At 57.9% G+C, this 56850-nt stretch carries 52 protein-coding genes and 1 pseudogene (1 of these 53 cut by a window edge); 40 read left to right on the forward strand and 13 right to left on the reverse strand.

Annotated elements, in window-relative coordinates; translation table 11 throughout:
- Positions 1-313 precede the first annotated feature (313 nt).
- From ACZRMH_RS06730 to ACZRMH_RS06745, 4 genes are read right to left on the reverse strand one after another with little or no spacing between them, the layout of a single operon-like run.
- Positions 314-721, reverse strand: coding sequence for a SufE family protein (locus ACZRMH_RS06730; RefSeq protein ID WP_464012745.1), 408 nt, complete (start codon positions 719-721; stop codon positions 314-316).
- Positions 718-1923 carry an aminotransferase class V-fold PLP-dependent enzyme gene (locus tag ACZRMH_RS06735; RefSeq protein ID WP_464012746.1) on the reverse strand — a complete coding sequence of 402 codons (1206 nt, stop codon included), beginning with the start codon at positions 1921-1923 and terminating at the stop codon, positions 718-720. Before ACZRMH_RS06735 ends, ACZRMH_RS06730 begins: the two co-directional genes overlap by 4 nt.
- Before the next feature lie 59 nt (positions 1924-1982).
- A complete protein-coding gene (gene dapD, locus ACZRMH_RS06740; RefSeq protein WP_464012747.1) occupies positions 1983-3017 on the reverse strand; it encodes a 2,3,4,5-tetrahydropyridine-2,6-dicarboxylate N-succinyltransferase in 1035 nt (344 codons plus the stop codon).
- 35 nt (positions 3018-3052) lie between these two features.
- The gene (locus tag ACZRMH_RS06745) at positions 3053-3415 is read right to left on the reverse strand and encodes an ArsC family reductase (protein WP_464012748.1); all 363 of its coding nucleotides are present in this window, start codon (positions 3413-3415) and stop codon (positions 3053-3055) included.
- A 229-nt stretch (positions 3416-3644) separates the two neighbouring features.
- Between ACZRMH_RS06745 and ACZRMH_RS06750 the strand changes: the two genes are divergently transcribed.
- The gene (locus ACZRMH_RS06750) at positions 3645-5291 is read left to right on the forward strand and encodes a Na+/H+ antiporter (RefSeq protein ID WP_464012749.1); all 1647 of its coding nucleotides are present in this window, start codon (positions 3645-3647) and stop codon (positions 5289-5291) included.
- A 135-nt stretch (positions 5292-5426) separates the two neighbouring features.
- Here the strand turns inward: ACZRMH_RS06750 and dapC are convergent, their stop codons facing one another.
- From dapC to map, 3 genes are read right to left on the reverse strand one after another with little or no spacing between them, the layout of a single operon-like run.
- Positions 5427-6626 (reverse strand): succinyldiaminopimelate transaminase, encoded by a 1200-nt coding sequence (dapC, locus tag ACZRMH_RS06755; RefSeq protein ID WP_464012750.1) that lies wholly within the window; start codon positions 6624-6626, stop codon positions 5427-5429.
- Positions 6627-6652: 26 nt separating this feature from the next.
- A complete protein-coding gene (locus tag ACZRMH_RS06760) occupies positions 6653-9355 on the reverse strand; it encodes a [protein-PII] uridylyltransferase (RefSeq protein WP_464012751.1) in 2703 nt (900 codons plus the stop codon).
- 54 nt (positions 9356-9409) lie between these two features.
- On the reverse strand, positions 9410-10264 hold the full coding sequence (gene map, locus ACZRMH_RS06765; protein WP_464012752.1) for a type I methionyl aminopeptidase: 855 nt from the start codon (positions 10262-10264) through the stop codon (positions 9410-9412).
- A 905-nt stretch (positions 10265-11169) separates the two neighbouring features.
- On the opposite strand from map, the gene ACZRMH_RS06770 reads away from it, so the two are divergent.
- The 24 genes and pseudogenes from ACZRMH_RS06770 (at position 11170) to ispD (ending at position 37976) form a co-directional block, all read left to right on the forward strand.
- Positions 11170-11454 carry a DUF6124 family protein gene (locus ACZRMH_RS06770; protein WP_464012753.1) on the forward strand — a complete coding sequence of 95 codons (285 nt, stop codon included), beginning with the start codon at positions 11170-11172 and terminating at the stop codon, positions 11452-11454.
- 418 nt (positions 11455-11872) lie between these two features.
- Positions 11873-12616, forward strand: coding sequence for a 30S ribosomal protein S2 (gene rpsB / locus ACZRMH_RS06775; protein ID WP_016781981.1), 744 nt, complete (start codon positions 11873-11875; stop codon positions 12614-12616).
- Positions 12617-12822: 206 nt separating this feature from the next.
- Positions 12823-13692, forward strand: coding sequence for a translation elongation factor Ts (tsf, locus tag ACZRMH_RS06780; RefSeq protein ID WP_464012754.1), 870 nt, complete (start codon positions 12823-12825; stop codon positions 13690-13692).
- 208 nt (positions 13693-13900) lie between these two features.
- Positions 13901-14644: a UMP kinase gene (gene pyrH / locus ACZRMH_RS06785; RefSeq protein ID WP_003440426.1), complete on the forward strand. Its 744-nt coding sequence runs from the start codon at positions 13901-13903 to the stop codon at positions 14642-14644.
- Positions 14641-15198: a ribosome recycling factor gene (gene frr / locus ACZRMH_RS06790; RefSeq protein ID WP_235573041.1), complete on the forward strand. Its 558-nt coding sequence runs from the start codon at positions 14641-14643 to the stop codon at positions 15196-15198. The genes pyrH and frr overlap by 4 nt, the downstream gene beginning before the upstream one ends.
- A gap of 15 nt (positions 15199-15213) precedes the next feature.
- On the forward strand, positions 15214-15969 hold the full coding sequence (gene uppS / locus ACZRMH_RS06795; protein WP_464012755.1) for a polyprenyl diphosphate synthase: 756 nt from the start codon (positions 15214-15216) through the stop codon (positions 15967-15969).
- Positions 15969-16775 (forward strand): phosphatidate cytidylyltransferase, encoded by an 807-nt coding sequence (locus tag ACZRMH_RS06800; RefSeq protein WP_464012756.1) that lies wholly within the window; start codon positions 15969-15971, stop codon positions 16773-16775. Before uppS ends, ACZRMH_RS06800 begins: the two co-directional genes overlap by 1 nt.
- Entirely contained in the window at positions 16772-17959 is a 1188-nt protein-coding gene (ispC, locus tag ACZRMH_RS06805) for a 1-deoxy-D-xylulose-5-phosphate reductoisomerase (RefSeq protein ID WP_464012757.1), read from the forward strand. The genes ACZRMH_RS06800 and ispC overlap by 4 nt, the downstream gene beginning before the upstream one ends.
- Before the next feature lie 43 nt (positions 17960-18002).
- A complete protein-coding gene (rseP, locus tag ACZRMH_RS06810; RefSeq protein ID WP_464012758.1) occupies positions 18003-19355 on the forward strand; it encodes an RIP metalloprotease RseP in 1353 nt (450 codons plus the stop codon).
- Between the two features lie 75 nt (positions 19356-19430).
- Positions 19431-21776, forward strand: coding sequence for an outer membrane protein assembly factor BamA (gene bamA, locus ACZRMH_RS06815; RefSeq protein ID WP_464012759.1), 2346 nt, complete (start codon positions 19431-19433; stop codon positions 21774-21776).
- Between the two features lie 44 nt (positions 21777-21820).
- Positions 21821-22324 carry an OmpH/Skp family outer membrane protein gene (locus tag ACZRMH_RS06820; protein ID WP_019822199.1) on the forward strand — a complete coding sequence of 168 codons (504 nt, stop codon included), beginning with the start codon at positions 21821-21823 and terminating at the stop codon, positions 22322-22324.
- 2 nt (positions 22325-22326) lie between these two features.
- Positions 22327-23381 (forward strand): annotated as a pseudogene (gene lpxD / locus ACZRMH_RS06825) (UDP-3-O-(3-hydroxymyristoyl)glucosamine N-acyltransferase).
- Between the two features lie 109 nt (positions 23382-23490).
- Positions 23491-23931: a 3-hydroxyacyl-ACP dehydratase FabZ gene (gene fabZ, locus ACZRMH_RS06830; RefSeq protein ID WP_016781990.1), complete on the forward strand. Its 441-nt coding sequence runs from the start codon at positions 23491-23493 to the stop codon at positions 23929-23931.
- Entirely contained in the window at positions 23928-24704 is a 777-nt protein-coding gene (gene lpxA, locus ACZRMH_RS06835) for an acyl-ACP--UDP-N-acetylglucosamine O-acyltransferase (protein WP_464012760.1), read from the forward strand. Before fabZ ends, lpxA begins: the two co-directional genes overlap by 4 nt.
- 2 nt (positions 24705-24706) lie before the next feature.
- Positions 24707-25837 (forward strand): lipid-A-disaccharide synthase, encoded by a 1131-nt coding sequence (lpxB, locus tag ACZRMH_RS06840; RefSeq protein ID WP_464012761.1) that lies wholly within the window; start codon positions 24707-24709, stop codon positions 25835-25837.
- Between the two features lie 11 nt (positions 25838-25848).
- Complete coding sequence (rnhB, locus tag ACZRMH_RS06845; protein WP_464012762.1) at positions 25849-26457, forward strand: ribonuclease HII; 609 nt, start codon at positions 25849-25851, stop codon at positions 26455-26457.
- A 78-nt stretch (positions 26458-26535) separates the two neighbouring features.
- Complete coding sequence (dnaE, locus tag ACZRMH_RS06850) at positions 26536-30057, forward strand: DNA polymerase III subunit alpha (RefSeq protein WP_464012763.1); 3522 nt, start codon at positions 26536-26538, stop codon at positions 30055-30057.
- 184 nt (positions 30058-30241) lie between these two features.
- Positions 30242-31189, forward strand: a complete 948-nt coding sequence (locus ACZRMH_RS06855; RefSeq protein ID WP_464012764.1) for an acetyl-CoA carboxylase carboxyltransferase subunit alpha — start codon at positions 30242-30244, stop codon at positions 31187-31189.
- A gap of 125 nt (positions 31190-31314) precedes the next feature.
- A complete protein-coding gene (tilS, locus tag ACZRMH_RS06860; protein WP_464012765.1) occupies positions 31315-32631 on the forward strand; it encodes a tRNA lysidine(34) synthetase TilS in 1317 nt (438 codons plus the stop codon).
- 272 nt (positions 32632-32903) lie between these two features.
- The gene (locus ACZRMH_RS06865) at positions 32904-34535 is read left to right on the forward strand and encodes a CTP synthase (protein WP_464012766.1); all 1632 of its coding nucleotides are present in this window, start codon (positions 32904-32906) and stop codon (positions 34533-34535) included.
- A 6-nt stretch (positions 34536-34541) separates the two neighbouring features.
- A complete protein-coding gene (gene kdsA / locus ACZRMH_RS06870) occupies positions 34542-35387 on the forward strand; it encodes a 3-deoxy-8-phosphooctulonate synthase (protein WP_464012767.1) in 846 nt (281 codons plus the stop codon).
- A gap of 152 nt (positions 35388-35539) precedes the next feature.
- Entirely contained in the window at positions 35540-36829 is a 1290-nt protein-coding gene (eno, locus tag ACZRMH_RS06875; RefSeq protein WP_095001321.1) for a phosphopyruvate hydratase, read from the forward strand.
- Positions 36830-36996: 167 nt separating this feature from the next.
- Positions 36997-37275 carry a cell division protein FtsB gene (gene ftsB, locus ACZRMH_RS06880; protein WP_016782000.1) on the forward strand — a complete coding sequence of 93 codons (279 nt, stop codon included), beginning with the start codon at positions 36997-36999 and terminating at the stop codon, positions 37273-37275.
- Complete coding sequence (gene ispD, locus ACZRMH_RS06885) at positions 37272-37976, forward strand: 2-C-methyl-D-erythritol 4-phosphate cytidylyltransferase (protein ID WP_464012768.1); 705 nt, start codon at positions 37272-37274, stop codon at positions 37974-37976. Before ftsB ends, ispD begins: the two co-directional genes overlap by 4 nt.
- A 135-nt stretch (positions 37977-38111) precedes the next feature.
- On the opposite strand, the gene ACZRMH_RS06890 is transcribed toward ispD, so the two are convergent.
- Positions 38112-39008 (reverse strand): LysR substrate-binding domain-containing protein, encoded by an 897-nt coding sequence (locus ACZRMH_RS06890; RefSeq protein ID WP_464012769.1) that lies wholly within the window; start codon positions 39006-39008, stop codon positions 38112-38114.
- A gap of 108 nt (positions 39009-39116) precedes the next feature.
- Here ACZRMH_RS06890 and ACZRMH_RS06895 point away from each other — a divergent pair, with 108 nt between their 5' ends.
- The 8 genes from ACZRMH_RS06895 to rpoS all read left to right on the forward strand — a co-directional run bounded on the left by ACZRMH_RS06895 (position 39117) and on the right by rpoS (position 46384).
- Positions 39117-40229 carry an S-(hydroxymethyl)glutathione dehydrogenase/class III alcohol dehydrogenase gene (locus ACZRMH_RS06895; RefSeq protein ID WP_464012770.1) on the forward strand — a complete coding sequence of 371 codons (1113 nt, stop codon included), beginning with the start codon at positions 39117-39119 and terminating at the stop codon, positions 40227-40229.
- A gap of 159 nt (positions 40230-40388) precedes the next feature.
- Positions 40389-41234 carry an S-formylglutathione hydrolase gene (gene fghA, locus ACZRMH_RS06900; protein ID WP_464012771.1) on the forward strand — a complete coding sequence of 282 codons (846 nt, stop codon included), beginning with the start codon at positions 40389-40391 and terminating at the stop codon, positions 41232-41234.
- A gap of 62 nt (positions 41235-41296) precedes the next feature.
- A complete protein-coding gene (gene ispF, locus ACZRMH_RS06905) occupies positions 41297-41770 on the forward strand; it encodes a 2-C-methyl-D-erythritol 2,4-cyclodiphosphate synthase (RefSeq protein WP_048359885.1) in 474 nt (157 codons plus the stop codon).
- The gene (gene truD / locus ACZRMH_RS06910; RefSeq protein ID WP_464012772.1) at positions 41767-42825 is read left to right on the forward strand and encodes a tRNA pseudouridine(13) synthase TruD; all 1059 of its coding nucleotides are present in this window, start codon (positions 41767-41769) and stop codon (positions 42823-42825) included. The genes ispF and truD overlap by 4 nt, the downstream gene beginning before the upstream one ends.
- Complete coding sequence (surE, locus tag ACZRMH_RS06915) at positions 42813-43562, forward strand: 5'/3'-nucleotidase SurE (RefSeq protein ID WP_464012773.1); 750 nt, start codon at positions 42813-42815, stop codon at positions 43560-43562. The genes truD and surE overlap by 13 nt, the downstream gene beginning before the upstream one ends.
- Before the next feature lie 41 nt (positions 43563-43603).
- Entirely contained in the window at positions 43604-44239 is a 636-nt protein-coding gene (locus ACZRMH_RS06920) for a protein-L-isoaspartate(D-aspartate) O-methyltransferase (protein ID WP_169845246.1), read from the forward strand.
- Between the two features lie 206 nt (positions 44240-44445).
- Positions 44446-45273: a peptidoglycan DD-metalloendopeptidase family protein gene (locus ACZRMH_RS06925; protein WP_464012774.1), complete on the forward strand. Its 828-nt coding sequence runs from the start codon at positions 44446-44448 to the stop codon at positions 45271-45273.
- Between the two features lie 106 nt (positions 45274-45379).
- Positions 45380-46384 (forward strand): RNA polymerase sigma factor RpoS, encoded by a 1005-nt coding sequence (rpoS, locus tag ACZRMH_RS06930; RefSeq protein ID WP_016782010.1) that lies wholly within the window; start codon positions 45380-45382, stop codon positions 46382-46384.
- A gap of 642 nt (positions 46385-47026) precedes the next feature.
- Here the strand turns inward: rpoS and ACZRMH_RS06935 are convergent.
- From ACZRMH_RS06935 to ACZRMH_RS06945, 3 genes are read right to left on the reverse strand one after another with little or no spacing between them, the layout of a single operon-like run.
- Positions 47027-48076, reverse strand: a complete 1050-nt coding sequence (locus tag ACZRMH_RS06935; RefSeq protein WP_464012775.1) for an alkene reductase — start codon at positions 48074-48076, stop codon at positions 47027-47029.
- Between the two features lie 20 nt (positions 48077-48096).
- Entirely contained in the window at positions 48097-49263 is a 1167-nt protein-coding gene (locus ACZRMH_RS06940) for an MFS transporter (RefSeq protein WP_464012776.1), read from the reverse strand.
- 11 nt (positions 49264-49274) lie between these two features.
- Complete coding sequence (locus tag ACZRMH_RS06945) at positions 49275-49577, reverse strand: ArsR/SmtB family transcription factor (RefSeq protein ID WP_464012798.1); 303 nt, start codon at positions 49575-49577, stop codon at positions 49275-49277.
- Between the two features lie 154 nt (positions 49578-49731).
- Here ACZRMH_RS06945 and ACZRMH_RS06950 point away from each other — a divergent pair, with 154 nt between their 5' ends.
- From ACZRMH_RS06950 to ACZRMH_RS06960, 3 genes are all read left to right on the forward strand, one after another.
- The gene (locus ACZRMH_RS06950; protein ID WP_464012777.1) at positions 49732-50319 is read left to right on the forward strand and encodes an acyl carrier protein phosphodiesterase; all 588 of its coding nucleotides are present in this window, start codon (positions 49732-49734) and stop codon (positions 50317-50319) included.
- 482 nt (positions 50320-50801) lie between these two features.
- A complete protein-coding gene (locus ACZRMH_RS06955) occupies positions 50802-51071 on the forward strand; it encodes a short-chain dehydrogenase (RefSeq protein ID WP_464012778.1) in 270 nt (89 codons plus the stop codon).
- A gap of 926 nt (positions 51072-51997) precedes the next feature.
- Positions 51998-52267: a short-chain dehydrogenase gene (locus ACZRMH_RS06960; RefSeq protein ID WP_464012779.1), complete on the forward strand. Its 270-nt coding sequence runs from the start codon at positions 51998-52000 to the stop codon at positions 52265-52267.
- Between the two features lie 172 nt (positions 52268-52439).
- Here the strand turns inward: ACZRMH_RS06960 and ACZRMH_RS06965 are convergent, their stop codons facing one another.
- Positions 52440-53231, reverse strand: a complete 792-nt coding sequence (locus ACZRMH_RS06965; RefSeq protein ID WP_464012780.1) for a lysophospholipid acyltransferase family protein — start codon at positions 53229-53231, stop codon at positions 52440-52442.
- A complete protein-coding gene (gene olsB / locus ACZRMH_RS06970) occupies positions 53231-53986 on the reverse strand; it encodes an L-ornithine N(alpha)-acyltransferase (RefSeq protein WP_464012781.1) in 756 nt (251 codons plus the stop codon). Before olsB ends, ACZRMH_RS06965 begins: the two co-directional genes overlap by 1 nt.
- A 238-nt stretch (positions 53987-54224) precedes the next feature.
- On the opposite strand from olsB, the gene ACZRMH_RS06975 reads away from it, so the two are divergent.
- The 4 genes from ACZRMH_RS06975 to ACZRMH_RS06990 all read left to right on the forward strand — a co-directional run.
- Positions 54225-54815, forward strand: coding sequence for a YceI family protein (locus ACZRMH_RS06975; protein ID WP_464012782.1), 591 nt, complete (start codon positions 54225-54227; stop codon positions 54813-54815).
- Position 54816: 1 nt separating this feature from the next.
- Positions 54817-55974, forward strand: a complete 1158-nt coding sequence (locus tag ACZRMH_RS06980; protein ID WP_464012783.1) for a phospholipase D-like domain-containing protein — start codon at positions 54817-54819, stop codon at positions 55972-55974.
- A 103-nt stretch (positions 55975-56077) separates the two neighbouring features.
- Complete coding sequence (locus ACZRMH_RS06985) at positions 56078-56713, forward strand: LysE family translocator (protein ID WP_464012784.1); 636 nt, start codon at positions 56078-56080, stop codon at positions 56711-56713.
- A gap of 80 nt (positions 56714-56793) precedes the next feature.
- Positions 56794-56850 carry the 5' end (the start) of a diguanylate cyclase domain-containing protein gene (locus ACZRMH_RS06990; RefSeq protein ID WP_464012785.1) on the forward strand. 1221 nt of this gene lie beyond the right edge of the window, so 57 of the gene's 1278 nt are visible here — the first part of the coding sequence; it begins with the start codon at positions 56794-56796; the stop codon falls past the right edge of the window.

Consider the following 56850-nt stretch of genomic DNA (forward strand, 5'->3'; position numbering starts at 1 on the left):
GACCTTGCCGCCTGCATCGCGAGCAAGCCCGCTCCCACAGCGAACCCTGCAAGGCTGGGATTTTGTGAACACTGAAAAACCTCTGGGAGCAGGCTTGCCTGCGATGGCATCCCCGCGGTTTGCCTGCCAGACCTTGCCGCCTGCATCGCGAGCAAGCCCGCTCCCACAGCGAACCCTGCGGGCTCGGATTTTGTGAGCACTGCAAAATCTGTGGGAGCAGGCTTGCCTGCGATGGCATCCCCGCGGTTTGCTTGCAGACCTTGCCGCCTGCATCGCGAGCAAGCCCGCTTCCACCGGGGGTGGGGTGCCGCTTTTAGCCGAGCGCCAATTCCCGCATCCGCACCAGCACGGCATTCAGCCCGTTGCTGCGCGATGGCGACAACTGCCGGCTCAGCCCCAGTTGCTCAAACCACCCAGGCAAATCGACCTGCTGCAGCTCTTGGGTGGTCAACCCGTTCACCCGCACCAGCAGCAATGCCACCAGCCCGCGAATCAATCGCGCATCGCTGGCAGCAAAAAATTGCCAATGGCCATCGACCTGCTCACCTACCAGCCACATCAGGCTTTCACAGCCATGCACACGGTTTGCTTCGGTTTTGTCGGCCTCGTTCAGCTCCGGCAGGAGCTGGCCCCATTGCATCAGCAGGCGCGCGCGCTGCTCCCAGCCCGAGCAATGGGCAAAGCTGTCGAGCGCAGCCTGGGCGTCAGTGGGCAGGGTCATTGCAGCAACTCCAGGGCCTGATCGAGCGCTTCGAAGAAGTGCTCAATATCTTCGGAATCGTTGTACAACGCCAGCGAAACGCGGATAGCACCGGCCAGCCCCAGGCTTTTCAGCAGCGGCATGGCGCAGTGATGCCCGGCGCGTACGGCAATCCCCTGTTCGGTCAGCAGGTGCGCCAGATCGGCATTGTGCACGCCCTCAACCACAAAGCTGACCAGCGCCAGCTGCGGCGCCCCCAGCAGGCGGATGCCCTGGCGCTGTTGCAAACCCTCGACCAGCAGCGCGTGCAGCGCCGCTTCGTGGGCTTCAACCGCTGCCTGATCAAGGTTGGCCAGATAGTTGAGGGTCGCCCCCAGGGCAATCACGCTGGCAATCGGCGGGGTGCCCGCTTCAAAGCCCAGCGGTGCGGGACGGAAGGTGGCCTGCTGGTAGTCGGCGTCTTGCACCATCTCACCGCCAAACTGCCAATGCCGTAGACGAGCGAGGGCGTCGTGACGGCCAAACAGAACCCCCAGCCCGTCCGGCCCGTAGAGCTTGTGACTGGAAAATACATAAAAATCGCAGCCCAGCGCCTGCACGTCATGCCGACCGTGGACAACTCCCTGAGCGCCATCGATCACGGTCAGCGCACCCTGTGCCTTGGCCAGCGCCAGCAGCTCAGGCAGCGGCTGCCACACGCCGAGCACATTGGACAGCTGGCTGACGGCCAGCAGGCGGGTACGCGCAGTGATCAGTCGTGCGGCGGCAACGAGGTCGATCACGCCATCGCCGTCCAGCGGCAACACCACCAGGGCCAGGCCCTGACGCTGGGCCAGCTGTTGCCACGGCAGCAGGTTGGCGTGGTGCTCCAGGGCGCTGATAACGATCTCATCGCCCGGTTTGAATTGGTGCTCCAGGCCATAGGCCAGAAGGTTCAGTGCCGAGGTGGCACCGTGGGTAAAAACAATTTGCCCGCACTCGCCAGCATTGAGCCATTGCGTCACTTTTTTGCGGGTGTTTTCAAAGGCCTGGGTCGCGTGGGCGCCTGGCAAGTGTTGGGCCCGGTGCACGTTGGCGGCGCCACTGGCGTAGTAATGCGTCAGTGCGTCGAGCAGGGCCTGAGGTTTTTGCGTGGTTGCAGCGTTGTCCAGATAGGTCTGGGCCTGACGTTGCAAGGCGGCGATGGCTGGGAAGTCAGCGCGCCAGGGAGAAGGCAAAAGCATGGTGTCTGGGGCTCTGTTGACGAGACCGGAAACCGGCCCCGTCAGTTGCAGATAAACGCTTAGTTGTGAGCGTGCAGTGCTTCGTTCAGCTCAATGGCCGACTTGTGGGTTTTGCATTCCACTGCGCCATTTACCGAGTTGCGACGGAACAACAGGTCAGGTTGACCCGCCAGTTCACGGGCTTTCACTACTTTGACCAACTGGTTGTTTTCGTCCAGCAGAGCCACTTTGGTGCCCGCCGTCACGTACAGGCCGGACTCGACGGTGTTGCGGTCGCCCAACGGGATACCGATACCGGCGTTGGCGCCGATCAGGCAGCCTTCACCTACCTTGATCACGATATTGCCACCGCCCGACAAGGTGCCCATGGTCGAGCAACCGCCGCCCAGGTCCGAACCCTTGCCAACAAACACGCCAGCCGAAACACGGCCTTCGATCATGCCCGGGCCTTCGGTGCCTGCGTTGAAGTTGACGAAACCTTCGTGCATCACGGTGGTGCCTTCACCCACGTAAGCGCCCAGACGGATACGGGCTGCGTCTGCAATACGCACGCCGGCCGGAACCACGTAGTCGGTCATTTTCGGGAACTTGTCGACCGAGAACACTTCCAGCAGATCGCCACGCAGGCGTGCTTCCAGTTGACGCTCGGCCAGTTCGCTCAGGTCGATGGCGCCCTGGCTGGTCCAGGCCACGTTCGGCAGCAGCGGGAACACACCGGCCAGGTTCAGGCCGTGCGGCTTGACCAGGCGATGTGACAGCAGGTGCAGCTTGAGGTAGGCCTCAGGCGTGGAGGTCAGGGTGGCGTCTTCGCCCAGCAGGGTGGCGACCAGCGGCTTGTGGCTTTCAGCCAGGCGGGTCAGCAGGGCTGCCTGTGCGGCGTCGACCGGTTTAACCGCTTCAGCCATTTGTGCCGCTTGTGCGGTGGTAAAGGTGATTGCCTGATTGCCACCGGTGTAGCCCAGGATCGGCGCGACGGCTGCAATCAATTCGGCCGATGGATTGATCAGGGGTTGTGCGTAGAACACTTCCAGCCATGCGCCTTGACGGTTTTGGGTGCCGACGCCGAAGGCTGCGCTGAACAGGGTAGTAGACATGCAATTACCTCTTACAAAAATAAATGGGCGGTCGCTTACAGAAGGGCCGCCGCATAAAGATCTGGCTTGAAGCCAATCAGGGTTTTGTCACCGAGATCGAGCACCGGGCGCTTGATCATCGAGGGTTGGGCGAGCATCAGTTCAATGGCTTTGGCTTGGTCGAGATCGGCTTTGCGTTCGTCGTCGAGCTTGCGAAAGGTTGTACCAGCGCGGTTGAGCACCACTTGCCAGCCGTGCTCGTTGCACCATTGGGTCAGGTGCTCACGGTCAATGCCGCTGCTTTTGTAGTCATGAAAGTCGTAGCGCACTGCATGTTCATCGAGCCAGGTGCGAGCCTTTTTCATGGTATCGCAGGCCTTGATGCCGAAAAGGTGCAACGTCTTGTTCGAATCGGTCACGGAAATTGCCCCTCCTTTGGAGATGCTGTAAATGAGCAGTCGCGGATTATGCCATGCGCAGCGACCTTGGGCGCGTATGGCAGCAAGCTTGGCAGAGACTTGTGACATGTCGTCGCACTGCTACTTTTGTTCAGGCTCGGCTTTTACGGTTAACGGCTACTATGGAGCGCAATGGGAAATTGTTGCCATTTATTTAGTTTAAAACTGATCGTTCGGGAATTCTGCTGATATGCAAACCGCCTATACCGTCCTCATCCTGCTGATGCTGGTAGGGGTCTCGCGCCTGTTGGGGCGTTTGATTCCCTTGCCTTTGCCGCTGGTGCAGATTGCAGCCGGTGCCGTGCTGGCCTGGCCGACGCTGGGCCTGCATGTGACCTTGAACCCCGAGTTGTTCCTGTTTCTGTTCTTGCCGCCATTGTTGTTCTCGGACGGCTGGCGTATGCCCAAGCGTGAGTTCTGGCGTCTGCGTGGGCCGATTCTGACCCTGGCTGTCGGCCTTGTGCTGTTTACGGTGGTGGGCGCGGGCTACTTTATTCACTGGTTGTTGCCTGCCATTCCCTTGCCAGTGGCATTCGCCCTGGCGGCGGTGTTGTCCCCCACCGATGCGGTGGCAGTATCGGCCATTGCGCAAAACCGTTTGCCGGCGCCCTTGATGCATATGCTGCAGGGCGAGGCGTTAATGAATGATGCCACCGGCCTGGTGACTTTCAAATTCGCTTTGGCAGCTGCCATTACCGGGGTGTTTTCCCTGACCAATGCCAGCATGGCCTTTGTCCTGGTGGCTTGCGGCGGGCTGGCCACCGGTGTGGCCTTGAGCTGGCTGGTCGGGCGCTTGCGTTCGTGGATGATCGCGCGGGGCTGGGACGACCCGGCCACCCATGTGGTGTTTATGTTGCTGCTGCCGTTTGCAGCCTATGTGCTTGCCGAGCGCTTGGGCGTATCGGGGATTCTGTCGGCGGTGGCAGCGGGGATGATGCAGAGCTGGCTGGACCTGTTGCCGCGTCAGACCAGTACCCGTTTGCTCAATCGCAGTGTCTGGTCACTGCTGGAATTTGCCTTTAACGGCCTGATCTTCTTGCTGCTGGGCCTGCAACTGCCGGACATCATCAAGGCGGTGGTCAGCCAGGAAACCACGATCTGGCCGAGCTTGCTGTACCGCTGCCTGGAAGTGGTGGCGATCTTTCTGGTGTTGCTGGCATTGCGCTTTATCTGGGTACAGAGTATCTGGCGCTTGTCCGGCCTGTTGCGCCGCTGGCGCGGCAAGGGTGAGCTGACGCTGGTGCCGACCGCGCGTTCATGCTGGTTGCTGACCTTGGGCGGGGTGCGCGGCGCTGTGACGCTGGCGGGTGTGATGTCGGTGCCGCTGCTGATCAGCGAAGGCCTGGATTTCCCCAGGCGTGAACAGCTTATTTTTATTGCCGCAGGGGTGATTTTGCTGTCTTTGGTGGTGGCCTGTATTGCTTTGCCCATTTTGCTGCGCGGCATTCCCAAAAGCCCGGATGACGCCTTGCGCAAAGAGGTTCGTGAGGCCTGGCGGCGCACGGCCGAGGCGGCGATTCATGCGCTGGAAGCTGAAGAGGTGGTTGCCCCTGATACGCCGCTGGATGCCGCACAAGCCGCATTGGCGGCCGAGTTGAAGGCCAGCATCATGTCCGAGTACCGGCATCAGCTGGAGACCTTCAATGATTCGGCGGAAGCGCAGGCGCAGGCTTCGAAGATGGAGTTGCTGGAAAGCCGCTTGCGTCTCAAGGCCTTGCGGGCACAGCGACTGGAGCTGTACAGCTTGCGTCGGCATCACGAAATCGGCGACGACGCGCTGGGTGAGATTCTCAAGGATCTGGACTTGAGCGAAGCGAATCTGGGGGCGGTGAAGTAAGGCGTTGGCTCCCATCACGTGCGCGACACAAAACTTGTGGGAGCGGGCTCGCTCGCGATGCATGCGACTCGGTATATAGGATGTACCGAGTCGATTCGATCGCGAGCAAGCCCGCTCCCACAGGTGTGTGGGGGGTTAGCGGCGACGCTGGATAAAATCGCGGATCCGCCCGGCGGCCTCTACGCACTCTGCCAGTGGCGCAACCAGTGCCATGCGCACTCGGCCCGCACCCGGGTTGAAACCATCCACTTCGCGCGACAGGTATGAGCCCGGCACCACGGTTACGTGCTCTTCAGCGAACAGGTCGCGGCAGAATTCGGCATCGTCGCCTTCAACCTTTGGCCACAGGTAAAAACCGCCATCCGGGCGCTGTACGTCCAGTACCGGAGCGAGAATCTCCAGCACCGCATCAAACTTCTCGCGATACAGGTCACGGTTGGTGCGCACGTGGGCTTCGTCGTTCCAGGCGGCAATGCTGGCCAGCTGGGTTTGCACCGGCATGGCGCAACCGTGGTAGGTGCGATACAGCAAAAATGCCTTGAGAATCTCGGCATCGCCCGCCACGAAACCCGAACGCAGGCCCGGCAGGTTCGAGCGCTTGGACAGGCTGTGGAACACCACGCAACGCTTGAAATCTTCGCGGCCCAATGCCACGCAAGCGCTAAGCAGGCCGACCGGCGGCGTTTGCTCGTCGAAGTACAACTCGCTGTAGCACTCGTCTGCGGCAATCACGAAGTCGTATTCATCCGCCAGGGCGATGAGCTTTTTCAGGGTATCAAGCGGGATCAGTGCGCCGGTCGGGTTGCCCGGTGAACACAGGAACAGGATCTGGCAGCGCTTCCAGATATCGGGCGTAACCGCGTCGAAATCCGGGTTGAAACCATGTTCGGCCAGGCACGGCAGGTAATGCGGCTGGGCCCCGGCCAAAAAGGCTGCACCCTCGTAGATCTGGTAGAACGGGTTCGGGCTGACTACAAGGGCGTCTTCGCCACGGTTAACCACGGTCTGGGTGAAGGCAAACAACGCTTCACGGGTACCGTTGACCGGCAGAATATTGCGCGCCGGATCCAACCAGCCTTTTGCCACGTTGAAGCGGCGCTCGGCCCAGCCGGCGATGGCTTCCCGCAGCGCCGGGATGCCCAGAGTGGTCGGGTACACGGCCATCTGGTCGAGGTTGTCGGCCAGAGCCTTGGCCACGAAGTCCGGCGAGCGGTGTTTCGGTTCGCCAATCGACAGCGCAATCGGGCGCTTGTCGGCATTGGGCTGGACGCTGCCAAGCAGGGCGCGCAGTTTTTCGAACGGGTAGGGCTGCAGCTGGTTCAAAGCGTTGTTCATGGGGTACGGGTCTCACTCGGCGGCGCTTAGATGCTCAGGCGCCACGGTTCTGGGGTTGAGTCCTGGTTGACCGTCAATTGCTCGACGATGGCTTCCTGCAAACGAATGCACAACTGCGGGTCGGACAGCGGCTGGTTGTTGGCATCGGTAATGAAAAAGACGTCTTCGACGCGCTCGCCCAGGGTGGCGATCTTGGCGTTTTGCAACGACAGGTCGAACTCCAGGAAGATCATCCCGATCCGCGCCAGCAGGCCCGGGCGGTCGGGGGCGCTGAGTTCCAGTACGGTGACCGGGCGCTGGGCGTCGTTGTGAATGGTGACCTGGGGCGCAAAGGCAAAATGCTTGAGCTGGCGCGGCACCCGGCGCTGGATGATGGTCGGGTAGTCGTCCGGGTTGCGCAGGGCTTCGGTCAGGCCCTTGCGGATCTTTTCAATACGCGCCGGGTTGTTGCCGATCGAGCCGCCGTCATTGTCGAGCACGATATAGGTGTCGAGGGTGAACTGGCTGCTGGAGGTGATGATGCGTGCGTCATGGATGTTCAGATTGAGCTGGTCCATGGCAGCCACGGTCACGGCGAAGAAGTCGTGCTGGTCGGGTGCGTAGATGAAGATCTGCGTACCGCCTTCGAATTCGCGCTGGGTGGTTTCCTTGATCAGCACCAGCGGCCCGCCGTCGGCAGGTTGCTGCAAGATGGCTTCGGTATGCAGGGCCACGTCAGCCGAGGTGTGGCGCAGGAAGTAGTCATCGCCCAGTTGCGACCAGAGCTGCTCCACGTCGTCCTGATCGTTGCCATTGCGCACCAGGGTGTCCAGCGCCGCGCTTTGGGTCTGGCGGATCTGTTCTTCGCGGTCTACCGGGTTTTCCAGGCCGCGACGCAGGGCGCGCTTGGTTTCGGTATAGAGCTGGCGCAACAGGCTGGCGCGCCAGGAGTTCCACAGCGTCGGGTTGGTGGCGTTGATGTCGGCAACGGTCAGCACATAGAGGTAGTCGAGGTGGGTTTCGTCCATCACGCTCTGGGCAAAGTCATGGATCACCTGTGGATCGGACAGGTCCTTGCGCTGGGCAGTGGTGGACATCACCAGGTGGTTTTGCACCAGCCAGACGATCAGGCGCGTGTCCCACTGTGGCAACTGGTGACGGATGCAGAAAGCTTCGGCGTCTACGGCGCCGATTTCGGAGTGATCACCATGGCGGCCCTTGCCGATGTCGTGGTACAGCCCGGCCAGATAAATCAGCTCGGGCTTGGGCAGCTTGGCCATCAGTTTGCTGGCCAGCGGGAATTTCTCTGACACCTGCGTGTACTGCAATTTGCGCAGGTGCTTGATCAGATTCAGGGTGTGGGCATCGACCGTATAGATATGGAACAGGTCGTGCTGCATCTGCCCGACAATAAAGCCGAATTCGGGCAGGTAGCGCCCGAGAATGCCGTAGCGGTTCATGCGGCGCAGGTTGCGGTGAATGCCGATCTTGCACTTGAACAGCTCGATAAACAGGCTGGTATTGCGGATGTCTTTACGGAACTCGTCGTCAATCAAGTAACGATGTTCACGCAGCAAGCGAATGGTATCGGCGCGCACGCCCTTGATTTCTGGGTGCTGGGCCATCAGCAGGAAAATTTCCAGCATGGCGAACGGCGTTCTCTTGAAGACATTGTTGCTGGTGGCTTCGATATACCCATCGTGCAACTGGAAGCGCGAGTTCAAGGGCGTTGGCGGCGCTTCGTCTTCGGGGGCGAGGATAATCTCCTCGAAGTGCTGGATGATCAGGTCGCTGAGCTGGGCAATGCTCATGACCACCCGGTAGTACTGCTGCATAAAGTTTTCGATGGTCTGCTTGGCGTCTTCGCCGGCAAAACCGAGCAACTCGCCGATACTGCGCTGGTGGTCGAACAGCAGGCGGTCTTCGGCGCGCCCGGCGAGCATATGCAGGGCGTAGCGCACCTTCCACAGGAACTCCTGGGAAGAGGCGAGCAGGGCGTGCTCGCTTTCTACCAGAAAGCCTTCGCCCGCCAGGGCGCGCAGATTCAGAGTTCCGTACTGGCGGCGGGCAACCCACAAAATGGTCTGGATATCGCGCAGGCCGCCGGGCGAGCCTTTGACGTTGGGTTCCAGGTTGTATTCGGTGTCGTTGTACTTGTGGTGGCGGGCCTTTTGTTCGGCGCGCTTGGCCAGGAAAAAATCCTTGCTGGGCCACATATGGGCGGTGCTGGTGACATCCAGCATGCGCTGGCGCAAATGCTCGGGGCCAGCCACGGTGCGGCTTTCCATCAGATTGGTGATGATGGTCAGGTCGGCCCGGGCTTGTTCGGCGCATTCATCCACCGAGCGCACGCTCTGACCTACTTCCAGGCCAATGTCCCAGAGCAGGGTCAGGAAGCGCTCGATGGAGTCGCGGAAAATTTCGTGATCGGCGTTGTCCAGCAGGATCAGCAGATCAATATCGGAGTAGGGGTGCAGTTCGCCACGGCCATAGCCACCGACGGCGACCAGGGCGATATCGGCCTGGTCGCTCCAGCTGAACTGATCCCACGCCTGTTGCAGGATGTTATCGACGAACCATGCACGATCTTCGATCAGGCGGCGTATATCGCGCCCTTTTTTGAAGCGGTCGTCGAGCACCTCGTGTGCCTGGCGGATCGCCTTTTTGAAAGCGGCAATGGGGCTTGCCTTCAATGCCAGTTCGGCCTGGAACTGGCCGCGGTCAAAAAGTTCTGGATCCACCTGCGGCATCGATTGGCATTCCTGTCTTGGGATAACTGTTTAAACGGTCAAAACACGCAAGTATCAGGCCGAAACACGCGGGATGGTGTCATCACTGCGCAGGGTGAAGATCTCATAGCCGGTGTCGGTTACCAGCAGGGTGTGTTCCCACTGTGCGGACAGCTTGCGGTCCTTGGTGATGGCGGTCCAGCCGTCGCCCAGCACCTTGGTGTCAGCCTTGCCCTGGTTGATCATCGGTTCGATGGTGAAGGTCATGCCGGCCTTGAGCTCCATGCCGGTGCCAGCGCGGCCGTAGTGCAGGATCTGCGGCTCTTCGTGGAACACCTTGCCGATGCCGTGGCCGCAGAATTCGCGTACTACCGAGAAGCCGTTCTTTTCAGCGTGCTTCTGGATCACTTCACCGATATCGCCCAGGCGGCAGCCTGGCTTGACGATTTCGATGGCCTTGTACATGCATTCCTGGGTCACTTGCGACAGGCGCTCGGCCCATACCGGTACCTTGCCGACGTGAAACATGCGGCTGGTGTCGCCGTGGTAGCCGTCTTTGATCACGGTTACGTCGATGTTCAGGGTATCGCCGTCTTTCAGTACCTTGTCGCCCGGGATGCCGTGGCACACCACGTGGTTGATCGAGGTGCAGATCGACTTGGGGAAGCCTTTATAGTTGAGCGGAGCAGGGATGGCGTTTTGCACATTGACGATATAGTCATGGCAGATGCGGTCCAGCTCTTCGGTGGTCACGCCGGGCTTGACGTACTCGGCGATCATTTCCAGGACTTCGGCGGCCAGTTTGCCGGCGACACGCATTTTTGCGATGTCCTCGGGGGTTTTGAGGGTGACGGTCATTCGGGCTCTCTTCGCGCGTTGGCGCTCATCATCAGGATTGCGGATGTGCTGTTGATAGCTGCACACCGTCATAAAAATGCGATTCTAACAGACGGTCGGCGTTAGTCGTGGGCCAAGCGCCATCGCTTCTATTAATAAGAGTGGGGGATTCTGGTGCTATTCCAAGGGTGGGGCGCAAAAAGGTGGGGGCTACTGATTAGTTAAGCGGGGGGCGCTCAATCCCTGTGGGTGCGGGCTTGCTCGCGATGCAGGCGACGCGGTGCAGGCGCTTTGCAAATAACCTGGCCCACCGGGTACATATCCGGCATTTTCTTATAACTGGAATATTGGTTTCGCTCTTGCAGCCAGCCCCTTTTGGAAGGACCCAAAAGATCCTCGCCCCATCGTACGGCCTTCCGGGAGGGCGGGCAGATCAACAACACTGACCGCCGAGGCGGCCGACCTGTTTGGCGCATGTGTACTGCATAATCTCCAGTAGCAGCTGCCGAGGAACGAAGGCTGCGTTCGAGCGCGAAGCGGTCGTAAAACCTGAGTCCGGGATTTACCCGATGTGCCGCAGCGTGCGGTTTTACGACTGCTACGCAGCCGAACGCAGCCTTCGTTCCTCGGCAGCTGCTACAAGGCCGTGGCTGGCATTTGGCCTTTAATATCAGGCATTTCGTACGACGTTTCGCTTTCATTCCCGTGAAACATCCTAGAAAATTCCGTTCGCTTGCGCCGCTTAAAATCGGGGAATAGTCTCGGCCCATCGCTGCAAAATCAGCGGTCGGGTTTAGTCGCCCGGATTATGAGCAAGGCGCAAGGCGCCACCTTTGTGAGGCGCTTTTTTTCGGCCGCACTTTTTGGTGGCCGTGCGCAGGGCGTCCTTGTGGCGCGCCGGTTTCCTAGCTCACCGGTCGACTAACCTGCGTACGGCTGCCACCTATTCGTTTGGTCGCGACAGGGTGGTAGCTCCATAAACGAGCTGGAGTTGTGCCATGAAAAAGATCACCCCCGACCCACCTGTTTTACCCCTCGATGCTGCTGACGGTAACGACCCGTTGCTGGACCGTGCCGCCACCGACCGTGCGCTCAATTACTACCTGCAAGGCCATAAGCCTTTTCGCCCTTTGGGCACGGCCATGTTTGCCATCCCGGACAGCGTCAATTCAGAAGCGGCCCTGGTCCAGGCGTCAGACTTGTTGCGCTGTGCGGGTGCCTGTGCGAATGAGGCGGGGAATGGCCTGAGCGGGCCCGCGCGTCATTTAGCTGTCAATAACTGATCCACCGGATATGTACTCGAAATACCAGTTAAAAACACCGAGTACATATCCATTCTATGGGGCACGGCTTTCTACGGGTTTCGCCCTCACTCCGGCACTGTTATGGGGTTCGTCCTCCTGTGGCAGGCGTCAGCGGTGTTTGGAATATTTCGGTGGCAGCAGTAAGATTGTTGAGCAAGAAGGCAAGAAGCAAGCAAGACGTAAACCCTTGCCAAATAAAGGCTAAGCAATTAAGTCTGAATTCGCGCTTCGTTTTTTACGCGTCTTGTGGTATAAAATGCGCCGCTTTGCGGGTATAGCCCGCAGAGCACAAACCCACACACGTGTCGACACGATGACCTGGGTGCCTTCAGCTTTGAAGCTGCTGGTTGGTCGTTGGGATACGTGGAGGCCTAACCCGACTTATTAAGGAACTATCATGTCCCAAGTCAACATGCGCGATATGCTGAAGGCCGGTGTGCACTTCGGTCACCAAACCCGTTACTGGAACCCGAAGATGGGTAAATACATCTTTGGCGCGCGTAACAAGATCCACATCATCAACCTTGAAAAAACCCTGCCAATGTTCAACGAAGCTCTGACTTTCGTAGAGCGTCTGGCCCAGGGCAAAAACAAGATTCTGTTCGTCGGCACCAAGCGTTCCGCTGGCAAGATCGTTGCTGAAGAAGCAGCACGTTGCGGTTCGCCGTACGTGGATCACCGCTGGTTGGGCGGCATGCTCACCAACTTCAAAACCATTCGTGCTTCGATCAAGCGTCTGCGTGACCTTGAAATCCAGGCAGAAGACGGTACTTTCGCCAAGCTGACCAAGAAAGAGGCGCTGATGCGCACTCGCGATCTGCAGAAGTTGGATCGTAGCTTGGGTGGTATCAAGGACATGGGCGGTCTGCCAGACGCTCTGTTCGTTATCGACGTTGACCACGAGCGTATCGCGATCACCGAAGCTAACAAGTTGGGTATCCCGGTAATCGGCGTTGTCGATACCAACAGCAGCCCAGAAGGTGTTGACTACATCATCCCGGGTAACGATGACGCAATCCGCGCTATCCAGCTGTACATGGGTGCGATGGCTGATGCTGTGATCAAAGGCCGTAACCACGTTGCTGGCGGCACCGACGTTTTCGTCGAAGAAGCTCCAGCAGCAGCGGTAGTTGAAGGCTGAGTAATTAACGCCTAGCGTTTACTCAGTACGCAAAAAGGGGGCTTGGCCCCCTTTTTGCCACCTCGAAATCCATTTGTTGTAACCATGTCTGTCGTATCTGTATCAGATGGCGGCCTGCGCGGTGGTTTCGAGGTGCGCTTCACACGAATTGAACGCCCGTTCGGTCGGGTGGAATGGTTTAAAACCTATCCAAGAGGAATTTTGAAATGGCAGAGATTACTGCAGCGTTGGTTAAAGAACTGCGTGAGCGTACCGGCGAAGGCATGATGGATTGCAAGAAAGCCTTGACCAAGGCTGGCGGCGACATCGAAAAAGCCATTGATGACATGCGTGCTTCGGGCGCCATCAAGGCAGCCAAAAAAGCAGGCAACGTTGCTGCTGAAGGTGCTATCGCAGTTAAAGTTGCAGACGACAACAAGTCGGCCGTAATTCTTGAAGTCAACTCGCAAACCGACTTCCTGGCTCTGCAAGAAGACTTCAAAAACTTCGTTAACGACAGCGTTGAAAAAGCTTTCGCTGACAAGCTGACTGACGTTGCTCCGCTGATCGCCGCTCAAGAAGAAGCTCGTCTGATTCTGGTTGGTAAAGTAGGCGAGAACGTAAACATCCGTCGTCTGGCGCGCATCGAAGGCGACGTTGTTGACGCTTACCTGCACGGCAACAAGATCGGTGTTGTGGTAGCTCTGAAAGGCGGCAACGCTGAGCTGGCTCGTGACATCGCCATGCACGTAGCTGCAAGCAACCCTGAGTTCCTGCTGCCATCGCAAGTTTCCGCTGACGCTATCGAACGCGAAAAAACCGTGTTCATGAGCCTCAACGAAGACAAGATCAAAGGCAAGCCAGCCGAAATCGTTGAAAAAATGGTTGCCGGTCGTATCAGCAAGTTCCTGGCTGAAGCCAGCCTGGTTGAACAAGCTTTCGTCAAGAACCCGGAAATCAAAGTCGGCGAACTGGCCAAGAAAGCCGGCGCTGAAATCGTTTCCTTCACTTACTTCAAAGTAGGTGATGGCATCGAGAAGCCAGTTGACGACTTCGCTGCAGAAGTTGCTGCTCAAGTGGCTGCAAGCAAGCAATAAGACGGTTTTAAACTGTCGACCCGAAGAGGCTGCCCGCTCACGCGCGCAGCCTCTTTTCAAATGGGAGGGGATTTTTCCTTCTCAGCGGAACCGGTTTGCAAAATCGTGTTCCGATGGTGCTGCTGTGCAGTGCCACAGCTAGAACAAGCGCGGGTTGAAAAATGACCTCGCACGGATTATCTATAAAACGCGGCAGGAGAGATTCGCAATGGCTCAGCAGGGCAGTGGTTATCAAGCTCGCTATAAACGCATTCTACTCAAGCTAAGCGGCGAAGCCCTGATGGGCTCTGAAGAGTTCGGGATCGATCCCAAGGTGCTCGACCGCATGGCGCTGGAAGTCGGCCAGTTGGTCGGCATCGGCGTTCAGGTAGGGTTGGTGATTGGTGGTGGCAACCTGTTCCGTGGTGCCGCATTGAGCGCTGCAGGTATGGATCGTGTAACGGGCGACCATATGGGCATGCTGGCTACCGTGATGAACGCCCTGGCCATGCGCGATGCGCTGGAACGTGCGAATATCTCCGCCATCGTTATGTCGGCCATTTCCATGGTTGGTGTGACCGATCATTACGATCGTCGTAAGGCCATGCGTCACCTGAACGCCAAGGATGTGGTGATTTTCGCTGCAGGTACCGGTAATCCTTTCTTCACGACGGATTCGGCAGCTTGCTTGCGTGCCATTGAAATCGACGCTGATGTCGTGCTCAAGGCAACCAAGGTTGACGGCGTGTACACCGCAGATCCATTCAAAGACCCGCATGCCGAGAAGTTCGATCATCTGACTTACGATGAAGTGCTGGATCGCAAACTGGGTGTTATGGACCTGACGGCCATTTGTCTGTGCCGCGACCACAAAATGCCATTGCGTGTATTTAATATGAACAAGCCCGGCGCCCTGCTTAATATTGTCCACGGCGGCGCTGAAGGTACTCTGATCGAGGAAGGTCAACAATGATCAACGAAATCAAGAAAGACGCTCAAACGCGTATGCAGAAGTCGCTGGAGTCTCTGTCCCATGCATTTGGCCAGATCCGTACCGGCAAGGCTCACCCAAGCATTCTGGGCAGCGTGATGGTGCCTTACTATGGCTCGGATACTCCGATCAGCCAGGTAGCCAACATCACCGTTAAAGACTCCCGTACCCTGCAAGTTGTTGCGTTCGAACGCAACATGCTGGGCGCGGTAGACAAGGCTATCCAGAGCGCCGGTCTGAACCTCAACCCGACCAACCTGGGTGAGCTGCTGCTGATCTCCATGCCAGCCCTGACTGAAGAAACCCGCAAGGTTTTCGCCAAGCAGGCTCGTGATGCAGCTGAAGATGCCCGTATTGCCGTGCGCAATATCCGTCGCGACGCTTTGAGCCAGTTGAAAGACCTGGTCAAGGAAAAGGAAATCAGCGAAGACGAAGAGCGTCGTGCGGCTGATGATATCCAGAAGCTGACCGACAAGGCCGTGGCAGATATCGAAGTGGCCACCAAGCAGAAAGAAGCGGACCTGATGGCCGTATAAGGGTCAGGGCGTTTTATGGAAAAGACGAAGCAGGCTGACCCGTCATCTGTTCCGCGACATGTCGCGATCATCATGGACGGTAATAATCGCTGGGCGAAAAAGCGCTTTCTGCCAGGAGTTGCCGGGCATAAAGCGGGTGTGGATGCGGTTCGTGCGGTCATTGAAGTATGTGCCGAGGCTGGGGTCGAGGTACTGACCCTGTTCGCGTTTTCCAGTGAAAACTGGCAGCGGCCTGCCGCTGAAGTCAGTGCCTTGATGGACCTGTTTTTCAGGGCGCTGCGTCGTGAGGCCAAGCGCCTCAACGAAAACGAGATCAGCCTGCGGATCATTGGTGACCGCTCGCGCTTTCATCCCGATTTGCAAAAGGCGATGCGTGAAGCGGAAGCAATGACAGTGGGCGAAGGCCGCTTTGTCTTGCAGATTGCCGCCAACTACGGTGGCCAGTGGGATATTGCCCAGGCCGCGCAGCAGTTGGCACGTCAAGTCCAGGCAGGGCACTTGCAACCGGAGGACATCACTCCGGGCTTGCTGCAAACCTGTCTGGTCACTGGCGATCTGCCATTGCCCGATCTGTGTATCCGCACCGGAGGCGAGCACCGCATCAGCAATTTCCTGCTGTGGCAGCTGGCCTATTCCGAGTTGTACTTCTCCGACCTGTTCTGGCCGGACTTCAAACACGAGGCCATGCAGCACGCATTGGCTGATTTCGCTTCTCGCCAGCGTCGCTTCGGTAAAACGAGCGAGCAGGTTGAGGCTGGAGCCCGGATTTAATGCTTAAACAACGAATCATCACTGCACTCATCATGCTGCCGATTGCCTTGTGCGGCTTTTTCCTGCTCGAGGGCAGCGGCTTTGCGCTGTTTATTGGCCTGGTCGTTACCCTGGGTGCCTGGGAATGGGCGCGTCTTGCAGGCTTTGAAGCGCAAGCCGCGCGGGTGTTGTTTGCCGCAGTAGTGGCCGTGCTGCTGTTCGGTCTGCACATATTTCCTGATCTGGCGCCCTGGGTGCTGGGTGCGGCGATATTGTGGTGGGCGGCAGCGACCTTCCTGGTGCTGACCTTTCCGCAATCGGCCGTGCACTGGTCGAGCATTGCAACCAAGCTGGTGATTGGCCTGTTGATCCTGTTGCCGGCCTGGCAAGGTTTGGTCCTGATCAAGGCAATGCCGCTGGGCAACTGGCTGATCATGGCGGTGATGGTTCTGGTGTGGGGTGCCGATATCGGCGCCTATTTTTCAGGGCGCAAGTTCGGCAAGCGCAAACTCGCCCCCAAGGTCAGCCCGGGTAAAAGCTGGGAAGGTGTATTTGGCGGCTTGTTGCTCAGCCTGCTGATCACCTCGGTCGTGGGCGTGGTGCGGGACTGGAGCGCGTCGCAGATGTTTGTCGCGCTGCTGGGCGCTGCCGTGATCGTGCTGATTTCGGTGGTGGGTGACCTCACAGAAAGCATGTTCAAGCGTCAGGCCGGTGTTAAAGACAGCAGTAACCTGCTGCCGGGCCATGGCGGTGTACTGGATCGTATCGACAGCCTGACGGCGGCGATCCCGGTATTTGCTGTATTACTGTGGATGGCGGCTTCATGAGCCGTCCACAACAGATTACGGTTCTAGGGGCTACGGGTTCCATTGGCCTGAGCACCCTGGATGTTATTGCGCGTCACCCTGAGCGTTATCAGGTCTTTGCCCTGAGTGGCTACAGCCGTCTCGCCGAGCTGCTGGCCTTGTGCGTCAAGCACCGGCCGCAGGTTGCCGTGGTGCCGGATGAGCGTGCTGCCAGCCAGTTGCTGGCAGGCTTGCGTGCTGCCGGGCTCAACACCGAAGTATTGGTGGGTGAAGAAGGCTTGTGCCAGGTTTCGTCGGCTGCGCAAGTGGATGCAGTGATGGCGGCAATCGTCGGTGCTGCGGGCTTGCGTCCGACACTGGCGGCGGTCAACTCCGGCAAGAAGATCCTGCTGGCCAATAAAGAAGCGCTTGTGATGACCGGCGACCTGTTTATGCAGGCCGTGCGCCGCAGCGGTTCTGTATTGCTGCCCATCGACAGTGAACACAACGCAATTTTCCAGTGCTTGCCGCAGGACTTTGCTCGCGGGCTGGGCAATGTGGGCGTTCGTCGGATTTTACTGACGGCCTCTGGCGGGCCTTTCCGTGAAACGCCGCTGGCAGAGCTTGAGCACGTCACCCCGGATCAGGCTTGCGCTCATCCCAATTGGTCGATGGGGCGCAAGATTTCGGTAGATTCGGCCAGCATGATGAACAAAGGCCTGGAGCTGATCGAGGCCTGTTGGCTGTTCGATGCGCGGCCGGATCAGGTCGAGGTGGTGATCCACCCGCAAAGCGTGATTCATTCGCTGGTCGATTATGTGGATGGTTCGGTGTTGGCTCAGTTGGGCAACCCCGATATGCGTACGCCGATTGCCAATGCCCTGGCCTGGCCTGAGCGGATTGACTCGGGCGTTGCGCCGTTGGACCTGTTTGCTGTGGCGCGACTGGACTTTCAGCGCCCTGACGAGCAGCGTTTCCCTTGCTTGCGCCTGGCCCGTGAGGCAGCAATGGCAGGCAATAGCGCGCCGGCAATGCTCAATGCGGCAAACGAAGTGGCCGTGGCCGCCTTTTTGGACGGGCGAATCCGCTACCCGCAGATCGCGCGTATTATCGAAGACGTATTGAATAGCGAGCCAGTTGTGGCCGTCGATGAATTGGAAGCGGTATTTGCCGCAGATAGCAAAGCCCGGATGCTGGCTGAACAGTGGTTGAGTCGTAACGGCTGAAAGTGGTGTTAGCCGGAACCGGACAGAATCGCGGAGAAAGTAGATGAGTGCGCTCTATATGATTGTTGGCACCCTGGTGGCATTGGGGGTGCTGGTCACTTTTCATGAATTCGGTCACTTTTGGGTGGCGCGCCGTTGTGGCGTCAAGGTTCTGCGCTTCTCCGTGGGCTTCGGTACGCCTTTGCTGCGCTGGCATGATCGCCAGGGCACCGAGTTTGTCGTCGCCGCCATCCCGTTGGGCGGCTACGTGAAAATGCTCGACGAGCGCGAAGGCGATGTGCCCGTCGATCAGCTCGATCAATCGTTCAACCGCAAAACCGTAGGTCAGCGCATTGCCATTGTCGCGGCCGGGCCGATTGCCAACTTCATGTTGGCCATGGCGTTCTTCTGGGTGCTGGCAATGATGGGCAGCCAGCAGGTGCGGCCGGTCATCGGTGCGGTAGAGAGCGGTAGCCTGGCGGCGCAGGCCGGTCTGGTTGCCGGCCAGGAAATTGTATCAATTGATGGCGAGCCAACCACCGGCTGGTCCAACGTCAATCTGCAACTGGTGCGCCGTCTGGGTGAAAGCGGTTCCTTGCAGGTTGTGGTGCGTGAGCCGGGTACAACCGCCGAGGCGTCCCATCAGCTGGTTTTGAAGGAGTGGCTCAAGGGCGCTGATGAGCCTGATCCTATCAAGTCGTTGGGGATTCGTCCCTGGCGTCCCGAGTTGCCAGCCGTTCTGGCTGAGCTCGATCCAAAAGGCCCGGCCCAGGCTGCCGGGCTCAAGACCGGTGACAAGCTGCTGGCCATCAACGATCAGGCCGTCAAAGACTGGCAGCAGGTTGTGGACTGGGTTCGCGTGCATCCTGAGGCCCGTATTGTGTTGCATGTCGAGCGCGACGGGGTGCTGGTAGACATTCCGGTCACGCTGGCCGCTCGCGGCGAAGGCAAGGCGGCAACCGGTTATCTGGGGGCCGGGGTCAAAGGTGTCGACTGGCCACCAGCGATGATTCGTGAAGTCAGCTATGGCCCGCTCGCAGCAATCGGGGAGGGGGCAAAACGCACCTGGACCATGAGCATCCTGACCCTCGACTCGCTCAAGAAAATGTTGTTCGGCGAGCTCTCGGTAAAAAACTTGAGTGGACCGATAACCATTGCTAAAGTGGCGGGCGCTTCTGCCCAGTCGGGTGTTGCTGATTTCCTGAATTTCCTGGCTTATCTAAGTATCAGTCTCGGGGTTCTGAATTTGTTGCCCATACCAGTACTGGATGGGGGACATTTGTTGTTTTATCTGATCGAGTGGGTGCGTGGTCGCCCCTTGTCGGATCGGGTGCAGGGTTGGGGAATGCAGATCGGTATCAGCTTGGTGGTCGGGGTGATGTTACTTGCCTTGATCAACGATCTGGGCCGTCTGTAAACGCTTCGCTGAATTGCGAATCTGCCGCATTTTGCGGCAGTTTGTTTATTGCCAGTTGGAATAAGAAAGGACTTCATGAAACGTCTGCTGCTAACTGCGGTTCTCACCGTACTGATGATCGCCGAAGTTCACGCCGAGTCCTTCACCATCTCTGATATTCGTGTCAACGGCCTCCAGCGGGTTTCCGCCGGTAGCGTGTTTGGCGCGTTGCCTCTGAACGTAGGTGAGGTAGCGGATGACCGCCGTCTGGTGGACTCCACTCGTGCGTTGTTCAAAACCGGTTTCTTTCAGGATATCCAACTGGGTCGTGATGGCAATGTGCTTGTTATCACGGTTGTCGAGCGTCCTTCCGTCTCCAGTATCACCATTGACGGCAACAAGGCGATCTCCACTGACGACCTGATGAAAGGTCTGAAACAGTCGGGCCTGGCCGAAGGCGAGATTTTCCAGCGTGCCACCCTTGAAGGCGTGCGTAACGAGCTGCAACGCCAGTATGTTGCCCAGGGCCGCTACTCGGCGACGGTAGACACCGAAGTGGTGCCCGAGCCGCGTAACCGCGTTGCCTTGAAGGTCAATATCAACGAAGGCACGGTTGCCGCCATCCAGCACATCAACGTGGTGGGTAATACGGTTTTCCCTGAATCCGACCTGGTTGACCTGTTCGAACTGAAAACCACCAACTGGTTGTCGTTCTTCAAGAACGACGACAAGTACGCTCGTGAAAAACTGTCGGGTGACCTTGAGCGTCTGCGCTCTTACTACCTCGATCGCGGCTATATCAATATGGATATCGCTTCGACCCAGGTATCGATCACCCCTGACAAGAAAAGCGTCTACATCACGGTCAACGTGAATGAAGGCGAAAAATACAATGTCGGCGAAGTGAAACTGAGCGGTGACCTCAAGGTTCCGGAAGATCAGATCAAGTCGCTGCTGCTGGTTCAGCCTGGCCAGGTGTTCTCGCGCAAGCTGATGACCACCACCTCCGAGCTGATCACCCGTCGTCTGGGTAACGAGGGCTATACCTTCGCCAACGTCAACGGCGTACCTCAGCCAAACCCTGAAGACCACACCGTAGCCATCACCTTTGTGGTTGATCCGGGCAAGCGTGCTTACGTAAACCGCATCAACTACCGCGGCAACACCAAGTCGGCCGACGACGTGCTGCGTCGCGAAATGCGTCAGATGGAAGGTGGCTGGGCTTCGACTTACCTGATTGACCAGTCCAAGGTTCGCCTTGAGCGCCTGGGCTTCTTCAAGGAAGTAAACGTCGAGACCCCGGCCGTGCCAGGTACTGACGACCAGGTTGACGTTAACTACGCAGTAGAAGAGCAGGCATCGGGTTCCATCACCGCCAGCGTCGGTTTTGCCCAGAGCGCCGGTTTGATCCTGGGTGGCTCGATTACCCAGAACAACTTCCTGGGTACGGGTAACAAGGTCAGCCTTGGCCTGACCCGCAGCGAATACCAGAGCCGTTACAACTTCAGCTACGTTGACCCGTACTGGACAGCCGATGGCGTGAGCCTGGGCTACAACGCGTTCTATCGCACCACTGACTACAAAGAGCTGGACGTTGACGTAGCAAACTATTCGGTGGACAGCCTGGGTGCTGGTATCACCATGGGCTACCCGATCAGCGACACCTCGCGTCTGACCTATGGTCTGACCGTGCAGCAGGATGAAATCAGTACCGGCCAGTACACCGTTGACGAGATTTTCGACTTCGTACAGCGTGAAGGCGACAAGTACCTTAACTTCAAGGCCTCTGTAGGCTGGTCCGAATCGACCCTGAACAAGGGCGTATTGCCGACCCGTGGCAGCTCTCAGAGCCTGGTGCTCGAGTCGACCATTCCTGGCAGTGACCTGCAGTTCTACAAGCTTGATTACCGTGCCCAGTTGTTCCAGCCGTTGACCGACACCTACACCATGCGTCTGCACACAGAACTGGGTTATGGTGATGGTTATGGTTCGACCGAAGGCCTGCCTTTCTATGAGAACTACTACGCCGGTGGTTTCAACTCGGTACGTGGTTTCAAGGACAGCGCGCTGGGGCCTCGCAGTACTCCAAGTTCCGGTAAGAACGGTACTCTGGTTGACCCGGATCAGGATCCGCTGCCATTCGGTGGTAACGTATTGATCCAGGGTGGTGTGGAAGTGCTGTTCCCGATGCCGTTCGTCAAAGACCAGCGCTCCCTGCGGACCTCCGTGTTCTGGGATGTGGGTAACGTGTTCGACACCAACTGCAAGGGCGATACCAAAGATTGCGATATCAGCTTTAGCAACATGGCCAGCTCTGTTGGTGTTGGCGTGACCTGGGTGACTGCGCTTGGCCCGCTGAGCTTCAGCCTGGCCATGCCGATCAAGAAACCGGATGATGCCGACACTCAAGTGTTCCAATTCTCCCTCGGCCAGACTTTCTAAAGCCTGACTTCAGATACAGACAACGGATTTTTTAGGAGTGCATCGTGCGTAAGTTGACTCAATTGGTTCTCCTGGCTTCGGTTCTAGTGGCTGGCCCGGCTTTCGCCGACATGAAGATTGCCGTGCTGAACTATCAGATGGCATTGCTGGAATCGGACGCCGCCAAGCGTTACGCCGTGGATGCCGAGAAGAAATTTGGCCCGCAACTGACCAAGCTCAAAAGCCTGGAAAGCAGCGCCAAGGGTATTCAGGACCGTCTGGTAAAAGGCGGCGACAAAATGGCGCAAGGCGAGCGTGAGCGTCTGGAGCTTGAATTCAAGCAAAAGGCCCGTGACTTCCAGTTCCAGTCCAAGGAACTGAATGAAGCCAAAGCCGTTGCTGACCGTGAAATGCTGAAACAGCTGAAGCCGAAACTGGACAGCGCTGTTGAAGAAGTCATCAAAAAAGGCGCCTTTGACCTGGTGTTCGAGCGTGGTGCTGTGATTGATGTTAAACCTCAGTACGACATCACTCGCCAAGTTATCGAGCGCATGAATCAGCTGAAGTAATTATGACTGCGACTATAAAACTCGGCCAATTGGCCGAGTTCCTCGGAGCCACCTTGCGTGGCTGCGCAGAGAAAGAAATCACTGGGCTAGCCACTTTACAAGAGGCTGGCCCAGCTCAGTTGAGCTTTCTGGCCAACCCGCAGTACCGTAAATTCCTCGTCGATTGCCAGGCTGGAGCTGTATTGCTCAAGGCTGAAGATGCTGAGGAATATGCCGGTGATGCCCTGGTTGTGCCCGATCCTTACCTGGCCTACGCGCGTATTTCCCATCTGTTCGACCCCAAGCCCAAAGCAACTGCCGGCATTCATCCGTCGGCAGTCATTGCCGACGACGCGGTGGTTGACCCGGCGGCAAGCATTGGTGCTTTTGCCGTTATCGAAAGCGCTGCGCGCATCGCTGCCGGTGTAACGGTCGGCGCGCATTGCTTTATCGGCGCTCGCTGCGAAATCGGCGAAGGCGGCTGGCTGGCTCCACGCGTGACGCTGTATCACGACGTTCGTATCGGCAAGCGCGTGGTGATTCAGTCGGGCGCCGTGCTGGGCGGTGAGGGCTTTGGCTTTGCCAATGAAAAAGGTGTGTGGCAAAAAATCGCGCAGATCGGCGGTGTGACCATCGGTGATGATGTCGAGATCGGCGTCAATACTGCGATCGATCGTGGTGCCTTGGCCGATACGGTTCTTGGTAATGGCGTCAAGCTGGACAACCAGATCCAGATCGCGCACAACGTTCAGGTCGGTGACCATACGGCCATGGCCGCCTGTGTCGGAATCTCCGGCAGCACTAAAATCGGCAAGCACTGCATGCTGGCAGGCGGGGTCGGTTTGGTGGGCCACATTGAAATTTGTGACAATGTGTTCTTGACTGGCATGACGATGGTGACTCACTCGATTACCGAGCCTGGCGCCTACTCTTCCGGTACTGCGATGCAGCCCGCTGCAGAGTGGCGCAAAAGCGCGGCACGTATTCGGCAGCTGGACGATATAGCCCGGCGGTTGAAACAACTGGAAAAGCGCGTCGGTAAGTGACCCCTGACGGTAAAGCTTCTTCAAAAGGCTAATACAATTTCCATATCAAGCGTGTTGAACCACTGGTTTGCTTCCTTGATTTGCTAGAGGAGCGCGCCTTAGTCGCGCGCGCCCAATCTTTATTACAGGCTTCCCCACGAAATGATGGACATCAACGAGATTCGCGAATATCTGCCCCACCGTTACCCGTTCCTGCTGGTGGATCGAGTGGTGGACCTGGATGTCGAGAACAAGCGCATTCGTGCCTACAAGAATGTCAGCATCAATGAGCCTTTTTTCAATGGCCACTTCCCGGCGCATCCGATCATGCCCGGTGTGTTGATCATTGAAGCCATGGCCCAGGCTGCTGGCATCCTTGGTTTCAAGATGATGGACCTCAAGCCGGCTGACGGCACGCTCTACTACTTTGTCGGCTCGGACAAGCTACGCTTCCGTCAGCCAGTACTGCCAGGTGATCAGCTGATTCTTGAAGCCAAGTTCTTGAGCTGCAAGCGCTCCATCTGGAAGTTCGAGTGCCAGGCAACGGTAGACGGCAAGCCGGTATGCTCGGCTGAAATCATTTGTGCGGAACGCAAACTATGAGTTTGATTGACCCTCGCGCAATCATCGATCCGACGGCCATATTGGCCGACGACGTCGAGGTCGGCCCTTGGTCGATCGTCGGCGCAGGTGTGGAAATCGGCGAGGGGACAGTGATTGGGCCGCATGTGATTCTCAAGGGCCCAACCAAAATCGGTAAGCACAATCGCATCTACCAGTTTTCGTCGGTAGGCGAGGACACCCCTGATCTTAAGTACAAGGGCGAAGAAACTCGCCTGGTGATCGGTGACCACAACGTGATTCGTGAAGGGGTCACCATTCATCGTGGGACCATTCAGGACCGTTCCGAAACCACGCTGGGTGATCACAACCTGGTGATGGCCTATGCCCATATCGGCCATGACAGCGTTATCGGCAACCATTGCATCCTGGTCAACAACTCCGCGTTGGCTGGTCATGTGCATATGGGCGACTGGGCGATCCTCTCGGGTTTCACCCTGGTTCACCAGTTCTGCCATATCGGTGCCCACAGCTTTTCAGGCATGGGCACGGCCATCGGTAAGGACGTACCTGCGTTTGTTACCGTGTTCGGCAGCCCTGCTGAAGCTCGCAGCATGAACTTTGAAGGCATGCGCCGTCGCGGTTTCAGCGAAGATGCCATCCATGCGTTACGTCGTGCTTACAAAGTGGTCTACCGCCAGGGGCTGACCGTTGATCAGGCTCTTGCCGAGTTGGCCGAGCCTGCCGTGCAGTTCCCGGAAGTGGCCATGTTTGTAGAGTCCATCCGTTCTTCCACCCGCGGCATTACGCGCTAGTTATGGCCAGATTGCGTATCGCGCTGGTGGCGGGGGAGGCCTCGGGCGATATTTTGGGCTCGGGATTGATGCGGGCACTCAAGGCCCAGCATGCTGATATCGAATTTATCGGCGTTGGCGGTCCATTGATGGAAGCAGAGGGTATGAGCTCCTACTTCCCGATGGAGCGTCTGTCGGTGATGGGCCTGGTCGAAGTGCTGGGCCGTCTGCGTGAACTGCTCAAGCGCCGCAAGCTGCTGGTTCAGACCCTGATCGCTGAAAAACCTGATGTGTTTATCGGCATCGATGCTCCCGATTTCACCCTTAACATCGAACTGCAACTGCGCCGTGCCGGAATCAAGACCGTGCACTACGTCAGCCCGTCCGTATGGGCGTGGCGTCAGAAGCGTGTGCTGAAAATCCGCGAGGGCTGCGATTTGATGCTCACGCTGTTGCCCTTTGAAGCCAAATTCTACGAAGAACACGGCGTGCCCGTGCGTTTCGTCGGCCACACCCTGGCCGATACCATTCCTCTTGAAGCTGACAAGGCCGGTGCTCGCGCCGAGCTGGGGCTGCCTGACGGGCCGTTGGTCGCTTTGATGCCCGGCAGTCGCGGCGGTGAAGTGGGCAAACTCGGCGGGCTGTTTCTCGATGCTGCGCAAAAAATTCGTCAAGCCCGGCCTGATGTGCGTTTTGTCTTGCCTTGCGCCAATGCTGCCCGTCGTGAACAGATTGAGCAGTTGCTGGCAGGTCGTGACCTGCCATTGACCCTGTTGGACGGGCAATCGCATCTGGCGCTCGCGGCCTGTGATGCAGTGTTGATCGCATCCGGCACCGCCACCCTTGAGGCCTTGCTGTACAAGCGGCCGATGGTGGTGGCTTATCGCTTGGCGCGGCTGACGTTCTGGATTCTCAAGCGTCTGGTCAAAAGCCCTTACGTGTCACTGCCCAACTTACTGGCCCAGCGCATGCTGGTGCCCGAACTGTTGCAGGATGCCGCGACTCCTGAGGCCCTGGCCCAGACGCTGCTGCCATTGCTGGACGGTGGTGAAGAGCAGACCCGCGGCTTTGACGAGATCCATCGTACCTTGCGCCTCGACGCTTCCAATCAGGCCGCCAAAGCGGTACTGGACCTGATTGCACAATCCAAGTGAGTAAAGTAACCATGCAAATCGGATTGGACTTCAATCTGGTCGAAGACCTCGTGGCCGGTGTCGACGAAGTGGGCCGCGGCCCTTTGTGCGGCGCTGTGGTAACGGCCGCTGTGATTCTCGACCCTACTCGGCCTATCGCCGGGCTCAACGATTCGAAAAAACTCACCGAAGCCCGTCGCGAAAAGCTGTATGACGAAATTTGTGAAAAAGCCCTGAGCTGGTGTATTGCCCGGGCCGAAGTCGAAGAAATCGACGAGATGAATATTCTGCACGCCACCATGCTGGCCATGCAGCGCGCTGTTGAAGGGCTGAGCATCACCCCGAAACTGGCGATGATCGACGGCAATCGCTGCCCCAAGCTGGCCATGCCGGCTGAAGCGGTGGTCAAAGGCGATAGCAAGGTGCCGGCAATTGCCGCCGCATCGATTCTGGCCAAGGTCAGCCGTGACCGTGAAATGGCGGCATTTGAGCTGCAATACCCGGGCTATGGCATTGGCGGGCACAAGGGTTACCCGACCGCTGTGCATCTCGAAGCCCTTGAGCGTCTGGGGCCTACGCCGATTCATCGGCGTTCGTTTGGTCCGGTGCGTCGTGCTTACGAGGCCCTTGAAGGCCTTTAGCCATAAGGCTGATGTTTTTGCCAAGGCCCGGTACAATCCGGGCCTTGTTGTTTCTCAAAGCTTATAGACAGGATCACCATGCCGGCTTCATTCGTTCATCTGCGCCTGCACACTGAATACTCCCTGGTCGATGGCCTGGTGCGGATCAAACCGCTGATCAAAACCCTGGCCGGGATGAATATGCCCGCCGTAGCGGTGACCGATCAGAACAACATGTGTTCGCTGGTCAAATTCTACAAAGCGGCCATGGGCGGCGGGATCAAGCCGATCAGTGGCGCGGACCTGTGGCTGTCGAACAAGGACCCGGAAAACCCCCTCAGCCGTATCAGCCTGTTGGCGATGAACCCATTGGGTTATCGCAACCTGACCGAGTTGATCTCCCGTGGTTACATTGATGGCCAGCGTAATGGCCAGGTAATTATTGAGCGCGAGTGGGTGGCCGAGGCTGCCGATGGTCTGATCATGCTGTCGGCTGCGAAAGAGGGCGAGATCGGTGTCGCGCTGATCAGTGGCAACACTGAAGAAGCCGAGACCCTGGCCCGTGAATGGATGTCGGTGTTCCCTGACCGTTTCTATATTGAAGTGCAGCGCACCAAGCGCCCCAATGACGAAGAGCACCTGCATGCTGCAGTGGCATTGGCCGACAAGATCGGCGCGCCGCTGGTGGCAACCAACGATGTGCGCTTTATCAAGCAGCAGGATTTCGAGGCCCACGAAACCCGCGTCTGCATTGGTGAAGGACGGGCGCTGGATGACCCGCGCCGCTCCAAGAATTACAGCGACCAGCAGTATCTGAAAAGCGCCGAGGAAATGGCCGAGCTGTTCAGCGATCTGCCGGAGGCGTTGGCCAACACGGTTGAAATCGCCAAGCGCTGCAATATTGAAGTGAAGCTGGGCACTCACTTTTTGCCCAACTTCCCGATCCCCGATGGTATGACCATCGATGAGTATTTCCGCAAGGTGTCCTTTGATGGCCTGGAAGATCGCCTGAGCGTTCTGCTGCCCAGGGATACCACCGAGGATTACGACGCCAAGCGCCAGGTGTATGTCGATCGGCTGAATTTCGAGCTGGATATCATTATCCAGATGGGCTTCCCCGGTTACTTCCTGATCGTGATGGACTTTATCCAGTGGGCCAAGAGCAACGGCGTGCCGGTAGGCCCAGGCCGGGGGTCGGGTGCCGGGTCGCTGGTGGCCTATGTGCAAAAGATCACCGACCTCGACCCGCTGGAATACGACCTCCTGTTCGAACGCTTCCTTAACCCGGAACGGGTATCGATGCCCGACTTCGACGTCGACTTCTGCATGGACGGTCGTGACCGGGTGATCGAGTATGTGGCCGAAAAATACGGTCGCAACGCGGTAAGCCAGATCATCACCTTCGGCTCGATGGCCGCCAAGGCGGTAATCCGTGACGTGGCGCGGGTGCAGGGCAAGTCCTACGGTCTGGCGGATCGTCTGTCGAAGATGATTCCGTTTGAAGTCGGCATGACCCTGGAAAAAGCCTATGAGCAGGAAGAGATCCTGCGCGACTTTATCAAGGTCGATGAAGAGGCTGCCGAAATCTGGGAAATGGCCCGCAAGCTTGAAGGTGTTGTACGTAACGTCGGTAAGCACGCCGGTGGTGTGGTTATCGCACCGACCAAACTGACCGACTTCTCGCCGATTTACTGCGATGAAGAGGGCGGTGGTCTGGTCACCCAGTTCGACAAGGACGACGTTGAGTCTGCCGGCCTGGTGAAGTTCGACTTCCTCGGTCTGCGCACCCTGACGGTTATCGACTGGGCGTTGAAAACCATCAACCGCGACCGCGCCAAGGTCGACGAGCCGCCGCTGGATATCGCCTTTATCCCGCTCGACGATAAACCGACCTACCAGCTGCTGCAAAAAGCCGAAACCACCGCGGTGTTCCAGCTTGAGTCGCGGGGCATGAAGGAGCTGATCAAAAAGCTCAAGCCCGACTGCCTGGAAGACTTGATCGCACTGGTGGCCCTGTTCCGTCCCGGCCCGTTGCAGTCAGGCATGGTTGATGACTTTATCAACCGTAAGCACGGTCGCGCTGAACTGGCGTACCCGCACTCCGATTACCAGTACGAAGGCCTCAAGCCAGTATTGGCACCGACCTACGGCATCATCCTGTATCAGGAGCAGGTGATGCAGATTGCCCAGGTCATGGCCGGTTACACCCTCGGTGGCGCTGACATGCTGCGTCGGGCCATGGGCAAGAAAAAGCCCGAGGAGATGGCCAAGCAGCGCGGCGGCTTTATTGAAGGTTGTGCCAACAACAATATTGATGGCGACCTGGCCGGTAACATTTTCGACCTGGTAGAGAAATTTGCCGGTTACGGCTTTAACAAATCCCACTCCGCGGCCTACGGCCTGGTGTCGTACCAGACTGCCTGGCTGAAAACCCACTACCCGGCGCCGTTTATGGCTGCGGTACTGTCGGCGGATATGCACAACACCGACAAGGTGGTGATCCTGATCGAAGAGATCCGCAGCATGAAGCTGCGCCTCGACGCGCCGGATGTGAATGCCTCCGAGTTCAAGTTCACGGTGAACGATGAAGGCCGGATCATCTATGGTCTGGGGGCGATCAAGGGGGTGGGCGAGGGGCCGGTCGAGGCCATCACCGAGGCGCGTCAGGACGGTCCTTTTACCGATCTGTTCGACTTCTGTGCCCGGGTTGACCTCAAGCGCATCAACAAACGTACCCTTGATGGCCTGATCCGCAGTGGTGCGCTGGACCGTCTTGGGCCGTTCTTTCATGACGAACCCAAAGCCTGGCAGGCCAGCATCGACCAGAACCGTGCGGTGCTGCTGGCGGCACTGGAAGAAGCGATCAAGGCCGCCGAGCAAACCGCACGCACCCATGACAGTGGTCACGCCGACCTGTTTGGCGGGCTGTTTGTTGAAGCGGATGCGGATGTTTATGCCAATCACCGCAAGGCTAAGGAACTGACGCTCAAAGAGCGCCTTAAAGGCGAGAAGGACACTCTGGGGCTGTACCTGACCGGTCATCCGATTGACGAGTACGAGGGCGAAATTCGCCGCTTTGCCCGTCAGCGTATTATTGATCTCAAGCCTGCGCGTGATACTCAGACCGTTGCCGGGATGATCATCGCGTTGCGGGTGATGAAGAACAAAAAAGGCGACAAGATGGGCTTTATCACCCTCGATGACCGTTCGGCGCGCATTGAAGCCTCGCTGTTTGCCGAGGCCTTCCATTCGGCGCAGTCGCTGTTGCAGACTGATGCGATGGTGGTGGTCGAAGGCGAAGTCAGCAATGACGACTTCTCCGGCGGTTTGCGCCTGCGGGTCAAGCGGGTGATGAGCATGGAAGATGCACGCACCAGCCTGGCCGAGAGCTTGCGTTTGAAAGTCGATCAGGCTGCACTCAAGGGTGACCAACTGCGCAATTTGGGCGAACTGCTCAAGAAACATCGCGGTGCCTGCCCGATAACCATGGAGTACACCGGCGCAGATGCCAAGGCCATGCTGCAGTTTGGCGAGACCTGGCGGATCGACCCGGCGGACAGCTTGATTCAAGCCCTGCGTGACCAGTTTGGGCGAGACAACGTCTTCCTCCAATACCGTTGACGGTCAGGGGCATTCGTTGTGCCCTGACCTCGACCTGAATTTTTAATCTCGACCTGAGAGCGCCTGTCCCTTAAGGTAGGCGCGATACAGATCAACCGGCTGCCCCAGTTCGGTTCGAGACACCAGCAAATGCTGGGTTTCCAACCTTCTGGCATGCTTTGCCGCCGACCCAAGACGGATGCTTATGAACCCGAATTTTCTTGATTTCGAACAGCCGATTGCTGACCTGCAAGCCAAAATCGAAGAGTTGCGCTTGGTTGGTAATGACAATTCGCTGAATATCAGCGATGAAATCTCTCGTCTGCAAGACAAAAGCAAAACGCTGACTGAAGATATTTTCGGCAAGCTGACCAGCTGGCAGATTGCCCGTTTGGCCCGTCACCCGCGTCGTCCTTACACCCTGGACTACATCGAACACATCTTTACCGAGTTCGATGAGCTGCACGGCGACCGTCATTTCTCGGATGATGCTGCCATTGTCGGTGGCATTGCCCGTCTGGACGATCAGCCAGTGATGGTGATTGGTCACCAGAAAGGCCGTGAAGTGCGTGAAAAGGTGCGTCGCAACTTCGGTATGCCGCGCCCTGAAGGCTACCGCAAGGCCTGCCGCCTGATGGAAATGGCCGAGCGCTTCAAGATGCCGATCCTGACCTTTATCGACACGCCGGGCGCATACCCGGGCATCGACGCCGAAGAGCGCAACCAGAGCGAAGCCATTGCCTGGAACCTGCGTGTCATGTCGCGCCTGAAAACCCCGATCATTGCCACCGTTATCGGCGAAGGCGGTTCGGGCGGTGCATTGGCCATTGGCGTTTGCGACCAGTTGAACATGCTGCAGTACTCGACCTACGCGGTGATTTCGCCGGAAGGTTGTGCCTCGATCCTGTGGAAGACCGCCGAAAAGGCGCCGGATGCAGCCGAGGCGATGGGTATTACTGCTGAGCGCCTCAAGGGCCTGGGCATTGTCGACAAGGTGATTGGCGAGCCATTGGGCGGCGCACACCGTGACCCGGCGGCGGCCTCTGCCAGCATTCGTGCCGATCTGATCTCCCAGCTGGACATGCTGAACAAGCTGGACCACGAAACCTTGCTCAAGCGTCGATATGATCGTTTGATGAGCTACGGTCTCTGATTCAGATTCAGGTTTAACGACGTCTCAGTGTGGGAGCGGGCTTGCTCGCGATGGTATCTATGCGGTTTGGCTGAAAGACCGTGTTGTCTGCATCGCGAGCAAGCCCGCTCCCACAGGATTGCATAATGTCCAGTCTGTCGAATCTGCTTCTGCATGCCCTCAGTCCCTGGCGCAACGCCAAGGCTTGGCACGTCGCGCTTTCCGGCGGCCTGGACTCGACCGTCCTGCTCCACCTTCTCGCTCAATTGCGCCAAATCCATGCCATACCGCCAATATCCGCTGTCCATGTCCATCATGGTCTCCAGGCGGCGGCTGATGCGTGGCCGGCTCATTGCCAGGCGCTGTGTGACGGGCTGAGCGTGCCGCTGCAGGTGGTTCGCGTGCAAGTGCAGGTCAGGGCCAGTCTCGAGCGTGCAGCGCGTGATGCGCGCTATCAGGTGTTTGTAGCAGCTACCGGTGCTGAGGAAGTGCTGCTCACCGGGCAGCATCGCGACGATCAGGCCGAAACCCTGCTGTTTCGCCTGTTGCGCGGTGCCGGGGTCAGCGGGTTGGCGGCCATGCCCCGGCAGCGACGCCTGGGGGCAGGGCACTTGTGCCGGCCCTTGCTGGATGTGCCCCGCATCGAACTGGAAGCTTATGCCCATGAGCATGGCCTGAGCTGGATCGAAGACCCGTCCAACACGCAGACAGATTTTTCCCGCAACTTCCTGCGCCACGAAGTCTTTCCGATCCTGACCCGGCGCTGGCCTCAGGCCGCTGCCAGCATGGCCCGCAGCGCCGCACATTGTGCCGAGGCCCAGGGCCTGCTCGATGAACTGGCACAGCAGGATCTGCACGATGCTGCCTCTGCCACTGCATTTTCCTGGCTTGGCTTGCCCTCACTGGAGCTGGCGCCTATCGCCGCACTATCGCCTGCACGTCAACGCAATGCCTTGCGCCACTGGTTGGCAGCCTTCACGTCATTGCCCGATACCGACCATTGGGTCGGGTGGGATGCCCTGCGTGATGCCCGCACCGATGCGCAGCCTGTCTGGAAACTCGCTGGTGGCGAGTTGCATCGTGCCGGTGGGCGTATCTGGTGGCTGGCCAGTGACTGGTTGCGCCAACCGGTTGCCCCCGTATCGTGGTCCTGCCCTGAGCAGGCGTTGGCGCTGCCGGGTAATGGCCATGTGCATTTTGTTGGGGATATCCCGGATGGCCCCCTGCAAGTGAGCTATCGTCAAGGGGGCGAAGTGATGGCGCAGGCACAGCGCGGTCATCGTGATCTCAAACGGCTGCTTAACGAGCGGGGTGTTCCGTTGTTTGCCCGTGGCAGATTGCCGCTTCTGTACCGCAATGAGCAGTTATTGGCCGTGGCAAACCTCCCTGGACTGGACTCCAGCCCCTGTGGACGCTGGCAATTGCAGTGGCTGCCAACTTCGAGCGATCAAGGTTTGAGCTGAAAGGGGGTTTCCGGTAGACTACGCTCCCTTCTTGATACAACTTCTGTGGATTCACCAGAATTACAGAAGTTGCCGATTACCAAGCAGTCTTTGCTGGGCGATTTTAAAAAAATGTGTGGCTTGCATCGAACCGGTGGTTTCCATCGGTCTGTTTCAACGCAGCAGTTTTTCGAAAGGTGCACTGTGACTAATGCTGGTGATTGGGGGCTTCGGCCTTCCTTCGCTTTCCCCGGCGGCTCTGACCGCTTTAACGCAGACTTCTAGGGTTTTTCATGACGCGCTACATCTTCGTCACGGGCGGTGTTGTTTCTTCATTGGGGAAAGGCATTGCCTCGGCTTCATTGGCAGCCATCCTGGAGGCGCGGGGACTTAAGGTCACCATGCTGAAGCTGGACCCCTACATCAACGTTGATCCGGGCACCATGAGCCCGTTCCAGCACGGTGAAGTGTTCGTCACACACGACGGCGCCGAAACCGACCTGGACTTGGGCCATTACGAGCGGTTTATCCGCACGACCATGACCCAGAACAACAACTTCACCACGGGCCGTGTCTACGAACACGTCCTGCGCAAGGAGCGCCGTGGTGATTACCTGGGTGCAACCATTCAGGTAATTCCGCACATCACCGACGAAATCAAACGTCGGATCATCAAGGGCGCCGGCGATGCCGACGTAGCGATGGTTGAGATTGGCGGCACTGTGGGTGACATTGAGTCGCAACCGTTCCTCGAAGCTATCCGTCAGTTGCGCATCGAAGTGGGCGCCAAGCGCGCCATGCTGATGCACCTGACTCTGGTTCCGTATATCGCCACCGCTGGCGAAACGAAAACCAAACCTACACAGCACTCGGTTAAAGAGCTGCGTTCCATCGGCCTGCAGCCAGACGTACTGATCTGCCGTTCCGATCACCACGTTGATGTGTCCTCGCGTCGCAAGATCGCGCTGTTCACCAACGTTGAAGAGCGTGCCGTTATTTCGCTGGAAGACGCCGACACCATCTACCGCATTCCGGGCATGCTGCACGCTCAGGGTCTGGATGATTTTGTTGTCGAGCGTTTCGGCCTGGAATGCAACAGCGCCGACCTGTCCGAATGGGAACAAGTCGTCGACGCCAAGCTGAACCCGGAGCACGAAGTCACCATCGCGATGGTCGGCAAGTACATGGAACTGCTGGACGCGTACAAGTCGCTGATTGAAGCGATGAGCCACGCCGGTATCTCCAACCGTACCAAGGTCAACCTGCGTTATATCGACTCCGAAGACATCGAAAACAAAGGCACTGAACTGCTTGAAGGCTGTGATGCCATTCTGGTTCCGGGCGGCTTCGGTCTGCGCGGCGTAGAAGGCAAGATCACTGCTGTTCAGTATGCTCGCGAGAACAAGGTGCCATACCTGGGTATCTGCCTGGGCATGCAAGTAGCGGTTATCGAGTTCGCACGTAACGTGCTGGGCTGGAAAGACGCCAACTCCACCGAATTCGATCGTAGCAGCGGCCACCCGGTTGTGGGCCTGATCACCGAGTGGGAAGACGCCACCGGTGCAGTCGAAACCCGTACCGAAACCTCGGATCTGGGCGGCACCATGCGTCTGGGTGCGCAGGATTGCCAGCTGCAAGCCGGTTCCCTGGTTCACGACTGCTATGCCAAGGACGTGATTGTTGAACGTCATCGTCATCGCTATGAAGTGAACAACAACCTGCTGCCGCAACTGACTGAAGCCGGCCTCAAAGTAACCGGTCGCTCCGGTGACGGCGCGCTGGTAGAAGTGGTTGAAGCACCGGATCATCCTTGGTTCGTGGCTTGCCAGTTCCACCCGGAGTTCACCTCGACTCCACGTGATGGCCACCCGTTGTTCACCGGTTTCGTCAAGGCAGCCTTGGCGCAACACGAGAAGAAGGCATAAATCAGCATGGCGCAGAAGATTATCCGTGTAGGCAATATCGAAATTGCCAACGACAAGCCAATGGTCTTGTTCGGTGGCATGAACGTGCTGGAAAGCCGTGATATGGCCATGCAGGTGTGCGAAGAGTACGTACGGGTCACCGAAAAGCTTGGTATCCCTTACGTGTTCAAGGCCAGTTTCGACAAGGCTAACCGTTCATCTGTCAGCTCTTACCGTGGCCCCGGCCTGGAAGAAGGCATGCGGATTTTCCAGGATATCAAGGCTGCCTTCGGTGTGCCGTTGATTACCGATGTCCACGAGCCTGCGCAAGCAGCCGTGGTCGCCGAAGTCTGCGACATCATCCAGCTGCCGGCTTTCCTGTCGCGCCAGACTGATCTGGTCTTGGCCATGGCCAAGACCGGTGCCGTGATCAACATCAAAAAAGCCCAATTCCTCGCACCCCAGGAGATGAAACACATCCTGAGCAAATGCGAAGAAGCGGGCAATGATCAGTTGATCCTTTGTGAGCGTGGCTCCAGCTTTGGCTACAACAACCTAGTTGTCGACATGCTGGGCTTCGGCATCATGAAACAGTTTGAATACCCGGTATTTTTCGACGTGACCCACGCGCTGCAAATGCCCGGTGGACGCTCGGATTCTGCCGGTGGTCGTCGTGCCCAGGTGACCGATCTGGCCAAGGCTGGCATCAGCCAGAGCCTGGCAGGTCTGTTCCTTGAAGCACACCCGGATCCGGACAACGCCAAATGCGACGGCCCTTGTGCCTTGCGTCTGGACAAGCTGGAGCCATTCCTGGCCCAGTTGAAGTCGCTGGATGAGTTGGTTAAAAGTTTTCCGACAATAGAAACCGCGTAACCCTCGTTTCTCCGGTAAAGTACCGCACGATTTCTCGGGCCTCAGGGCCCGAGCCTTATCGTCCGCAAGGCTGCCCGTTATTTGACCCTTGCCGCCGATAACAAAATTTCCCTCAGCTGCGTGTTTTCGTCAACTTTGGAGTATTTACAACAATGGCAAAGATCGTCGACATCAAAGGTCGTGAAGTTCTCGACTCCCGTGGCAATCCCACTGTGGAAGCGGACGTGCTTCTCGACAACGGCATCATCGGCAGCGCTTGCGCGCCGTCCGGTGCTTCCACCGGTTCCCGTGAAGCATTGGAGCTGCGTGATGGCGACAAGAGCCGTTACCTGGGCAAGGGCGTGCTGAAAGCTGTTGCCAACATCAACGGCCCGATTCGTGATTTGCTGCTGGGTAAAGACCCGGTTGACCAAAAGGCGCTGGACCACGCGATGATCGCGCTGGACGGTACTGAGAACAAAGGCTCCCTGGGTGCCAACGCCATCCTGGCCGTATCTTTGGCTGCTGCCAAAGCTGCCGCACAGGACCAGGACCTGCCGCTGTACGCGCATATCGCCAACCTGAACGGCACCCCGGGTGTTTACTCGATGCCGGTGCCGATGATGAACATCATCAACGGTGGCGAGCACGCCGATAACAACGTCGACATTCAAGAGTTCATGGTTCAGCCGGTTGGCGCCAAGACTTTCTCCGACGCGCTGCGCATGGGCACCGAAATCTTCCATCACCTCAAAGCAGTGCTCAAGGCCCGTGGCCTGAACACCGCAGTGGGCGACGAAGGTGGTTTCGCACCTAACCTGGCTTCCAACGAAGATGCACTCAAAGTGATCTCCGAAGCCATCGCCAACGCCGGTTACACCCTGGGCACAGACGTGACCCTGGCTCTGGACTGCGCGGCCAGCGAATTCTACGAAGACGGCAAGTACAACCTGTCGGGCGAAGGCCAAGTGTTCAGCTCCGAAGGTTTTGCTGAATACCTCAAGGGTCTGACCCAGCGCTATCCGATCATCTCGATCGAAGACGGTCTGGACGAGTCTGACTGGGATGGCTGGAAAATTCTGACCGACAAAATCGGTGAGAAGGTTCAGCTGGTAGGTGACGACCTGTTCGTCACCAACACCAAGATCCTCAAGGAAGGCATCGACAAGAGCATCGCCAACTCGATCCTGATCAAGTTCAACCAGATCGGCACCCTGACCGAAACCCTGGAAGCCATCCAGATGGCCAAGGCCGCTGGTTACACCGCTGTAATCTCGCACCGCTCCGGCGAAACCGAAGATTCCACCATTGCCGACCTGGCAGTGGGTACTGCGGCTGGCCAGATCAAGACCGGCTCGCTGTGCCGTTCCGATCGCGTTTCCAAGTACAACCAATTGCTGCGTATCGAAGAGCAACTGGGTGCAAAAGCCAAGTACAACGGTCGTGGCGAGTTCCGCGGCTGAGTACTTAATGGTAAAAGTCAGCAGGTAGTGTCGGAAAATTCGCCAAGTCGGGTCTTTTGACACTAATCTGATGCTTCTGTATACAAGCCTGGTTCGTCCAGGCTTTGTACTATTCGTTGTTTACGTTTGTCGGCATGGCTGTCTTTTCACTGGATACCTGATATTCGATGCGCAGTCCCAATTGGTTGTTTCTCATCTTGCTCTTGCTGCTCGCGGGCCTGCAGTATCGCCTGTGGGTGGGAAATGGCAGTTTGGCGCAGGTTACCGACCTGACCCAGCAAATAGCCGATCAGCGTGCTGAAAACGAAATCTTGCTGGAGCGTAACCGCGTGCTGGATGCGGAAGTGCTGGAGCTGAAAAAAGGCATGGAGACCGTTGAAGAACGTGCTCGCCATGAGTTGGGCATGATTAAAGAGGGTGAAACCCTCTATCAGTTGGCCCAATGAGTTTTTCGTCACCGGCCTTTTGGGCCGTGATTCCTGCCGCGGGTGTGGGTGCCCGTATGGCCGCGGACCGTCCCAAGCAGTATTTGCAGCTGGGCGGGCGCAGTATTCTCGAACACAGCATCAGCTGTTTTCTTGATCACCCGGGCCTTAAGGGGCTGGTGGTCAGTGTCGCTTTTGATGATCCTTTCTGGCCGTCCTTGCCCTGTGCTGGCGACCCTCGTGTTGTGCGGGTAGACGGCGGGCGTGAGCGTGCGGACTCGGTGCTCAATGCATTGTTGCACCTGCATACGCAGGGCGCGGCGGATGACGATTGGGTATTGGTCCACGATGCGGCCCGGCCCAATCTGTCCCGTGAAGACCTGAACAAGCTGCTCAGCGAATTGGCAGACGATCCTGTCGGTGGTTTGCTGGCGGTTCCGGCGCGGGACACACTCAAGCGCGTGGACAAAAATGGTCGGGCAGTAGAAACCGTTGATCGCAGCTTGATCTGGCAGGCCTATACGCCGCAGATGTTCCGCCTGGGCGCCTTGCACCGCGCCCTGGCGGACAGCCTGGTGGCCGATGCGACCATCACCGACGAGTCTTCGGCGATGGAGTGGGCCGGTCTGGCTCCGCGGCTGATCGAAGGGCGTTCGGACAATATCAAGGTCACCCGCCCGGAAGACCTTGAGTGGTTGCGTTTGCGTTGGGTTAATCGCTGAGCGAAGCTGTGATGGAATTGCCTTGGGTTTTTGTGGGAGCGGGCTTGCTCGCGATACAGGCGGCGCGGTTTTTCAGGAAAACCTCGGTGAGGCCATCGCGAGCAAGCCCGCTCCCACAAGAGACATACGCAGTTCTTAACCCTGATACTCCTCCCGCTTGGCCAAACCTTCCTTCAAATAATCCACCAGTTTTCTGACCTTCGGCGACAAGTGCCGCTGCTGCGGGTATAGCGCCCAGACCGCAGTGTTGGGTGGCTGATGGCCGTCGAGCAAAGCCACCAGCGCTCCACTCTTCAAATGCTCCAGTACGTAATAGTCCGGTAACTGACACAGCCCCACACCCTGTAGTGCCGCATCCAGCACCGCCTGCCCGCTGTTGCAACGCCAATTGCCTTGCACTCGCTGCGAAAACTCTCGTCCGTCCTGCTGCAATTGCCACAGATCCGAACTGCCAATCAAACAGTTATGCCGGCTCAATTCCGACAGGCTATGGGGGCGACCATAGCGCTCCAGATACGAAGGGGATGCGCACATATACATGCGCCGGGGGGCGAGTCGCGTCGCCACCAATCTTGAGTCCTGCAAACGCCCCAGTCGTATCGCCAGATCCAGGCTTTCATGCACCAGATCCAGCGGGCGATTGCTCAGTTCTATATCGACTCGCAACTGCGGGTACAACCCCATAAAGCGCGTTACCAGCGGCACGATAAAGCGTTCGCCATAGGCCACTGCGCAGGTCATGCGCAGCATGCCCTTGGGCTCGCTGGCCAGGTCACCGATCGCCCGCAGCGCTTCTTCGCGACCGTCTTGCAGGCGCTGGCAATGCTGCAAAAAAGTTTGCCCGGCTTCGGTCAGCGTGACCTTGCGGGTACTGCGATAAAACAGGCGGGTTTGCAGCCGCTCTTCCAGGCGCGCCACCTGACGGCTGATATGGGATGAAGAGACGCCAAGGCGCTCGGCTGCGGCGGTAAATTGGCCGCACTCGGCCACGGCGACAAATTCGTCTATACCTTCCCAGCGGTTCTCATTCATGGTTGATTGTCCCTGCATGGCAATAATGTTTTGCTTTTGTCCGGATTATTAATCAACCGGCGCTGATTTACACTCTGCGTCTTGTTTTTACTTTGCTGGAGACGATCGATGATCAAGTCACGTGCTGCCGTAGCGTTCGAGGCCAAAAAACCGCTGGAAATCGTGGAAGTTGACGTTGCCATGCCCAAGGCTGGCGAAGTGCTGCTGCGGGTTGTGGCCTCGGGTGTTTGTCATACCGATGCCTACACCTTGTCCGGCGCGGACCCGGAAGGCATCTTCCCGTCGATCCTGGGTCACGAAGGCGGTGCCATCGTTGAAGCCATCGGCGAAGGCGTGACTTCGGTTGCGGTCGGTGATCATGTCATCCCGCTGTACACCCCTGAGTGCGGCAAGTGCAAATTCTGCCTGTCGGGCAAGACCAATCTGTGTCAGGCGATTCGCTCGACCCAGGGCAAAGGCCTGATGCCTGATGGCACCACTCGTTTTTCCTACAAAGGTCAGCCGATTTTCCATTACATGGGTACTTCGACCTTTTCGGAATACACCGTGTTGCCGGAAATCTCGGTAGCGAAAATCCAGAAAGACGCACCGCTGGAGAAGGTTTGCCTGCTCGGTTGCGGCGTGACTACCGGGATCGGTGCGGTGCTCAACACCGCCAAGGTCAAACCGGGTGACACCGTGGCCATCTTCGGCCTGGGTGGCATTGGTCTGTCGGCAGTGATCGGCGCGGTGAAAGCCAAGGCGGCGCGAATCATTGCCATCGATATCAACCCGGCCAAGTTTGAAATTGCCCGGCAGTTGGGTGCCACCGATTGCGTGAACCCGAAAGACTTCGATCGCCCAATCCAGGAAGTGATCGTCGATATGACCGATGGCGGTGTCGACTTTTCATTCGAGTGCATCGGCAATGTACAGTTGATGCGTGCGGCGCTGGAATGCTGCCACAAGGGTTGGGGCGAGTCGGTGATTATCGGCGTGGCCGGTGCCGGTCAGGAAATTTCCACCCGTCCATTCCAACTGGTGACCGGTCGCGTCTGGCGTGGTTCGGCATTCGGCGGCGTGCGTGGCCGCAGCGAATTGCCAAGCTATGTCGACATGGCGCAAAGCGGCGAGATTCCGCTGGATACCTTCATCACCCACACCATGGGCCTGGAAGATATCAATAAGGCCTTTGACCTGATGCATGAAGGCAAAAGCATTCGTACTGTCATCCATTTCTAACTAACAGCAGCAAGCCTTAACGCCACAAAACACCTGTGGGAGCGGGCTTGCTCGCGATTGCATCGGCGCGGTCTGACTGAATGACCGAGTTGCTTGCATCGCGAGCAAGCCCGCTCCCACAGGGGGAAAAGGTGTTTTGCTTGCGGTCTGGAGCTGCCCATGACACTGGAAAATATCTCCTGCCAGAAAAGCTTCGGCGGCTGGCACAAGCGTTACAAGCATCGCTCGCAAGTGCTGGGCTGTGACATGGTATTTGCCGTGTACTTGCCGCCGCAGGCGGAGCAGGGCGCTAAATTGCCGGTGCTGTACTGGCTGTCGGGCCTGACCTGCACCGACGAAAATTTTATGCACAAGGCCGGGGCAATGAAGATGGCTGCCGCGTTGGGGTTGATCATTGTGGCGCCGGACACCAGCCCCCGTGGTGAAGGTGTGCCGGATGACCCGCAAGGCGCCTGGGACTTTGGCCTTGGCGCAGGTTTTTACCTCAATGCCACGCAAGAGCCCTGGGCCGAGCATTATCGGATGCATGATTATGTGGTGCAGGAATTGCCGGCTCTGGTTGAGGCGCATTTCCCTGCTTCGCAAAAGCGTGGCATCAGCGGCCATTCCATGGGCGGGCACGGGGCGTTGGTCTGTGCGCTGCGCAATCCGGGGCGTTATCAGTCGGTGTCGGCTTTTGCGCCGATCAGCAATCCGATGGATTGCCCTTGGGGGCAAAAGGCATTCACCCATTACCTGGGTGAAGAGCGTGCGCGCTGGCGTGAGTGGGATGCCAGTGTGCTGATTGGCGAAGCCAGTGAAAAACTGCCGCTGCTGGTCGATCAGGGTGATAGGGATGACTTCCTGGCAGTTCAGCTCAAGCCTGAAGTGCTGCAACAGGCCGCCAAACTGGCCGATTACCCGCTGACCTTGCGTTTGCAGCCAGGTTACGACCATAGCTATTTCTTCATCGCCAGTTTCATCGATGACCACTTGCGTCATCACGCAAAAGCGCTAAGTGCCTAATAGCGCCCAATGTTGGTCAAAGTAGGTAGAATCACGCCCTGACTTAATCGGGGCGTTTTTTTATGCGTATTGGCCACGGCTATGATGTGCACTGTTTCGCTGAAGGCGATTTCATTACGTTGGGCGGCGTGCGGATCTCCCACAAATTCGGGCTGTTGGCCCACTCTGATGGCGATGTGCTTTTGCACGCGCTCAGCGATGCCTTGCTGGGTGCTGCGGCACTGGGCGACATTGGCAAGCATTTTCCGGACACAGATCCGACCTTCAAGGGCGCGGATAGCCGCGTCCTGTTGCGTCATGTCGTGGGTCTGATCCATGCCAAGGGCTGGAAGGTCGGCAATGTCGACAACACCATCATTGCCCAGGCGCCGAAAATGGCGCCGCATATTGAAACGATGCGCGCGCTGATTGCGGCGGATCTAGAGGTTGATTTGGACCAGGTAAACGTAAAGGCCACCACCACCGAAAAACTCGGTTTTGTCGGTCGTGAAGAAGGGATCGCGGTGCACTCCATTGCCTTGTTGGTTCGCGCATGAACGAGTCAGATCTGCTTGGCCCGCGGGCCTACGGTGAAGCGCTGGGCACTGCTGTGCTCAAGGCCACGGCTGAAGACTTCCAGGTCGATGAAGTACTGGATATTCCGTTGTCCGGGGATGGCGAGCACCTGTGGTTGTGGGTCGAGAAACGCGGCCTGAACACCGAAGAAGCTGCCCGGCGCATTGCCAAGGCGGCGGGTGTGCCATTGCGCACCGTCAGCTATGCCGGTCTCAAGGACCGTCAGGCGCTGACTCGCCAGTGGTTCAGCGTGCAACTGCCGGGCAAGGCAGATCCTGATTTGTCGGGTGCTGAAAACGACACCCTGAAAATTCTCAAGAGCTCTCGGCACAAGCGTAAATTGCAGCGTGGTGCCCATGCGGCGAACGGCTTCACCTTGCGCCTGACACAAATGAGCGGGGACAAGGATGCGTTGCAACAGCGCCTTGAACTGATCGCCAAACAGGGCATACCCAACTACTTCGGTACCCAGCGTTTCGGCTGGCAGGGCGGCAACCTGGGCGAGGCCCGCGATTATGCGGCGCGCAAGGCCCTGCCTGAGCAACGCAATGTGCGTTCGCGGCTGCTGTCTACCGCTCGCAGCTACCTGTTTAACCAGGTACTGGCAGCGCGAGTGGCCGATGGCAGCTGGCAGCGGGCGCAGGTCGGTGATTTGCTGGCCTTTACCGACAGCCGCAGTTTTTTCCCCGCGGGGGAGGCTGAATGCAGCGACCCGCGCCTGGCCATTCTCGATCTGCACCCGACCGGCCCGCAGTGGGGCGAGGGCGAATCACCGACCACTGGCGCCACCCATGCGCTGGAGCAGTCGATTGCAGAGCGTGAAGCCGACTTGCGTGACTGGCTGGTGCGCGCCGGCATGAGCCATGAGCGACGCATCCTGCGACTGCCCATTGGCCGGTTGACGTGGCATTATCCGCAGCCTGACATTCTGCAACTGGAATTTGTTCTGCCGGCCGGATGCTTCGCCACTGTTCTGGTGCGCGAACTTGTTGATCTGGTGACGTTGGATCAAGCGGATAGCTTATGCGTATTCTGATTTCAAACGATGACGGGGTTACCGCCCCGGGCCTGGCCGCGCTCTATGGCGCGCTGGCTGACTACGCCGACTGCGTGGTGGTTGCCCCGGAGCAAGACAAAAGCGGCGCGAGCAGTTCGCTGACGCTGGACCGGCCGTTGCACCCCCATACCTTGGCCAATGGCTTTATCAGCATCAACGGCACGCCGACTGACTGTGTACACCTGGGCATTCACGGCCTGCTGGAGCAGCAGCCGGACATGGTGGTATCCGGCATCAACCTGGGCGCCAACCTCGGTGACGATGTGCTGTATTCCGGTACCGTGGCGGCGGCGCTTGAGGGGCGTTTTCTCGAACGCCCTTCGTTTGCCTTCTCGCTGGCGTCGCGTCAGTTGGACAACTTGCCGACTGCGGCGTTTTTTGCCCGCAAGCTGCTCGAAGCCCACGCATCACTGGACTTGCCGCCGCGTACGGTCCTCAATGTGAATATTCCCAACCTGCCGCTTGAGAAAATTCGGGGGATTCAACTCACCCGTCTCGGGCATCGGGCACGCGCAGCGGCGCCGGTACGGGTGGTTGATCCACGGGGCAAGGCCGGTTACTGGATTGCCGCCGCGGGCGACGCCGAGGACGGCGGCCCGGGTACGGACTTTCATGCCGTGATGCAGGGCTATGTGTCGATCACACCGCTGCAACTGGATCGCACCTTTGCTGATGGTTTTAAAAGCCTCAATGGCTGGCTGGAGGGTATGGGCTGATGGCGCGCGAGCAGGATGGCATGATGCACCGCGGCATTGGCATGACTTCCGAGCGCACACGGGAGCGGCTGATTCAGCGCCTGCGTGAAGAAGGCATCGTTAACCAGAACGTGCTTGAGGTCATCCGCCGCACGCCACGACATCTGTTTGTGGATGAAGCGCTGGCGCACCGGGCCTACGAAGACACGGCACTGCCGATCGGCAATAACCAGACCATCTCCCAGCCTTACATGGTGGCGCGCATGAGCGAGCTGCTGCTTGAGGACGGGCCGCTGGACAAGGTGATGGAGATCGGCACCGGTTCGGGTTATCAAACCGCCGTGCTGTCGCAACTGGTCGAACGCATCTTTTCTGTTGAGCGCATCAAGGTGCTGCAAGACCGGGCCAAGGAGCGACTGCTTGAGCTCAACCTGCGCAATGTGGTGTTCCGCTGGGGCGATGGCTGGGAGGGCTGGCCTGCGCTGGCGCCTTACAACGGCATTATCGTGACGGCAGTGGCCACCGATGTCCCCCAGGCACTGCTTGACCAACTGGCCCCAGGTGGGCGCCTGGTGATTCCGGTGGGGGCAGGCGAGGTGCAGCAACTGATGTTGATCGTACGCGAAGAGCACGGTTTCGCCCGACGGGTGATCGGCAATGTGCGCTTTGTGCCACTGCTAAACGGGCCGCTGGCCTGAGTCTTTGTACGAACCGGGTGAATTATAGGTCGGGCAGCGGGTCATAAAGCCCGTCACCCGGCCCAGCCCAGTGTTTGTTTAGGTTTTATACAGTGTGTTTATGAATCGGCTTTACAGTCTGTAAAAGCCCTGTAGCCAGTTATACTTGCGCCTAATGGGCCAGTACTGGCGTTCTAATTTTCAGCCATCTTCAAAGGGAGCGGCGGGTGAGTCTCACAGTCATTGCGCAGCGTATGAGCAGCAAAAGCTTTCAGAGACTGGCAGCCGGTCTGTTGCTGAGTGCCACACTGGCTTTGTTGGCGGCGTGCTCCAGCACCCCCAAAAATGGCGTCAACGTGGTCGACCGTAACGGCGTGGCCCAGCGCCCGGCAGTGACCACGGGGCAATACGCCGTGCGCCGCGGCGACACCCTGTTTTCGATTGCCTTTCGCTACGGCTGGGACTGGAAGGCGCTGGCGGCACGCAACAATATTGCGCCCCCGTTCACCATCGTTCCCGGTCAGGTGATTCGCTTCGACGGGCGCTCCGGTACCCAGCCTGCGGGTGGCAGCACAACGACGGTTGTCTCGTCTTCTTCGGGCAGCAAGACCACGGTAATCAAGCGCCCGGGCACTGTGACAAAGGCCCCGGTGGCTGCGCCGGTACTGCCGGCAGGCCCCGCACCCAAGGGCTGGGGATGGCCTTCTAATGGCATTTTGATCGGTAAATTTTCTTCAAACGGTAGTTTGAATAAAGGTATTGATATCGCCGGCGATTTGGGACAGCCTGTTTTAGCTGCGTCTGATGGTTCGGTTGTATACGCTGGCAGTGGATTGAGGGGCTACGGCGAACTGATTATCATCAAACACAGTGATACCTACGTCAGTGCCTACGGTCACAACCGCAGGCTTTTGGTTCGGGAGGGGCAGCAGGTCAAGGTCGGACAGACAATTGCCGAAATGGGGTCAACTGGTACAGACCGGGTGAAACTTCACTTTGAAATTCGCCGCCAAGGTAAACCTGTAGATCCATTGCAATTCCTTCCTCGCCGTTGATCGGTTACCAGCCTGTTCCTGATGTGGATAAGGAACAGGCTCCAGTGTTGCCAAGGACTAAGGCGATGCTAGAGCTTGAGGTCGAACTCAACAAAGGACTACTGCAATGGCTCTCAATAAAGAAGCGCCGGGGTTTGACATCGACGATGAGGTGCTCCTTATGGACTCCAGCATCGATAGCGACTTGATGTCAGAAGAAGACGATTCAGCCCCTACAGCTCGAACCAAGTCCAAAAAAGCACCCGCGACAAAACAGCACAAGTACATTGACTACACCCGGGCGCTCGATGCGACTCAGCTGTACCTCAATGAAATTGGCTTCTCCCCGTTACTCTCTCCCGCCGAAGAAGTTCATTTTGCGCGACTGTCGCAAAGTGGTGACCCGGCCGGGCGCAAGCGCATGATTGAAAGCAACTTGCGGCTGGTGGTGAAAATCGCCCGTCGCTATGTCAATCGTGGGTTGTCGCTGCTGGACCTGATTGAAGAGGGCAACCTGGGCCTGATCCGGGCTGTCGAGAAATTCGATCCCGAACGCGGCTTCCGCTTCTCGACCTACGCCACCTGGTGGATCCGCCAAACGATTGAACGGGCGATCATGAACCAGACCCGCACCATTCGCTTGCCGATCCACGTTGTCAAAGAGCTCAATGTCTACCTGCGAGCTGCACGCGAACTCACGCAAAAGCTCGATCACGAACCCTCCCCTGAAGAAATCGCCAACCTGCTGGAAAAACCTGTCGCAGAGGTCAAGCGTATGCTTGGGCTTAACGAACGGGTGTCTTCGGTAGACGTTTCCCTGGGGCCGGATTCGGATAAAACCCTGCTCGATACCCTTACCGACGACCGCCCTACAGATCCTTGTGAACTGCTGCAGGACGATGATCTGTCGCAGAGTATTGACCAATGGTTGTCTGAACTCACTGACAAGCAGCGCGAGGTGGTGATTCGCCGTTTCGGCCTGCGCGGTCATGAGAGCAGTACCCTTGAAGATGTAGGGCTGGAAATCGGCCTTACCCGTGAACGTGTACGCCAGATCCAGGTAGAAGGGTTGAAGCGTCTGCGAGAAATCCTTGAGCGCAATGGTTTGTCTAGCGAGTCGCTGTTCCAGTAGCGCACCACAGGCTGACTTGAAACCCCGAGCTTTTCGGGGTTTTTTGTGGGCGAGGGTTTATTCAAGGCTGTTTGCTGCGCTCGCCCGCTTTGATTTTTAACCATAGAACGTATGTTTTTTAAATTGTTGTTTAGGGTGTTGGGGTTGAAACGCAATGTCACGGGTGAGATTGATTATTTCCTGTAGGTCGCTGTAAGCCTTTACTTACTTTTTGCGTAAGCAAAGAGCTTAATTATAGTGGGCTAGTGGCTTTTTCTTATTCTGTTTACTTGTTAACTATATGATTTTTAAGGTGTTCTGTTTTTATAATGAGTTTCTCGTGTAATAAAAACCTATAACTCTCCTGCTTGCAGCAATCCCACAAGACTCTAGTATTTGAACTGTGTTGACGGATCGACACAGCGCTCAAGGAAGAACGCAGACGGACATCGCGGGACGCGATTCATCAGGATGATGAGAAGGAACAAAAGGGACTAGGGAAAAAATGTGGGCGGGTCAAACCGCCCCTTTTTTTTGCCTGAAATAAAGCGTTTTTATCCATGTACTCAAGCGCTCGCTGTACCCGGCTATATAAAAAAAAAACGCCCAAGGCCATAAGCCTCGGGCGTTTTGCGTTGCGCAGCGCTACAGCATTTTTAATGCTTACAGGGCCGGGTAGTCGATATAGCCTGTCGCGCCTTTGGAGTAAAAGCTCTCTGGGTGCGCTTCATTGAGCGGTGCATCCGCTTTCAGGCGCGCTGGCAGGTCAGGGTTGGCGATAAATGGCACGCCGAAGGCAACGGCATCTGCCTTGCCTGCAGCCAGCCAGGCATTGGCGCTGTCCTTGGTGAAGCTCTCGTTGACGATGTATGGACCACCGAACGCCTCCTTGAGCTGTGGGCCCAGGCTATCCGCTGCTGCATGCTCGCGGGCACAAATATAGGCGATGCCACGCTTGCCCAGCTCACGGGCAACATAACCAAAGGTTTCGGCCAGGTTGTCATCACCCATGTCGTGCAGGTCGGCACGCGGTGACAGATGCACCCCAACCCGTCCAGCGCCCCAGACGTCGATAGCGGCGTCGGTGACTTCGAGCAACAGGCGAGCGCGGTTTTCTACGCTGCCACCGTACTGGTCGGTGCGTTTGTTGGTGCTGCTTTGCAGGAACTGGTCGAGCAGGTAGCCGTTGGCGCCATGAATTTCGACACCGTCAAAACCGGCAGCCTTGGCGTTTTCGGCACCGGTGCGGTAGGCCTCGACAATATCAGCGATCTCGGCAGTTTCCAGGGCTCGTGGCGTCGGGAAATCAACCTTTGGGCGCACCAGGCTGACATGGCCTTTGGCGGCAATGGCGCTTGGCGCAACCGGTGCTTCACCGTTCAGGTACATCGGGTGCGAGATGCGCCCCACATGCCACAACTGCAGTGCGATACGGCCACCGGCTGCATGGACAGCCTTGGTGATGTTGGTCCAGCCGCGTACCTGATCGTTGGACCAGATGCCCGGGGTGTCCGGGTAGCCGACACCCATTGGCGTCACCGAAGTGGCTTCGCTGAGGATCAGGCCGGCAGAAGCGCGCTGAACGTAGTATTCAGCCATCAGCGCATTGGGTACCCGGCCTTCATCGGCACGGCAGCGAGTCAGCGGCGCCATGATGATGCGGTTGGGCAGCTCGAGATCGCCCAGCTTGATCGGATCGAAAATCGTGGTCATTTATACAGCCCTCTCAAAGATCAGTTTGTGGCAGTTGCCAGCTCGGCATTGCCGTTCTGGCGAAAAGTAATCAGGGTCACCAGCAGCGCCAGGATCGCCAGCGCAGCAGCTGCCAGCGGCACGCTGGTGAGGCCGAAACCGTGAGCGATAACACTGCCGCCCACCCAGGCGCCCAGGGCATTGCCGACGTTGAAGGCACCGATGTTCAAAGTAGAAACCAGGTTAGGTGCAGCCTTGCCGAAGGTCACGACGTTGATCTGCAGCGCCGGAACGGCGGCAAACGAGGCGGCGGCCCAGAGGAACAGGGTGATCTCGGTCGGAATTACGGCCACGCTGGTCCAGGTCAGCACGGTGGACATCACGGCCATGGCGATAAACACACCGATCAGGGTGGCGGCCAGACGCTTGTCGGCCAGCTTGCCGCCGATGATATTGCCCACCGTCAGGCCCAGGCCGATCAGCAGCAAGGTCCAGGTCACGCCGCTTGGCGATACGCCGGTGACATCACCGAGCAAGGGGGCCACATAGGTGAAGAGGGTGAACATCGACGCGGAAAACAGCGCGGTCATGCTCAGTGAAAGCCAGATGCCAGCGCCCTTGAGCGCGGCCAGTTCGGCCCGCATGTCGAGTTTTTCCTCGTCACGTTTGGCGGGCAGAAAGCGGATCAGGCCGATCAATGCCACCACACCAATCACGGTGACCGCGAAAAACGTCGAGCGCCAGCCTGCAGCCTGGCCCAGAGCGGTGCCCAGGGGTACGCCCAGCACATTGGCCAGGGTCAGACCGGTAAACATCAGGGCCACCGCCGAAGCGCGCTTGTTGGCGGGCACCAGGCCTGCGGCCACCACCGAACCAATGCCGAAGAACGCACCGTGGCACAGGGCTGTAACGACACGGGCAAACATCAGCACGTTGTAGTCACTGGCCAGGGCGCAGAGCAGGTTGCCGATGATAAAGATCACCATCAGCGCCACCAGGGCGGCTTTGCGCGGCAATTTGGCCGTGGCCAGCGCCATGAACGGTGCCCCTATGGCTACGCCCAGCGCGTAACCGGTGACCAGCCAGCCGGCACCGGGAATAGACACGCCAAGGTCGGCCGCGACATCAGGCAGCAAGCCCATGATCACGAACTCGGTGGTGCCGATGGCGAAAGCGCTGAGCGCCAGAATGAGTAGCGAGAGGGGCATGGAAGTCCTTGTTAGAGCTCTTGGCTGATTTTGTCGAGGAAGGCCTTGATGGTTTCCTCGTTACGTTTGAAGAAGTGCCACTGGCCATGCTTTTGGCTGGTAATCAGGCCAGCCCGTTGCAGCGTTGCCAGGTGGGCGGAGACCGTGGACTGCGACAGGCCGCAGAGTTGGTCGAACTGCCCGGCGCATACGCCGTGTTCGGTGGAGTGGACCTGGCCAGGGAAGGAGGCATCAGGGTCTTTGAGAGCGTTGAGAATTTCTCGGCGTACTGGGTGTGCCAGGGCTTTTATTATTTCGTCGAGGTCGATCGTCATGGTTGCAGTGCTCATTGGGTACAACGTTATATCGCGATGAGGCGAACTTTAAATCGTAATATCGCGATATACAAATATGATTTTGATCTTAGATCAGCTCAAATCGATATATCGGGTTATAACGATATTGGTATGGCAGTGCTAAACTGCGCGCATGAATTATCTCGCACATCTGCACCTTGGCGGTCAGCGCCCGGAAGAAATGCTTGGCAGTCTTTATGGCGATTTCGTCAAAGGGCGGCTGCACGGCCAATACAGCCCGGATATTGAACACGGTATTGCGTTGCACCGCAGCATTGATGTGTTTACTGACAGCCACCCCCTGGTTGATCAGGCGTTGTCGCGCTTTGCCCATACTCGCAGGCGCTATGCGGGTATCGTTCTTGATGTGTTTTTCGACCATTGCCTGGCGCGGGATTGGGGGCAGTATGGCGAAGGGCCGCTGGAGCGTTTTACCTCGGACTTTTACCGCGTGCTGGTGGCTGAGCAACAGCTGCCACGGCGGCTTGCCAGTATTGCGCCGCATATGGCGGCCCATGACTGGCTGGGTTCGTACCGTGATTTTGCCGTGCTGGAGCAGGTGTTCAACGGTATCGCCCGGCGCTTGTCGCGCCCTGAGGAGCTGGCCGGGGCGATGCAGGATTTGCAGGCGCTGTACGAACCGCTCAGTGAGGACTTTCGGTTGTTTTATCCGCAGTTGCAGGTGTATGCGGCGGGTTGTTACCGGAGGGGATGTGCGTAGCAGCTGACGAGGGACGAAGGCTGCGTTCGGCGACGAAGTCGTCGCAAAATCAGACAATGAGTTGTGTCAGTTAAACCAGGTTCACAGGGTTTACGACTGCTGCGTCGCAGTGGCGCACCAAACCGAACGCAGCCTTCGTCCCTCGGCAACTGCAGAGACTACAAGCTCACATTTTTTCAGGATTTTTCGCACAGGTTTGGCAATTGCTGGGGCGAGGGGGCGAGGCTTATAGTCTTCGTTCGCCGATAAGGCGGCCGGGTTTGGCGACCTGGGAATTGTCTAGAGAGAATGCGTAATTGCTATAAATATCGGAGCGTGTATTTTGCTCGCTGTGTTTTATGGCAGCTGTGCGTGGGAGATCTTCGGGTCTGCCGGGTTTCTCTGGGCTCTAACCGGTTCGCCAACCCGCGTACAGTGGCCACCTGTTTTTGTTTGGCGACGAAAACCGCTGGCTAGAATTTTAGAGCACCAGAGGTTTACTTATGACTAACTCACCGTTTGTCCCGCTTACCGCCATCGACTGCACCGTCCCCGCCTTATTGATCGACCGCAACGCGCCCCTCGACGTACTTCACGCAAACGCTGCCGCCCGCGTACTGGCCGTCACCCAATTGATGGAGTCGTTCTCCAGCCGTGAAGTTCAAGAGGCAGGTTCTGTGGATCTCAAGCATCTGGCTTTTGTTTCGGCGCAATTGCTGCGTGATGGGTGCGATTTGATGGATGTACTTGGCTGGCGGTTGCGGCCTGCCTGATCTTGTTTGTTTAACAGGTGTTTTGAGTACATATCCGGCATTTTCTTATAACTGGAATATTGGTTTCGCTCTTACAGCGAGTCCCTTTTGGAAGGACCCAAAAGGAACCAAAAGGTCCTCGCCCCATCGTACGGCCTTCGCTGCGCTCAGGTTCCCTCGCTTCGGTCCTGCTCCGTGGGCCCGCCGTGACGGGCCATCCATGGCCCAACACGGCTCTCCCGGCATCCATGCCGGTCGGCCCACTCCACAGAACCTCCACTCGGCCTCCCGGGAGGGCGGGCAGATCAAAAGCAATGCCCGCCGAGGCGGCCGACCGGCCGGCCTGTTTGGGGGTAGTACGTGTATCTGTCCAAGATTAGTTTTGTTTTTGCTTTTGCTTTTGCTTTTGCTTTTGCTTTTGCTTTTGCTTTTGCATTTTGTAATGCGGTTGTTCAGACGACGCGAAAGCCCATCACAGAAGGCCGAACGCAGGTGCTGTTATGGGGGTGGCGCGGCAGGACGCCGCGCCAGCCGCGATGGGCCATGGATGGCCCGTCGCGGCGTGCCCCCATAACAGTGCCGGAGTGAGGGAACCGTCGAGCCTAGGCGAGGCGGCCGTATGGTAGGGCAAGGCCTTTTTGCTTACTTTTGTGGCTGTTTGACAAAAGTGAGCCGCCGTAAGGGCGGAACCCGTAGAAAGCCGTGACACATCGAATGGATATGTACTCGGTGGTTCTAACTGGAATTGCGAGTGCATATCCAGCAGTGAGGCCATGCCCATCGTACGGCCTTCGCTGAGCTCACGTTTTTTCAGGATTTTTCGCACAGGTTTTGCAATTGCTGGGTCGAGGGGGCGAGGCTTATAGTCTTTGTTCGCCGATAAGGCGGCCGGGTTTGGCGACCTGTAAACTACCTAAGGAACAAACGATTACCCAAGAGGTTTACTTATGACTATCTCACCGTTTGTCCCGCTTACCGCCATCGACTGCACCGTCCCCGCCTTGTTGATCGACCGCAACGCACCCCTCGACGTACTTCACGCCAACGCTGCCGCCCGCGTACTGGCCGTCACCCAATTGATGGAATCGTTCTCCAGCCGTGAAGTGCAAGAGGCAGATTCTGTTGATCTCAAACATCTGGCTTTTGTTTCGGCGCAATTGCTGCGTGATGGGTGCGATTTGATGGATGTACTTGGCTGGCGGTTGCGGCCTGCCTGATCTTGTTTGTTTAGCGGGTGTTTTGAGTACATATCCGGCATTTTTGTCTAACTGAAATGCTGAATATGTACGCGGTGGGCCAGTGAATTTGCAACGTAGCTTTACCGTTGCACCGCGTCGCCTGCATCGCGAGCAAGCCCGCTCCCACAACATCCCCGAGCATGGTCCCAACTCAAATCATCGCCCCCACTCTTTCCGGCAGCGGATCTGTTTGCGTGACCGGCGCGGTCACCACTCTGCGTATTGCTTCCTGTGCCCTGAACGCCAGCACGGCACGCTCTTGCGCCTGGCTGGCAATGGGCGCCAGCAGATGAATCTCGACGTCGCCCTGTTCATGGCTAAACAGTCGCAGCAGATGTGACAGCAAATCGTCATCGCCAATAAACGGCGCTATCGCATCGACCTCGCCATTGCGCAAATAACGGATAGCTACAGGTTGCAGAGGCACACGGCTCTCAATCGCCGCTGACAGCAACCGACCATGAAAAGTACGCACCGAGCACCCATCAGTGGTAGTGCCTTCTGGAAACATCAGCAAGGGCAGCGGTTGCTGCAAGTGGCGGGTCATTTGCTCCCGAATCAGCTGGCTGTCACCCGCGCCCCGGCGGATAAACAAACTGCCAGCCTTGGCCGCCAGCCACCCGGCTACGGGCCAGCCGCGTACCTCGGATTTTGACAGGAACGACAGCGGAGTCAGTTGTCCCAGCAGCGCAATATCGGTCCAGGACACATGATTGCTCACCCACAGCATGGGCGTTGCCGGTAACTCCCCGACCACGCTGACGCGAAAGGGCAGGGCATTGCTCAGGCGTGTCATGAAAAATTGCGACCAGCGCTGGCGGCGATCCATCGTGCTGTTCAGGCGCAAGCGCTCAAGCACCCCGAACACACCGGCCATGCCCAAGCCCAGGCTGACCACTGCGAGTACCCGTGCCACCCGGCCATATCGGCGCAAGCGGCTCATCACATGGCCGCCTTGAAGTGGCGGGCATAACGCGGGCACAGTTCATCGCGCTTGAGCAGGATAAACACGTCGGCCACCTGAAAATCTTCATCCCAGCAGGGCTCGCCGCAAACTTTTGCGCCCAGACGCATATAGGCCTTGAGCAGCGGCGGCATTTCGGTGATGACGTTGGCGGGCACTTCCTGCGCCGGTAACGGATTTTTCGGTTCGGCGCGCAAATGCTCCGTACACAAATAACGCTCGCGCAGGCGCTGCATGATCGCCCGGGCCTGGATGCCGCCATCCTGCATCGGGATGCTGGCACAGCCCATCAGGTAGCGATAATTGCCCCGGTTGAGCACTTCTGCCAGTTCGCTCCAGAGCACGGCGATGGTGCCGCCATTGCGGTAGGCCGGGTCGACGCAGGTGCGGCCAATTTCAAGCACCGGGCCTTGCAGGTTGCCCAGCCCGTGCAGATTGAACTCTTCTTCACTGTAAAAGTGGCCGATGCTTTTTGCCGCGCTGTGATCCAGCAAGCGGGTGGTGGCTACCAGTTGGCCGCTATTGAGATCGCGTACCCCGATATGTTCGCAATATGCGTCGTAGCCGTCCTCGTCCAGCCCGTGTTCGGCGCTTTTGAGTTTGGCTTTCAACTCGCCGCTGAACACACGAAAACGCAGGGCCTGAGCCTCACGTAATGCCGCAGGGCCGAGCAAACGCTCAGCCTGCAAGCGACGTTCTGGAGCGGTGTCGCGGATACGGGCGATCTGGGACATTGCGAATCTCCGTGCAGGCACTGCGCCCGCGTTGGGTTTCTGCCAATCGACTGAGGTGTGCAACTTCAGGCTAAGCAGGTGCAATGTCACCTCTGTGACGTTTGGATGATGCTTGTATGACAGGCCCCCGGGAGGAACTGTCGGTGCTGGTTGACGTCCTAACTGGGTGGAAAAAAGTCCAGCCAAAACCGCTCGCCGGGTTTAATGTTCACCCACGTTTATTTTTCGATGAGTTTTTATGCTTAAAGCGTTGTTTTCTTCTGCCTGCGCCCTATTGCTGACCCTTGGTGTAAGCCTGTCTGCCCAGGCCAACTGGTACCTGGATGGTGAGTCGTCACGATTGTCATTTATCACCACGCAAAATGCCAATATCGCCAATGTGCATCGCTTTCTGGTTCTGCACGGCAAGGTCGATCGCAAGGGCCAGGCGCAATTGCGTATCGAGATGGACTCGGTCAACAGTGCAGTGCCCCTGCGTGATGAGCGCATGCGTGACGTGCTGTTTGATTTCAAGCATGTCCCCGAAGCGCAGATCACCACGCAGATCGACCTGCAACCGATCAACGACCTGGCTTCCGGTGCGCAGCTGGAGTTGAAGTTGCCGGTAATGGTCAGCTTGCGTGGTAAACAACACACCTATGAAGCGGAGCTGTTGGCCACCCGCCTGGATGAGCGACGTTTTCAGGTCGTGACCCTGGAGCCGCTGATGCTGCAAGCCGAGGATTTTGGCCTGCAACCGGAGCTCGAAACCTTACGCAAACTGGCCGGGCTTTCGGCCATCAGTTTTTCAGTACCGGTGAATGCGGTGCTGATTTTCACGGCCCGTTAAGATGGCCGGCGCGGTGTTCGGCTGGCGTAGTGACAATCAGTTCGAGCTGCTGATTGACGGGCCGCAATTCTTTCCCCGAATGCTCGCCGCTATCGAACAGGCGCAGGAACAGATTGATCTGGAGTTGTATCTGGTTGAAGCCGGTGACTGCGCCGAAACCATCGTCAAGGCCCTGGAACAAGCCGCCTGGCGTGAGGTGCGAGTGCGCTGTCTGTTTGACGGTTATGGCAGCCTGGGCTTTGGCCTGAGCTTGCGCCGCAGGTTGACCGAGGCCGGCGTCGAGCTCAGGTATTACAACCCGCTGAGCTGGCGCCGTGGCCTGAACAATCTGTATCGCGATCATCGCAAGTTGTTGCTGGTGGATCAGCAACTGGCCGTGGTGGGCGGCACCGGCGTCACCGATGAGTTCTGGCGCCCCACGCAAAACACCTGCGACTGGCATGAGGTGATGGTGCAGATACAAGGCCCGCTGGTGCTGGACTGGCAGATGCTGTTTGATCGCCAATGGCGCGCCAATATCAGTCGCAAGGCCTGGAAACCGGCGACTCACTTTGGCCTGGCGAAGTTGCCCAGCGTACCCGATGAGGCTGAGGGCATGGGCCGTGTGGCCTACGCGGATGCCCATCAACATCGCGATATCCTGCAATCGCTGGTGCGTGCGATCAACAGCGCCAAGCAGCGAATCTGGCTGGCCACCCCCTATTTTTTACCGACCTGGAGCGTGCGCCGCTCGCTGCGCCGGGCAGCAGCGCGGGGTGTCGATGTGCGGCTGCTGCTGACCGGGCCGCGTACCGACCATCCTTCCGTGCGCTACGCCGGGCACCGCTACTACCCACGGCTGCTAAAGTCCGGGGTGCAGATACTGGAATACCAGCCCTGTTTCCTGCATTTGAAAATGGTGCTTATCGACGATTGGGTCAGCATTGGTTCGTGCAATTTCGATCACTGGAACCTGCACTTCAACCTTGAGGCCAACCTCGAAGCGCTGGATCCGGTGCTGACTCAGGCGGTGGCCGCCAGTTTTGTCGCCGATTTCGCCCAGAGCCAGCCCGTGAGCCTGCAAGATTGGCAGTCACGCCCGCTGTGGCGGCGGGTAAAACAGCGGATCTGGGGCTGGGTTGACCGGTTGGTGGTGAATGTTTTGGGCCGGCGGCACTAAATTTCGTTCGGCACGCGGTTACATAACCTTTGAGAACGTGCAAAATCGAGCCACTTCACGGGCAATGGACGAACGTGAGGTCCGATTTCCTGGAGCGTTTTGCATGACACCTTCGTTGTTATTGGCCGTACTGGCTTCCGGCTTTATCTATGGCATCACCCCGGGGCCGGGCGTGCTGGCTGTCTTCGGCATTGGCGCTGCCCGTGGGCGACGTGCCGGGGCCGGTTTCCTGTGCGGGCATTTGCTCGGTGATGTGATCTGGTGCAGCACGGCGCTGATTGCCATCGTCGGCGCCCGTGAATTTGGCAGCACCGCCTTTAACGTACTGGGTTTGATCAGCGGGTTGTATCTGTTCTGGCTGGGCCTGCGCGCTGTTCGCGCCCAGCGCAGCAGCGGTGCTCAACAGGGACCTGCGCGGCAACCGTTTGCCCACGGCATTTTCTTCGGCCTGACCAACCCCAAGGCGTATCCGGTGGCGGTGGCAACTTTTACCGCGTTGTTGTCCAGCCGTGCAGAACTGCTGACCTGGGCCATGTTGCCCTGGTTGATCGCCTTGAGCTTTGTGGGCGGGGCATTGGCCTATGCGATTCTGGTCGGTATTGTCGGCGCCGGGCATGTCAGGGCACTCTATCAGCGTCATGAGTTGTTGATTACCCGGCTGTGCGGGGTGATGTTTATCGGCTTTGCCATCAGTGCGTTGATGCATGCGCTGCCCGGGCTGTTACAAGCTATCGTTTGAAGTCACTGGCAGGGAATGCAGTGCTGCGTCGGTCTCAGGGATGAATGTTGTGGTTTAACCCTGAGGCATCGAGTTGGCCTATGGACATCAAGCATTACCTGCTGCAGGCAGGATTTGTTGACCTGTTGCTGGACGCT

The organism is Pseudomonas sp. B414 (assembly GCF_055408445.1).

What these genes read in the sequence shown, in the direction of transcription:
- ACZRMH_RS06730 (WP_464012745.1), bottom strand. Translation starts at nt 721, where the DNA reads ATGACCCTGCCCACTGACGCCCAGGCTGCGCTCGACAGCTTTGCCCAT.
- ACZRMH_RS06735 (WP_464012746.1), bottom strand. Translation starts at nt 1,923, where the DNA reads ATGCTTTTGCCTTCTCCCTGGCGCGCTGACTTCCCAGCCATCGCCGCC.
- dapD (WP_464012747.1), bottom strand. Translation starts at nt 3,017, where the DNA reads ATGTCTACTACCCTGTTCAGCGCAGCCTTCGGCGTCGGCACCCAAAAC.
- ACZRMH_RS06750 (WP_464012749.1), top strand. Translation starts at nt 3,645, where the DNA reads ATGCAAACCGCCTATACCGTCCTCATCCTGCTGATGCTGGTAGGGGTC.
- dapC (WP_464012750.1), bottom strand. Translation starts at nt 6,626, where the DNA reads ATGAACAACGCTTTGAACCAGCTGCAGCCCTACCCGTTCGAAAAACTG.
- ACZRMH_RS06760 (WP_464012751.1), bottom strand. Translation starts at nt 9,355, where the DNA reads ATGCCGCAGGTGGATCCAGAACTTTTTGACCGCGGCCAGTTCCAGGCC.
- map (WP_464012752.1), bottom strand. Translation starts at nt 10,264, where the DNA reads ATGACGGTGTGCAGCTATCAACAGCACATCCGCAATCCTGATGATGAG.
- ACZRMH_RS06770 (WP_464012753.1), top strand. Translation starts at nt 11,170, where the DNA reads ATGAAAAAGATCACCCCCGACCCACCTGTTTTACCCCTCGATGCTGCT.
- rpsB (WP_016781981.1), top strand. Translation starts at nt 11,873, where the DNA reads ATGTCCCAAGTCAACATGCGCGATATGCTGAAGGCCGGTGTGCACTTC.
- tsf (WP_464012754.1), top strand. Translation starts at nt 12,823, where the DNA reads ATGGCAGAGATTACTGCAGCGTTGGTTAAAGAACTGCGTGAGCGTACC.
- pyrH (WP_003440426.1), top strand. Translation starts at nt 13,901, where the DNA reads ATGGCTCAGCAGGGCAGTGGTTATCAAGCTCGCTATAAACGCATTCTA.
- frr (WP_235573041.1), top strand. Translation starts at nt 14,641, where the DNA reads ATGATCAACGAAATCAAGAAAGACGCTCAAACGCGTATGCAGAAGTCG.
- uppS (WP_464012755.1), top strand. Translation starts at nt 15,214, where the DNA reads ATGGAAAAGACGAAGCAGGCTGACCCGTCATCTGTTCCGCGACATGTC.
- ACZRMH_RS06800 (WP_464012756.1), top strand. Translation starts at nt 15,969, where the DNA reads ATGCTTAAACAACGAATCATCACTGCACTCATCATGCTGCCGATTGCC.
- ispC (WP_464012757.1), top strand. Translation starts at nt 16,772, where the DNA reads ATGAGCCGTCCACAACAGATTACGGTTCTAGGGGCTACGGGTTCCATT.
- rseP (WP_464012758.1), top strand. Translation starts at nt 18,003, where the DNA reads ATGAGTGCGCTCTATATGATTGTTGGCACCCTGGTGGCATTGGGGGTG.
- bamA (WP_464012759.1), top strand. Translation starts at nt 19,431, where the DNA reads ATGAAACGTCTGCTGCTAACTGCGGTTCTCACCGTACTGATGATCGCC.
- fabZ (WP_016781990.1), top strand. Translation starts at nt 23,491, where the DNA reads ATGATGGACATCAACGAGATTCGCGAATATCTGCCCCACCGTTACCCG.
- lpxA (WP_464012760.1), top strand. Translation starts at nt 23,928, where the DNA reads ATGAGTTTGATTGACCCTCGCGCAATCATCGATCCGACGGCCATATTG.
- lpxB (WP_464012761.1), top strand. Translation starts at nt 24,707, where the DNA reads ATGGCCAGATTGCGTATCGCGCTGGTGGCGGGGGAGGCCTCGGGCGAT.
- rnhB (WP_464012762.1), top strand. Translation starts at nt 25,849, where the DNA reads ATGCAAATCGGATTGGACTTCAATCTGGTCGAAGACCTCGTGGCCGGT.
- dnaE (WP_464012763.1), top strand. Translation starts at nt 26,536, where the DNA reads ATGCCGGCTTCATTCGTTCATCTGCGCCTGCACACTGAATACTCCCTG.
- ACZRMH_RS06855 (WP_464012764.1), top strand. Translation starts at nt 30,242, where the DNA reads ATGAACCCGAATTTTCTTGATTTCGAACAGCCGATTGCTGACCTGCAA.
- tilS (WP_464012765.1), top strand. Translation starts at nt 31,315, where the DNA reads ATGTCCAGTCTGTCGAATCTGCTTCTGCATGCCCTCAGTCCCTGGCGC.
- ACZRMH_RS06865 (WP_464012766.1), top strand. Translation starts at nt 32,904, where the DNA reads ATGACGCGCTACATCTTCGTCACGGGCGGTGTTGTTTCTTCATTGGGG.
- kdsA (WP_464012767.1), top strand. Translation starts at nt 34,542, where the DNA reads ATGGCGCAGAAGATTATCCGTGTAGGCAATATCGAAATTGCCAACGAC.
- eno (WP_095001321.1), top strand. Translation starts at nt 35,540, where the DNA reads ATGGCAAAGATCGTCGACATCAAAGGTCGTGAAGTTCTCGACTCCCGT.
- ftsB (WP_016782000.1), top strand. Translation starts at nt 36,997, where the DNA reads ATGCGCAGTCCCAATTGGTTGTTTCTCATCTTGCTCTTGCTGCTCGCG.
- ispD (WP_464012768.1), top strand. Translation starts at nt 37,272, where the DNA reads ATGAGTTTTTCGTCACCGGCCTTTTGGGCCGTGATTCCTGCCGCGGGT.
- ACZRMH_RS06890 (WP_464012769.1), bottom strand. Translation starts at nt 39,008, where the DNA reads ATGAATGAGAACCGCTGGGAAGGTATAGACGAATTTGTCGCCGTGGCC.
- ACZRMH_RS06895 (WP_464012770.1), top strand. Translation starts at nt 39,117, where the DNA reads ATGATCAAGTCACGTGCTGCCGTAGCGTTCGAGGCCAAAAAACCGCTG.
- fghA (WP_464012771.1), top strand. Translation starts at nt 40,389, where the DNA reads ATGACACTGGAAAATATCTCCTGCCAGAAAAGCTTCGGCGGCTGGCAC.
- ispF (WP_048359885.1), top strand. Translation starts at nt 41,297, where the DNA reads ATGCGTATTGGCCACGGCTATGATGTGCACTGTTTCGCTGAAGGCGAT.
- truD (WP_464012772.1), top strand. Translation starts at nt 41,767, where the DNA reads ATGAACGAGTCAGATCTGCTTGGCCCGCGGGCCTACGGTGAAGCGCTG.
- surE (WP_464012773.1), top strand. Translation starts at nt 42,813, where the DNA reads ATGCGTATTCTGATTTCAAACGATGACGGGGTTACCGCCCCGGGCCTG.
- ACZRMH_RS06920 (WP_169845246.1), top strand. Translation starts at nt 43,604, where the DNA reads ATGACTTCCGAGCGCACACGGGAGCGGCTGATTCAGCGCCTGCGTGAA.
- rpoS (WP_016782010.1), top strand. Translation starts at nt 45,380, where the DNA reads ATGGCTCTCAATAAAGAAGCGCCGGGGTTTGACATCGACGATGAGGTG.
- ACZRMH_RS06935 (WP_464012775.1), bottom strand. Translation starts at nt 48,076, where the DNA reads ATGACCACGATTTTCGATCCGATCAAGCTGGGCGATCTCGAGCTGCCC.
- ACZRMH_RS06940 (WP_464012776.1), bottom strand. Translation starts at nt 49,263, where the DNA reads ATGCCCCTCTCGCTACTCATTCTGGCGCTCAGCGCTTTCGCCATCGGC.
- ACZRMH_RS06945 (WP_464012798.1), bottom strand. Translation starts at nt 49,577, where the DNA reads ATGACGATCGACCTCGACGAAATAATAAAAGCCCTGGCACACCCAGTA.
- ACZRMH_RS06950 (WP_464012777.1), top strand. Translation starts at nt 49,732, where the DNA reads ATGAATTATCTCGCACATCTGCACCTTGGCGGTCAGCGCCCGGAAGAA.
- ACZRMH_RS06955 (WP_464012778.1), top strand. Translation starts at nt 50,802, where the DNA reads ATGACTAACTCACCGTTTGTCCCGCTTACCGCCATCGACTGCACCGTC.
- ACZRMH_RS06960 (WP_464012779.1), top strand. Translation starts at nt 51,998, where the DNA reads ATGACTATCTCACCGTTTGTCCCGCTTACCGCCATCGACTGCACCGTC.
- ACZRMH_RS06965 (WP_464012780.1), bottom strand. Translation starts at nt 53,231, where the DNA reads ATGAGCCGCTTGCGCCGATATGGCCGGGTGGCACGGGTACTCGCAGTG.
- olsB (WP_464012781.1), bottom strand. Translation starts at nt 53,986, where the DNA reads ATGTCCCAGATCGCCCGTATCCGCGACACCGCTCCAGAACGTCGCTTG.
- ACZRMH_RS06975 (WP_464012782.1), top strand. Translation starts at nt 54,225, where the DNA reads ATGCTTAAAGCGTTGTTTTCTTCTGCCTGCGCCCTATTGCTGACCCTT.
- ACZRMH_RS06980 (WP_464012783.1), top strand. Translation starts at nt 54,817, where the DNA reads ATGGCCGGCGCGGTGTTCGGCTGGCGTAGTGACAATCAGTTCGAGCTG.
- ACZRMH_RS06985 (WP_464012784.1), top strand. Translation starts at nt 56,078, where the DNA reads ATGACACCTTCGTTGTTATTGGCCGTACTGGCTTCCGGCTTTATCTAT.